This window comes from Streptomyces sp. CA-106110 (genome assembly GCF_050936285.1).
Lineage (GTDB): Bacteria > Actinomycetota > Actinomycetes > Streptomycetales > Streptomycetaceae > Streptomyces.
Genome location: NZ_JBNJNB010000001.1, coordinates 1370603 through 1426875, shown reverse-complemented (window position 1 = coordinate 1426875; position 56273 = coordinate 1370603). Strand labels below are relative to the sequence as shown.

48 protein-coding genes and 4 pseudogenes (2 of these 52 running past the window's edge) are annotated in these 56273 nt (G+C 69.7%); 27 read left to right on the top strand and 25 right to left on the bottom strand.

Features of this window, described 5'->3' with window-relative positions:
* On the top strand, window positions 1-508 hold the final stretch of the coding sequence (locus ACQEXA_RS06710) for a hypothetical protein (RefSeq protein WP_432936197.1). Its footprint begins 647 nt before the window's first position; 508 of the gene's 1155 nt are visible here — the last part of the coding sequence; the start codon falls outside the window, past its left edge; its stop codon occupies window positions 506-508.
* A 44-nt stretch (window positions 509-552) separates the two neighbouring features.
* On the opposite strand, the gene ACQEXA_RS06705 is transcribed toward ACQEXA_RS06710, so the two are convergent.
* A complete protein-coding gene (locus ACQEXA_RS06705) occupies window positions 553-909 on the bottom strand; it encodes a PRC-barrel domain-containing protein (RefSeq protein WP_359397694.1) in 357 nt (118 codons plus the stop codon).
* Window positions 910-1274: 365 nt separating this feature from the next.
* On the opposite strand from ACQEXA_RS06705, the gene ACQEXA_RS06700 reads away from it, so the two are divergent.
* The 3 genes from ACQEXA_RS06700 (at window position 1275) to ACQEXA_RS06690 (ending at window position 6008) form a co-directional block, all read left to right on the top strand.
* Window positions 1275-1988 (top strand): SDR family NAD(P)-dependent oxidoreductase, encoded by a 714-nt coding sequence (locus ACQEXA_RS06700; protein WP_432936199.1) that lies wholly within the window; start codon window positions 1275-1277, stop codon window positions 1986-1988.
* A 691-nt stretch (window positions 1989-2679) separates the two neighbouring features.
* Window positions 2680-3090, top strand: a complete 411-nt coding sequence (locus ACQEXA_RS06695) for a universal stress protein (RefSeq protein WP_359397729.1) — start codon at window positions 2680-2682, stop codon at window positions 3088-3090.
* Between the two features lie 161 nt (window positions 3091-3251).
* Window positions 3252-6008 carry a SpoIIE family protein phosphatase gene (locus tag ACQEXA_RS06690; protein ID WP_433129008.1) on the top strand — a complete coding sequence of 919 codons (2757 nt, stop codon included), beginning with the start codon at window positions 3252-3254 and terminating at the stop codon, window positions 6006-6008.
* A gap of 80 nt (window positions 6009-6088) precedes the next feature.
* Here ACQEXA_RS06690 and ACQEXA_RS06685 read toward each other — a convergent pair whose 3' ends face one another.
* Together ACQEXA_RS06685 and ACQEXA_RS06680 are read right to left on the bottom strand one after the other, a co-directional pair.
* Window positions 6089-6445: a DUF6233 domain-containing protein gene (locus tag ACQEXA_RS06685; RefSeq protein WP_433129006.1), complete on the bottom strand. Its 357-nt coding sequence runs from the start codon at window positions 6443-6445 to the stop codon at window positions 6089-6091.
* 78 nt (window positions 6446-6523) lie between these two features.
* Window positions 6524-6787: a hypothetical protein gene (locus ACQEXA_RS06680; protein ID WP_432936208.1), complete on the bottom strand. Its 264-nt coding sequence runs from the start codon at window positions 6785-6787 to the stop codon at window positions 6524-6526.
* Between the two features lie 167 nt (window positions 6788-6954).
* On the opposite strand from ACQEXA_RS06680, the gene ACQEXA_RS06675 reads away from it, so the two are divergent.
* The 8 genes from ACQEXA_RS06675 to ACQEXA_RS06640 all read left to right on the top strand — a co-directional run bounded on the left by ACQEXA_RS06675 (window position 6955) and on the right by ACQEXA_RS06640 (window position 12801).
* Entirely contained in the window at window positions 6955-8010 is a 1056-nt protein-coding gene (locus ACQEXA_RS06675) for an NAD(+)/NADH kinase (protein WP_359397706.1), read from the top strand.
* A 320-nt stretch (window positions 8011-8330) separates the two neighbouring features.
* The gene (rpmG, locus tag ACQEXA_RS06670; protein ID WP_359397708.1) at window positions 8331-8495 is read left to right on the top strand and encodes a 50S ribosomal protein L33; all 165 of its coding nucleotides are present in this window, start codon (window positions 8331-8333) and stop codon (window positions 8493-8495) included.
* A 46-nt stretch (window positions 8496-8541) separates the two neighbouring features.
* Window positions 8542-8802 carry a type B 50S ribosomal protein L31 gene (locus tag ACQEXA_RS06665; protein WP_359397710.1) on the top strand — a complete coding sequence of 87 codons (261 nt, stop codon included), beginning with the start codon at window positions 8542-8544 and terminating at the stop codon, window positions 8800-8802.
* 56 nt (window positions 8803-8858) lie between these two features.
* Window positions 8859-8981 (top strand): type B 50S ribosomal protein L36, encoded by a 123-nt coding sequence (gene ykgO / locus ACQEXA_RS06660; RefSeq protein ID WP_359397712.1) that lies wholly within the window; start codon window positions 8859-8861, stop codon window positions 8979-8981.
* Window positions 8982-9226: 245 nt separating this feature from the next.
* Window positions 9227-10291: a lipoate--protein ligase family protein gene (locus tag ACQEXA_RS06655; RefSeq protein ID WP_359397715.1), complete on the top strand. Its 1065-nt coding sequence runs from the start codon at window positions 9227-9229 to the stop codon at window positions 10289-10291.
* A 379-nt stretch (window positions 10292-10670) separates the two neighbouring features.
* Window positions 10671-11249, top strand: coding sequence for a DsbA family protein (locus ACQEXA_RS06650; RefSeq protein ID WP_359397717.1), 579 nt, complete (start codon window positions 10671-10673; stop codon window positions 11247-11249).
* A gap of 224 nt (window positions 11250-11473) precedes the next feature.
* Window positions 11474-11680, top strand: coding sequence for a DUF6417 family protein (locus ACQEXA_RS06645; RefSeq protein ID WP_359397719.1), 207 nt, complete (start codon window positions 11474-11476; stop codon window positions 11678-11680).
* A 113-nt stretch (window positions 11681-11793) separates the two neighbouring features.
* Window positions 11794-12801, top strand: coding sequence for a DNA polymerase Y family protein (locus ACQEXA_RS06640; protein ID WP_433129004.1), 1008 nt, complete (start codon window positions 11794-11796; stop codon window positions 12799-12801).
* 75 nt (window positions 12802-12876) lie between these two features.
* Here the strand turns inward: ACQEXA_RS06640 and ACQEXA_RS06635 are convergent.
* From ACQEXA_RS06635 to ACQEXA_RS06625, 3 genes and pseudogenes are all read right to left on the bottom strand, one after another.
* Window positions 12877-13048: pseudogene (locus tag ACQEXA_RS06635) on the bottom strand (CsbD family protein).
* 100 nt (window positions 13049-13148) lie between these two features.
* On the bottom strand, window positions 13149-13973 hold the full coding sequence (locus ACQEXA_RS06630) for an LLM class F420-dependent oxidoreductase (protein ID WP_432936221.1): 825 nt from the start codon (window positions 13971-13973) through the stop codon (window positions 13149-13151).
* 54 nt (window positions 13974-14027) lie between these two features.
* Window positions 14028-14495 carry a hypothetical protein gene (locus tag ACQEXA_RS06625; RefSeq protein WP_432936224.1) on the bottom strand — a complete coding sequence of 156 codons (468 nt, stop codon included), beginning with the start codon at window positions 14493-14495 and terminating at the stop codon, window positions 14028-14030.
* Window positions 14496-15100: 605 nt separating this feature from the next.
* Here ACQEXA_RS06625 and ACQEXA_RS06620 point away from each other — a divergent pair.
* From ACQEXA_RS06620 to ACQEXA_RS06610, 3 genes are all read left to right on the top strand, one after another.
* The gene (locus ACQEXA_RS06620; protein WP_432939857.1) at window positions 15101-15478 is read left to right on the top strand and encodes a phage holin family protein; all 378 of its coding nucleotides are present in this window, start codon (window positions 15101-15103) and stop codon (window positions 15476-15478) included.
* Entirely contained in the window at window positions 15475-15924 is a 450-nt protein-coding gene (locus ACQEXA_RS06615) for a DUF3618 domain-containing protein (protein ID WP_432936227.1), read from the top strand. Before ACQEXA_RS06620 ends, ACQEXA_RS06615 begins: the two co-directional genes overlap by 4 nt.
* Before the next feature lie 234 nt (window positions 15925-16158).
* Complete coding sequence (locus ACQEXA_RS06610) at window positions 16159-16848, top strand: GAF and ANTAR domain-containing protein (protein WP_432936230.1); 690 nt, start codon at window positions 16159-16161, stop codon at window positions 16846-16848.
* A 131-nt stretch (window positions 16849-16979) separates the two neighbouring features.
* On the opposite strand, the gene ACQEXA_RS06605 is transcribed toward ACQEXA_RS06610, so the two are convergent.
* Window positions 16980-17711 carry a hypothetical protein gene (locus tag ACQEXA_RS06605; RefSeq protein WP_432936232.1) on the bottom strand — a complete coding sequence of 244 codons (732 nt, stop codon included), beginning with the start codon at window positions 17709-17711 and terminating at the stop codon, window positions 16980-16982.
* A 529-nt stretch (window positions 17712-18240) separates the two neighbouring features.
* Between ACQEXA_RS06605 and ACQEXA_RS06600 the strand changes: the two genes are divergently transcribed.
* A complete protein-coding gene (locus ACQEXA_RS06600) occupies window positions 18241-19230 on the top strand; it encodes an aldo/keto reductase (protein ID WP_433129002.1) in 990 nt (329 codons plus the stop codon).
* Between the two features lie 78 nt (window positions 19231-19308).
* Here the strand turns inward: ACQEXA_RS06600 and ACQEXA_RS06595 are convergent, their stop codons facing one another.
* Window positions 19309-20277, bottom strand: coding sequence for a quinone oxidoreductase family protein (locus ACQEXA_RS06595; RefSeq protein ID WP_432936237.1), 969 nt, complete (start codon window positions 20275-20277; stop codon window positions 19309-19311).
* 213 nt (window positions 20278-20490) lie between these two features.
* Window positions 20491-21126, bottom strand: a complete 636-nt coding sequence (locus ACQEXA_RS06590) for a TetR/AcrR family transcriptional regulator (RefSeq protein WP_432936240.1) — start codon at window positions 21124-21126, stop codon at window positions 20491-20493.
* A gap of 305 nt (window positions 21127-21431) precedes the next feature.
* Here ACQEXA_RS06590 and ACQEXA_RS06585 point away from each other — a divergent pair, with 305 nt between their 5' ends.
* The 4 genes from ACQEXA_RS06585 (at window position 21432) to ACQEXA_RS06570 (ending at window position 25723) form a co-directional block, all read left to right on the top strand.
* Window positions 21432-21890 (top strand): nuclear transport factor 2 family protein, encoded by a 459-nt coding sequence (locus ACQEXA_RS06585; RefSeq protein WP_433128999.1) that lies wholly within the window; start codon window positions 21432-21434, stop codon window positions 21888-21890.
* A 68-nt stretch (window positions 21891-21958) separates the two neighbouring features.
* A complete protein-coding gene (locus ACQEXA_RS06580; protein WP_432936244.1) occupies window positions 21959-23191 on the top strand; it encodes an epoxide hydrolase family protein in 1233 nt (410 codons plus the stop codon).
* Between the two features lie 225 nt (window positions 23192-23416).
* Window positions 23417-24895 (top strand): MFS transporter, encoded by a 1479-nt coding sequence (locus ACQEXA_RS06575; protein WP_433128997.1) that lies wholly within the window; start codon window positions 23417-23419, stop codon window positions 24893-24895.
* 63 nt (window positions 24896-24958) lie between these two features.
* On the top strand, window positions 24959-25723 hold the full coding sequence (locus tag ACQEXA_RS06570; protein ID WP_432936250.1) for an SDR family NAD(P)-dependent oxidoreductase: 765 nt from the start codon (window positions 24959-24961) through the stop codon (window positions 25721-25723).
* Between the two features lie 10 nt (window positions 25724-25733).
* On the opposite strand, the gene ACQEXA_RS06565 is transcribed toward ACQEXA_RS06570, so the two are convergent.
* From ACQEXA_RS06565 to tgmA, 5 genes are all read right to left on the bottom strand, one after another.
* Window positions 25734-27629 carry a zinc ribbon domain-containing protein gene (locus ACQEXA_RS06565; RefSeq protein ID WP_433128995.1) on the bottom strand — a complete coding sequence of 632 codons (1896 nt, stop codon included), beginning with the start codon at window positions 27627-27629 and terminating at the stop codon, window positions 25734-25736.
* Window positions 27587-28282, bottom strand: coding sequence for an IS607 family transposase (locus ACQEXA_RS06560; RefSeq protein WP_433128993.1), 696 nt, complete (start codon window positions 28280-28282; stop codon window positions 27587-27589). Before ACQEXA_RS06560 ends, ACQEXA_RS06565 begins: the two co-directional genes overlap by 43 nt.
* A gap of 136 nt (window positions 28283-28418) precedes the next feature.
* A complete protein-coding gene (locus ACQEXA_RS06555) occupies window positions 28419-29240 on the bottom strand; it encodes a Cof-type HAD-IIB family hydrolase (RefSeq protein ID WP_432936257.1) in 822 nt (273 codons plus the stop codon).
* Between the two features lie 325 nt (window positions 29241-29565).
* Window positions 29566-30543: an ATP-grasp ribosomal peptide maturase gene (gene tgmB / locus ACQEXA_RS06550; protein ID WP_433128991.1), complete on the bottom strand. Its 978-nt coding sequence runs from the start codon at window positions 30541-30543 to the stop codon at window positions 29566-29568.
* A gap of 16 nt (window positions 30544-30559) precedes the next feature.
* Window positions 30560-30751 carry a putative ATP-grasp-modified RiPP gene (gene tgmA, locus ACQEXA_RS06545; protein WP_432936262.1) on the bottom strand — a complete coding sequence of 64 codons (192 nt, stop codon included), beginning with the start codon at window positions 30749-30751 and terminating at the stop codon, window positions 30560-30562.
* Between the two features lie 457 nt (window positions 30752-31208).
* Between tgmA and ACQEXA_RS06540 the strand changes: the two genes are divergently transcribed.
* The 3 genes from ACQEXA_RS06540 (at window position 31209) to ltrA (ending at window position 35500) form a co-directional block, all read left to right on the top strand.
* A complete protein-coding gene (locus ACQEXA_RS06540; protein ID WP_432936264.1) occupies window positions 31209-32066 on the top strand; it encodes an aldo/keto reductase in 858 nt (285 codons plus the stop codon).
* A 275-nt stretch (window positions 32067-32341) separates the two neighbouring features.
* Window positions 32342-33496, top strand: a complete 1155-nt coding sequence (locus ACQEXA_RS06535) for a low temperature requirement protein A (protein WP_432939859.1) — start codon at window positions 32342-32344, stop codon at window positions 33494-33496.
* A 657-nt stretch (window positions 33497-34153) separates the two neighbouring features.
* Window positions 34154-35500 carry a group II intron reverse transcriptase/maturase gene (gene ltrA / locus ACQEXA_RS06530; RefSeq protein WP_433128989.1) on the top strand — a complete coding sequence of 449 codons (1347 nt, stop codon included), beginning with the start codon at window positions 34154-34156 and terminating at the stop codon, window positions 35498-35500.
* A 149-nt stretch (window positions 35501-35649) separates the two neighbouring features.
* Here the strand turns inward: ltrA and ACQEXA_RS06525 are convergent, their stop codons facing one another.
* From ACQEXA_RS06525 to ACQEXA_RS06500, 6 genes are all read right to left on the bottom strand, one after another.
* Complete coding sequence (locus ACQEXA_RS06525; RefSeq protein WP_433128987.1) at window positions 35650-36375, bottom strand: ribonuclease BN; 726 nt, start codon at window positions 36373-36375, stop codon at window positions 35650-35652.
* A gap of 203 nt (window positions 36376-36578) precedes the next feature.
* Window positions 36579-37181 (bottom strand): sarcosine oxidase subunit gamma, encoded by a 603-nt coding sequence (locus tag ACQEXA_RS06520; protein WP_433128985.1) that lies wholly within the window; start codon window positions 37179-37181, stop codon window positions 36579-36581.
* Window positions 37174-40446, bottom strand: coding sequence for a sarcosine oxidase subunit alpha family protein (locus tag ACQEXA_RS06515; protein WP_433128983.1), 3273 nt, complete (start codon window positions 40444-40446; stop codon window positions 37174-37176). Before ACQEXA_RS06515 ends, ACQEXA_RS06520 begins: the two co-directional genes overlap by 8 nt.
* 11 nt (window positions 40447-40457) lie before the next feature.
* The gene (locus tag ACQEXA_RS06510) at window positions 40458-41690 is read right to left on the bottom strand and encodes a sarcosine oxidase subunit beta family protein (RefSeq protein ID WP_432936273.1); all 1233 of its coding nucleotides are present in this window, start codon (window positions 41688-41690) and stop codon (window positions 40458-40460) included.
* Window positions 41687-42970, bottom strand: coding sequence for a serine hydroxymethyltransferase (glyA, locus tag ACQEXA_RS06505; protein WP_433128981.1), 1284 nt, complete (start codon window positions 42968-42970; stop codon window positions 41687-41689). The genes ACQEXA_RS06510 and glyA overlap by 4 nt, the downstream gene beginning before the upstream one ends.
* A gap of 61 nt (window positions 42971-43031) precedes the next feature.
* Window positions 43032-45470 (bottom strand): GcvT family protein, encoded by a 2439-nt coding sequence (locus ACQEXA_RS06500; RefSeq protein WP_432936278.1) that lies wholly within the window; start codon window positions 45468-45470, stop codon window positions 43032-43034.
* Window positions 45471-45819: 349 nt separating this feature from the next.
* On the opposite strand from ACQEXA_RS06500, the pseudogene ACQEXA_RS06495 reads away from it, so the two are divergent.
* From ACQEXA_RS06495 to ACQEXA_RS06485, 3 genes and pseudogenes are all read left to right on the top strand, one after another.
* Window positions 45820-46527, top strand: a pseudogene (locus tag ACQEXA_RS06495) (IS200/IS605 family accessory protein TnpB-related protein); the annotation flags it as partial.
* Between the two features lie 206 nt (window positions 46528-46733).
* A complete protein-coding gene (locus ACQEXA_RS06490) occupies window positions 46734-47933 on the top strand; it encodes an IS110 family transposase (protein WP_433128979.1) in 1200 nt (399 codons plus the stop codon).
* Window positions 47932-48885: pseudogene (locus ACQEXA_RS06485) on the top strand (IS200/IS605 family accessory protein TnpB-related protein); the annotation flags it as partial. The gene ACQEXA_RS06490 and the pseudogene ACQEXA_RS06485, both read left to right, overlap by 2 nt.
* A 130-nt stretch (window positions 48886-49015) precedes the next feature.
* On the opposite strand, the gene ACQEXA_RS06480 reads toward ACQEXA_RS06485, so the two are convergent.
* Genes ACQEXA_RS06480 through ACQEXA_RS06465 form a run of 4 tightly spaced genes read right to left on the bottom strand, consistent with a single transcriptional unit; the run spans window position 49016 to window position 54546 of the window.
* Complete coding sequence (locus ACQEXA_RS06480; RefSeq protein WP_433128977.1) at window positions 49016-49978, bottom strand: ABC transporter substrate-binding protein; 963 nt, start codon at window positions 49976-49978, stop codon at window positions 49016-49018.
* Between the two features lie 13 nt (window positions 49979-49991).
* Window positions 49992-51968, bottom strand: coding sequence for an ABC transporter permease (locus tag ACQEXA_RS06475; RefSeq protein WP_433134467.1), 1977 nt, complete (start codon window positions 51966-51968; stop codon window positions 49992-49994).
* A complete protein-coding gene (locus tag ACQEXA_RS06470) occupies window positions 51968-53056 on the bottom strand; it encodes a quaternary amine ABC transporter ATP-binding protein (protein WP_433128975.1) in 1089 nt (362 codons plus the stop codon). Before ACQEXA_RS06470 ends, ACQEXA_RS06475 begins: the two co-directional genes overlap by 1 nt.
* A 20-nt stretch (window positions 53057-53076) precedes the next feature.
* On the bottom strand, window positions 53077-54546 hold the full coding sequence (locus ACQEXA_RS06465) for an aldehyde dehydrogenase family protein (RefSeq protein WP_432936290.1): 1470 nt from the start codon (window positions 54544-54546) through the stop codon (window positions 53077-53079).
* 222 nt (window positions 54547-54768) lie between these two features.
* Between ACQEXA_RS06465 and ACQEXA_RS06460 the strand changes: the two are divergent.
* Window positions 54769-55521 (top strand): annotated as a pseudogene (locus ACQEXA_RS06460) (formyltetrahydrofolate deformylase); the annotation flags it as partial.
* On the opposite strand, the gene ACQEXA_RS06455 reads toward ACQEXA_RS06460, so the two are convergent.
* Window positions 55449-56273, bottom strand: partial view of an IS200/IS605 family accessory protein TnpB-related protein gene (locus ACQEXA_RS06455; protein ID WP_433128973.1) — the end only. 885 nt of this gene lie beyond the right edge of the window; the window shows 825 of its 1710 coding nt (coding positions 886-1710); its start codon lies beyond the right edge, outside the window; the stop codon is at window positions 55449-55451. The pseudogene ACQEXA_RS06460 and the gene ACQEXA_RS06455 overlap by 73 nt on opposite strands.

Here is a 56273-nt window from a genome sequence, read left to right as displayed (position 1 = left end):
GCGAGCGCCCGTGGTGTTCACCCTCACCGGTGGCTCGATGGTCTGGGAGTCGATCGCCGTGCCCAACCTGGCGGGCCGAGAGCACCTGATAGCGGTGGGCGCCGCGATCGTCCTCGGTCTGCTGCACGGACACAGGAACGCGGTGCGGTGGTGGTGGGCCGCCCTGGTGATCGGCCTCTCCCGCCGGCCCGGCCGCGCGCGGCCGGGGATTCCCGTGCGGGTTCCGCCCGCGCGCTCCGGACCACCCGCGTCTGCTTCCCTGGTCATACGCGGGCCCTCGTCACCGGACCGGGCGCCGATGCGAGTGCCGGGACCAGCGCCAGCCGAGCAGAATCAGGTCGGCCGCGAGGATCAGGACACCGATGGCCAGAAGGTGGGTCAGGCCCTCGGCCACCACGCCGACGAGGCCGAAGGCGATCGCGACGAGGATCAGGAGCAGGAACAGCGCCATGGGTGGACACATCCTCCGGCATCCCCCGGCCCTCGTCGGGTCAGCGGCCCGCTCTGACCTGCGGACCGGTCGGCGTACGGCCAGGTCGGCGGATGCGCTGGTCAACGGCGCGCGAGTCGGCGACCGTGGTGGGCGCCGGGCTCGTAGCTCCTGTGGTAGTGCTTGAAGATCTCTTCTTCGCGCTCGACCGGCAGGATGTCGTCCGTGCCCATCGACGGCGCCTTCTTCACCTCTCCTCGGGCGTGCGCCACCTTGATGTATCCAGGTCCGAGGGTGGCCTCGTCGAGGGGGACGAAGACGAGTCGCTGCCGGGTCGGCATCCCGGTGCGTACGGTGGCCATGGCCGGCGCGTCGGTCTTCGTGTCGACGTACACCGCTTCCAGGGCCCCTATCTTGTGCCCCTTGGGGTCGATCACATCGCGGTTGCGCCACTCGCGGATGTCGGCTGAATGGATCATGCCCGCCTCCTAGGGGCCTGCAGCCTCCCGCCGGCCCACACCGGCGCAGGAATCACCTGCGCGAGGACCCCCGACTTTTTCACCCTACCCCGGCCTGCCTGTGAACGCGCGTTTGACCTGGCCTTTCTCCGACTCCGCAGGTCCGCTCCGGCGGCCCGGCGGCCTGTCCGGACCCCGCTCGGCGCCGGCTGCGGACTGCGACCCGCTCCCTTTTTGCTGTGAGCCGCAGCCTCTCACTCCAGGTCACAGGTATTCCGCGATGCCGGGCCGTGATCAGCGGCGGCTGGAATTTTGTCGACCGGTCGTCTACCTTCGGAAACGGCCGGCGCGAACGGGTGGCCGGGCATCGATCGAAAGGGACACTCATGAGCACCACCGGCCAGAAGGTCGCGGTCATCACCGGCGCGTCGCAGGGCATCGGCGCAGGACTCGTCGACGCCTACCGCAAGCTCGGCTACGCCGTCGTCGCGACCTCCCGCGGCATCGCCCCCTCGCAGGATCCGGACGTCATCACCGTCCAGGGCGACATCGCCGACGCCGCCACCGCCGAACGCGTCATCGCCGCCGGACTCGAGCGGTTCGGCCGGATCGACACCCTGGTCAACAATGCCGGCATCTTTGTCGCCAAGCCGTTCACCGAGTACACGCAGGAGGACTACGACGCGGTCATCGGGGTCAACCTGAGCGGCTTCTTCCGTATCACCCAGCTCGCGGTCGAGCAGATGGTCCGCCAGGGCGGCGGGCACGTCGTGCAGATCACCACCAGCCTGGTCGACCACGCCCTGTCGGCGGTTCCCTCGGCGCTGGCGTCGCTCACCAAGGGCGGCCTGCAGTCCGCGACCAAGGCCCTCGCCATCGAGTACGCGACGCAGGGTGTCCGCAGCAACGCCGTCGCGCTCGGCGTCATCAAGACGCCCATGCACGCCGAGGAGTACCACAGCACACTCGCCACCCTGCATCCGGTCGGCCGGATGGGCGAGGTGAGCGATATCGCCGACGCGGTCGTCTATCTGGAGAACGCCCCGTTCGTCACCGGCGAGATCCTCCACGTGGACGGCGGCCAGAGCGCCGGTCACTGAACCCCGCACCCGGGCGCCGTTCGCGGCGCCCGGGCGGTCCACTCGCGAAGTCCCAGGCACGCGGCCGGACCGACGGGGCCCCGAGCGTGCACGGGCTCACCGGGCATCGCTTCCGTTGTCCTCCGCGCGCAGCTTCGGCGGCTTTCGGCCTCCAGCCCCAGATGGTGGGCGACCGGCCGGTCCCCGGGCGAGGCCTCCTCGGGCGACTCGACGTCCACCAGGAGGAACTGTGCCGCCACGAGTTGCTCACGGACCTCGGTCACGTCGGCCCGAGTGACGATCCCTTCCGGCCTCGACACCATTGACACGATCGTCGTTCCTCCCGTGGATCACGGGCTGCGGCACCTCAAGTCTGCGTGGACGCCGAAGTCCCTGCACACGGAGCGACGCGTCCGTCCCGCAGGGGGCGGGATTCGAACGGGTGAGGTGCGCCCCGCAGGACGGACGCCGGACCGTCCTCGGCCGGCTTCCGGGAAGGACGGCGGCCGCTCCGGTCGCCGTCGAGAACTGGCGTATGGGGCGGATCCGCCCAGAGGTGCGGCGCGGTTACCCTCGGAGTGTGACGCAGGACGAGCACGGCGGGCCCGGGGTGCCCGACGGCGCACCCGGCCCCGGCGAAGGTGATCGGTCGTTCCGCCGGGCCGAGGGGGAGGAGAACGTCTTCGAGCTCGGCACGGACGGCCCCAAGGTCATAGTGGCCGGGGTCGACGGCTCGGACTCCTCCTGGCGGGCCGCCTCCTACGCCGCGGGTCTCGCGCGTCGCCAAGGAGCGCTGCTTGCGCTCGTGTATGTGCAGCCGATCGTCACCTCACCCTCCCCGGGCGCCATGGTGGCCATGACGGAGGCGACCGCTGAGATCGCCGAGGAGATCGTCGAGCACGCCCGAAGGTATTCCGAGAAGCTGGGTGACGTCTTCCGTGTGCGCTGGGAGTTCCACACCTTGCGCGGGGACGCCTTCGCCGGCCTCGTGCGGACCGCGGACGACCTGCGCGCCGACGCCGTGGTGGTCGGTGCCTCGGAGCAGGCGGGACACCGGTTCATCGGTTCGCTCGCGGTCCGCCTGGTCAAGGCGGCCCGATGGCCGGTCACGGTGGTGCCCTGACCTGCCGAGCGGCCGCGGCTGTGAGGGCGCTGCTGTCCGTGCTTTCCTGGTTACAAGGGAAAGGTTCCGGTATGACCCATGACAAAGAGGGCGGGCGGCCGGAGGCGCCTCGTCATGCCAGGTCATGGCCACCGGGGAATCGCGAGTGTTAGAAATGTTCCATGGCGAACCATCTCGCCCGGTTTAGACGCATAACGTTGCGTTCGCTGGCCGGCAGGAGCCCTCGGAGCGTCGCCGGGCAGGTGTTCGTGCTGCAGGTGGCGCTGGTGGTGCTGCTGGTGGCCTGCGCCGTCTTCGCCCTGGTGCTCCAGTCGGAGCGCGACACCGGTGCCGAGGCCAAGCGCCGCTCCATCGCCGTCGCCCAGACCTTCGCGCATTCCCCCGGCATCCTGCAGGCACTGCAGACCCCCGACCCGTCGAAAGTGCTCCAGCCGATCACCGAGGCGGGGCGCAAGACCGCGGGCGTCGACTTCATCGTCGTGATGGACACCAAGGGCATCCGCTACACCCATCCCATCCCGAGCCGCATCGGAAAGCGCTTCGTCGGCACGATCGGCCCGTCGCTGGCCGGCAAGGTCTACACGGAGAGCGTCCACGGCCCGCTGGGCGAGGAGGTGCAGGCCACCGTCCCGGTCAAGAACACCCACGGCAAGGTGGTGGCCCTCGTCTCCGCCGGGCTCAAGGTCAAGAACGTGGCCGGTCAGGTGTACCGGCAGCTACCGATCATCCTGGGCGCCGGCGCGGGTGCGCTCGTGGTGTCCACCGGCGTGACGGCCCTCGTCGGCAAACGGCTGCGCAGGCAGACCCACAGCCTGGCGCCGGCCGAGATGACCCGTATGTACGACCACCACGACGCGGTGCTGCACTCCGTCCGTGAAGGGGTGCTCATCGTCGGGGAGGACGGGCGGCTGCTGCTCGCCAACGACGAGGCCCGGCGGCTCCTCGAACTGCCCCCGGACGTCGAGGGACGGCACGTGTCGGATCTGTCGATGCTGGATCCCGAGACCGTCGCGTTGCTCATCTCCGGTCGGGTGGCGACCGACGAGGTGCACCTCGCCGGGGAGCGGCTGCTGGCGGTCAACCAGCGGCCCACGGACCGCGGCGGAGGGCCCAAGGGAACAGTGGTGACGCTGCGCGACTCCACCGAACTGCAGGCGGTGTCCGGCAGGGCCGAGGTCGCCCGTGAGCGGCTCAAGCTGCTGTACGACGCGGGACTGGGTGTCGGCACCACCCTCGACGTGACCCGCACGGCCGACGAACTGGCGCAGGTCGCCGTGCCCCGCTTCGCCGACTTCGTCACCGTGGACATCGCCGACGCCGTACTGCACGGCGAGGAGCCTGCCACCACGGCGACGGACATGCGGCGCATCGCTGTGCGCGGCGTCCGGGACGACCACCCGCTGTACGAAAAGGGCCGCCTGATCGACTTCCTGCCCTCCACGCCGCAGGCGCGCGGCTACGGCACCGGCTGTTCCGAGCTCGTGACCGATCTGTCCACCGCCACCGGCTGGCATGCGCAGGACCCCGAGCGCACCAAGGCGGTCATCGAGTACGGCATCCATTCGCTGATCACCGCCCCGATCCAGGCCCGGGGCGCGGTGCTGGGCATGGCCAACTTCTGGCGCTCCAAGCGTCATGAGCCCTTCGACGAGGAGGAGCTGTCGCTGGCGGAGGAGCTGGTGGCCCGTGCGGCGGTCAGTATCGACAACGCCCGCAGGTACACCCGCGAGCACGCCCTGGCGGTCACCCTCCAGCGCAGCCTGCTGCCGCGGGCCCTGCCCGAGCAGAGCGCGCTCGAGGTCGGCTACCGCTATCTGCCGGCGCAGTCGGGCGTCAGCGGGGACTGGTTCGACGTGATCCCCCTGCCGGGGACCCGGGTGGCGCTGTCCGTCGGTGACGTGGTCGGCCACGGCCTCCACGCCGCCGCCACGATGGGGCGGCTGCGGACCGCGGTGCACAACTTCTCCACGCTGGACCTGCCTCCGGACGAGCTGCTGAGCCATCTGGACGACCTGGTCGGCCGTATCGACCAGGACGAGTCGGATGCGGAGGCCGCGGGGGTGGTGGGTGCCTCCTGCCTGTACGCGATATACGACCCCGTGACACGGCGGTGTGCCATGGCACGGGCGGGGCATCCGGCGCCCGCCCTGGTTCACCCCGGCGGGAGCGTCACGTTCCCCGACCTGCCGGCCGGGCCACCGCTCGGCCTCGGCGGCATGCCGTTCCAGACCGCCGAAATGGAGCTCAAGGAGGGCACCCAGCTCGTCCTCTACACCGACGGCCTCATCGAGGACCGCACCCGGGACCTCGACGTGGGCATGGAACTGCTGCGCGATGCGCTGGCGGGCCATCCCGACCGGCCGCCGGAGGAGACCTGCCAGGCCGTACTGGACGAGATGCTGACCGCACGGCCCAAGGACGATGTGGCCCTGCTCGTCGCCCGCACCCAGGTGCTGCCGCCCGACTGCGTCGCCGACTGGGAAGTGCCGCGCGATCCGGCCGCCGTCTCCGGCATGCGCGTGGCGGTGTCCGGGAAACTCGCGGAGTGGGGCCTGTCCGAGCTCGGCTTCGGCATGGAACTCGTCCTGAGCGAACTCATCACCAACGCCATCCGCTACGGCTCCGAGCCGATCAGTGTCCGGCTGATCCGCGACCGCACGCTGATCTGCGAAGTCGCCGACGGGAGCAGCACCTCGCCGCATCTGCGGTACGCGGCCACGACGGACGAAGGCGGCCGGGGCCTGTTCCTGGTGTCGCAGATGGCCGAGCGCTGGGGGACGCGCTACACGCCTCAGGGCAAGGTGATCTGGGCCGAGCTGACGCTGCCGGAGGCCACCGGGGAGTTCGGGCTGACCTGGGCCGATGTCGATATCGCCGCTTCGGACGAAGGCTTCGAGGGGTTCGAGACCCCGGCGTGAGCCGCACATGTGGCGCCGCACGCCGGGCCGGGCCCAGGGCCCGCGACCACGAGGAAGCCGGCACCCGACTTCCGCCGTACTCAGTCGAGATCCATACTGAGCGCCGCGTCCGGACGGCAGAACGGGCAGGCCTCCACCATCGGATCCACCAGTGCGGCACGGGCCTCCTCGGCGCCGACGGGGTGCTTGGTGCCGCCGGTCGTGCAGTCGTCGGTGTGGATGCGCGCGGGCTCGGGCCCCATGGCCCTCTTCCGCCGCTCGACGGTGAAGCCGGGCGCCCCCGTCGTACGGCCTGAGGAGGCCGGGGCGGGCAGCGTGGAACGCCCTCTGCGGGCGTGCGGTCCCGTCGGCTCGAGTCCCTCGGCGCGGGTGAGGGCCTCGCGTACGGCGTCGCGTTGGAGCCGCAGATAGATACCGACCGTCTCGTTCTCGGCCACCCGCTCTTCCAGGAACGCCAGGATGGCTCGAAGACGCGCCGGGTCGGGGGTAGCTCGGCCATGGAGCGCACTGCCCCCTCAGGACGGGCCCCCTCGCCTCCCGCTCGCCGCTCCGCGCCCGAGGTCTCCCTCCCCGAGGTCCTGCTCCTCGCCGAGACTCAGCGACGTCATCCAGGCGGCAGGCCTCCGCCCCTGCCAGTGGACATGGAAGAACACCGCCGTGGACAGCCGGTACAGACGCCGTCGCAACTCTGTCCGGCCCGGCTGTTCGGCGAGTTGCCGGTACGTGGTGCTCCAGTCCTGCTGGGCCTGGAGGAGGTCGTCGGGGAGAGCGTGCCGCATGGCCGGATTCAATCATGTGTTCGATTTTTTGTTCCACCGGAACACCCCGCGACCGCCCGGCCGGTGCCCGTCCGTACCGCGCTCTCCCGGTCCCCGTGGCACGCGGCTTCCGTAGCTGTGACGATGGCTAGCAGCACTGCACACGCGACTGCGGGCTGGGTGATGACATGCCGATCGGCCGGGTGGGACTCGTCGTGCATGGCGGCCGTGCGGAAGCGGTGGCCGGAGCCCGGATCGTGCGCGACTGGTGTGCGCGGCACGGCATCGGCTGCGTCGACATCGACGTCTGGCACGGCCATGGAAGCCGCCACAGCCCCAGTGAGGAGGTGCAGGCGGCGGGCAGCCCCGATCTCATCGTGACCCTCGGCGGCGACGGCACGTTCCTGCGGGGGGCGCGCATCGCGGCTCAGAAGGACATCAGGGTCCTCGGCGTCGACGTGGGCAAGGTCGGTTTCCTGACCGAGACCCCGGTCGGCGACGTGGAACGGGCGCTGGATGCCGTGCACGCGGGGAAGTCCGAGTGCGAGGAACGCATGACGCTCACGATGCGCGCCTCCAGGCTGCTGGAGATGCCGAGCCAGGTCGAGGAGGTCCTGTGCTACGGGAGGGGACCCGCACTGCCGCCCCCGCAGCCGCAGACGGGTCCGGCCGAGGACGACCCGTGGGGGATCGCGCTGGACGTCACGGCACTGAACGACATCGTCGTGGAGAAGCTGGCCCGGGACCACCAGGTGAGCGTGGGTGTCTACTTCGCCGGCCGTCTGCTCGCCTCCTACTCGGCCGACGGGGTCATCCTCGCCACTCCGACCGGCTCGACCGCCTACAGCTTCGCCGCAGGGGGGCCGGTGCTGTCCCCCAGGATGCGGGCGGTCGTCTTCACCCCGGTCGCGCCGCACATGGCGTTCAACCGGACGGTGATCGCCAACGCGGACGAGCCGGTCGCCCTCCGTGTGCTGCCCCATTCGGGCCGCGCCGCGGTCAGCGTCGACGGGCAGCCCCGGGGCATCCTCGAACCCCGCGACTGGATCGGGGTGATCGCGGCACCGCGTCCGCTGCGCCTGGTCAGGCTCACCCCGGCCAACTTCTACGGGCGGCTGCGGGAGCGTATGAGGCTCACCGACGCGCCCGCGACGGCCGCGGACGGTGAGGCGGCCCCGATGTTCCGGCCCGCGAGCCCGGTACCCGACGACCTGCGCCACTACCAGTTGCCGCCGGCGCCGTGACATCGCGGTCAGGGCGGGAATGTTCCCGAAGGCCCTCTGGTTGGAAGGGGCGTGGTGGTGAGGGGACAGAGTCCCCGGGCCTCATCCATTGCCCATGAGGACGATCGTTCGGCTGAAGCCTCATGGAGCCTTTCGCCGCGTAGGCGACCGCCCTTCACGACCACACCGCTCGTGGCGCGACTCCGGCCGGTCTCCGGCCGGGATCGCGCGAGTGGGTCCGCAAGGACGCTTCGGGAATGCGGTGACGGGATCCGTTGTTGCATCACACGACTGACATGCGCGGGTCAAAACCCGCGGGGTGTCGGCGAAAGGAGGACCTCATGGCACGCACCACGGCGCGCCCCGTCGTCAGGCTGAAGTCGACGGCCGGCACCGGCGTCACCTATGTGACGCGCAAGAACCGACTCAACGACCCCGACCGGCTCGTACTGCGCAAGTACGACCCGGTGGTCGGCAAGCACGTCCCCTTCCGCGAGGAACGCTGAACCACGCCTCCGCCACCCGGCGGACGGCCATGAGGAAGGAAACCCCATGAGGCCTGGCATCCACCCCGTCTCCCGCCCGGTCGTCTTCCGCGACCGCGCGGCGGACTTCGCCTTCTTGACCCGTTCGACCGCGCTGTCCACCCGCACGATCGAGTGGGAGGACGGCAACACCTACCCAGTGGTCGACGTCGAGATCTCGTCGGCGAGCCATCCGTTCTACACCGGCACCTCGCGGGTCGTGGACACCGCGGGCCGCGTGGAGCGCTTCGAGCGCCGCTACGGCCGCGCGGCCTCGGCCCGGAGCTGACCAACGCCGGACGGCCGGACGACGGCCGGTCGGCCGTGTGAGAGGAGAAGACAGTCATGAAGGTCCGCAACTCGTTGCGAGCTCTGAAGTCCAAGCCGGGGGCCCAGGTGGTGCGCCGCCGCGGCGTGACGTTCGTCGTGAACAAGAAGAACCCCCGGTTCAAGGCGCGCCAGGGCTGACGCCCTCCGAGCCACCGCGGCGGTCCTGAGCCGCACGGCGTCCTGCGCCGCGACCGGCACCCACCCGGCGCCGATCCCCACCTGCTGCTCCGCCCCGGCCGGTCGACCACCGGCCGGGGCGGACGCGTTCGGCGCCCGTGCGCCGTCGCGGACATGAGCCACGCAACCGGCGCGCACGGCGGAACAGCAGGCAGGGCGTGGGCGTTACCGTGACGACGTCACACGAATGATCAAGGTGGATCGGTATGCACGGCGAATACAAGGTGCCCGGAGGAAAGCTGGTCGTCGTCGATCTCGACGACGACGACGGCGTACTGCGCAATGTCCGCGTCGCCGGAGACTTCTTCCTCGAACCGGACGAGGCACTGCTCGCCGTGAACCGGGCTCTCGAAGGGGCGCCCGTCGCCACGGAGGCCGCCGAGCTGGCCAGACGCGTCGAGGCAGGACTTCCCGAAGGCACCGTCATGTACGGCCTGACCCCGGAAGGCGTCGCCGTCGCGGTCCGCCGCGCCGTCGCCCAGGCGACGGACTGGACCGACTACGACTGGCAGCTCATCCACGAAGGTCCCCAGCCGCCCGCCCTGCACATGGCGCTCGACGAAGTCCTCACCGCGGAGGTCGCCGCCGGCCGCCGTCCGCCCACGCTGCGGGTCTGGGAGTGGGGTGCACCGGCCGTGGTCATCGGCAGCTTCCAGTCGCTGAAGAACGAGGTCGACCCCGAAGCCGTCCGACGCCACGGGATGACCGTGGTGCGGCGCATCTCGGGTGGCGGGGCCATGTTCGTGGAACCCGGGAACACCATCACGTACTCGCTCTCCGTCCCCGCCTCCCTGGTGAACGGGCTCTCCTTCGCCGACTCCTACGCCTACCTCGACGACTGGGTGCTGGGCGCCCTCGACGACATGGGCATCAAGGCCTGGTACCAGCCCCTCAACGACATCGCGACGGAGGCCGGCAAGATCGCGGGAGCCGCGCAGAAGCGGGCGGTCGGCCCTGAAGGCGGTCCGGGCGCGGTCCTCCACCACGTGACGATGTCCTACGACATCGACGCCGACAAGATGCTCGAGGTCCTGCGGATCGGCCGGGAGAAGCTGTCCGACAAGGGAACGGGCAGCGCCAAGAAGCGCGTTGACCCGTTGAGACGGCAGACGGGACTGTCCCGGGAAGCTGTCATCGACCGGATGATCCGTTCCTTCCGGATGCGCTACGGCCTCAGTGACGGCCGGCTCACCGGGGAGGAACTCGAGCGCGCCGAGGAACTCGCCGTCACGAAGTTCTCTTCGCCCGAGTGGACCGCGCGCGTGCCCTGACGACTCCGGGCAGGCGTTCGCCGGGGCGGGTCGTGCACTGCCGGGCGCGACAGACGTGAAGAGGGGGGTACCCGTGCGAGCAGTGTGCCGCGGGGCGGCATCGGCCTGATGCGGCGCCGGCGGCCCACAGGCTCACCAGTTGGATTAGCGAAGCGTAGTGAGCCTGTGGCAGAGTGCTACGCGCACGCCCGGCGCCCAGGCGACGTCGGGCACCCTCCTCGGTCGGGTCTTGTGGCCCGGTCGACCAGCGTCCGGAGGGACGTGCCACGCGGGCTGGCGGCTTCTGCCGTTCAGTACCAGGGCACGAAGGCGATTGGCTCCCAAGGCTGAGCAACGCTCAGGCTCGCTAAGCCAATCAGAGACGCTCGAGGAGGACCGCATGGATGGACCAGAAGGGCTCAAGCCGGCCGAGTTCCCCGCGTTCACCAACGAGCACGGCGACGGTGTGGTCGTCGGCGGCGGGCCGGTCGTGGTCGATGTGTACGTCGACTTCCAGTGCCCGTACTGCCGTATGTTCGCCGAGACGTCGGGCCCGGTGGTGGACGCTCTGGTCTCGGACGGCCGGATCACCGCTGTGTACCACCCGGTGGCGATTCTCGACGCGATGTCGACCGACCGCTATTCCACTCGGGCCTCGGCGGCCTCTGGCTGCGCGGCCGACGGCGGCAGGTTCCTCGAGTACCACTACCGGCTCTTCGCCGCCGAGCCGCCGGAGGGTGGTCCCGGGCTCCCCGAGAGCGACCTGGTCGCGCTGGGCGCGGAGGCGGGGCTGACCGGCTCCTTCGCGGCCTGCGTGCACGCCGGCGGCCATCTCGACTGGCCGCCGTACGTGACCGAGCGGGCTTTCGAACAGGGCATGCGGGGCACGCCGACGGTCCGGGTGGACGGTACCGCCGTCCCGCCGCATCCGGGCCCGATCACGACCGCGGTGGAGAGTGCGCTGAGCCATACGGTGTGACCGCGCGCGGCTTCGTCCTGGGTGGGATGCGCACCGCGGACACGCGGATGGGGCGGCTCAGCCCTGCGGCTTGCCCGGACGGGTGTCCGCCATAAGAGCGGTTCCCAGGGGCCTCTGTGCCGCGGCGACAGGCGGTGAGCCAACGGCTTCCGGTCCGTCCCGGCGATGCCCGGCCGCCGCCGCTTGCGTGTGGCAGGCGGCAGGCCGGGTACGTTGCCCAGGTCATGGACGAGTACGAGCACATCGATGTCGACGGCCTCGAGTTCGCTCCGGTCGAGCACACGACGCAGTCACTGGCTCTGCTGAGCCTGGAGGAGGCGCACGACCTCCTGGGGATCCTGGTGACGGTGGCCGCGGAGGGCGAGCCGATGTCCGCAGGGGCGGACCGGCTGGCACGGGAGATCGCGGCCCGGATCCCCTCGGAGAACTGACCGCCGTCCTCCGCAGGTCACTGGGTCCATCGGGCAGGCCGCCAGGTCCGCGGCCTGACGCCCTCGCCTGTTCGAACTTTCGTTCGATATGGTGGGGGCGGGAGGTGGGTGCGATGACCGCGGAGGGGAAGGCACGCGAGGTGTCCACGGTGATGCATGTGCGATGCCCAGACCGCCTGCCGCAGGAGACCTACCGGCAGGTGCTGGAGCAACTCGCGGAACTCTCCCCGGTCGTTCAGGCCCTGCCGCCGTCCGCCGCGCTCGCGGAGCTGAAGGGGACGCTGCGCTATCACGGCGCCGGTGCCCGCAGGCTGGGGGAGGTGCTGCGGGTTCGCGCGATCTCCCGTCTCGGTGTGGACGTACGCGTCGGGATCGGCCCCTCGATCACCGTGGCAGCCACCGCCTCCGGCCTGATCGGCCCGCCCGGCGGTGTCCTCGCCGTCGGCCCCGCCGATGTCACCGAGTGGCTGGGACCGCTGCCCGTGGAAGCGCTGCACGGCATCGCCCCCCGCGGGGCGAAGGTGCTGCGGGACGCCGGCATCCACTGCGTGGGACTGCTCGCCGCCGTGCCGCCGGCCACGGTGCAACGGCTGCTGGGCGGCAAGGGCGGCCGCCTTGCCGCGGACCGGGCCCGGGGCATCGACCCCCGGCCGGTGGTACCCCGTGAGCTTCCCGCCTCCGCCGTGGTGAGCCGCACCTTCGCCCGGCACACCCTCGACGGCGCCGACGTGCGCGCGGCGCTGCTGGAACTGGTCGTACGGCTCGGGCATCTGCTGCGCCGCCGCGGCCAGGCCGCCCGGGGTCTGACACTCACGCTGCGATTCGCGGGCGGCGCCCGCTGGGACAAGACCCGCCGTCTCCCGGAGGCTTCCGCGCATGACGACGACCTGCGTGCCCTGGTCTACCGGCTGATGGACGCCGCGGGCCTGCAACGCGGTCGGCTGACGGGAATCGTGCTGAGGGGCGAGGATCTGGTGGATGCCGGCCAGGTCGCCCAGCAGATCAGTCTGGACCGGGCCCGGGAGGCCCGGTTGGTCGCCGAGGAGGTCAGCGACCGCATCCGTGCGAAGTTCGGCCCCGACGTGATCGGCCCTGCGGGCATCTTCCGTCACGTCTCCTGAGCGTCCGGGTCGTATCGATGAGCGGCGGGGCCACCGTTCGGCCGAACGGTGGCCCCGCCGCGGGTGTCGCGCTCGTCAGTCCTTGAAGACGTCCTTGGTCTTCTCCTTCGCCTGACGCGGCGCCCTTCGCCTTCTCGGCCCGGCCTTCGGCGGCCATCTTCTCGTTGCCGACGGTACGGCCGACCGTCTGCTTGGTCTTGCCCTTGGCCTGTTCCATCTTGCCCTTGGCCTTCTGGTCTCCAGCCACCGTTGCTCACTCCAGTGGTGTCTGACTTCGGTGTCACCGCACCGAGTGATCCCTGGCGCGGTGGATAAACGTGGGTTTCGGCCAGAAGAGAAACAGGGCCTCAGGAGTAGCGGGCCGCGGTCTCGGCGAGCTGATCGAGCTTCTCCAGCGTCTCGCGCTCGGGCGTCGTCGGCAGATAGAACAGCAGCCGCTCGACCTCCAGCGCGATGTAGCCCTCGATCTGCTCGGGGTCGTCGGGAATCGCGTACACCGTCACCGGCACATCGCGGCCGGCAAGCGAACGCAGCCGCTCGATCTGAGGGCCGAGCTTGTCCGGCGGGACACTGTTGGCCAGCCATGCGTCACCCAGCTGCACCACGCGTGGGAAGGCGCCCTCGCCGCCACCGACGTAGATCGGAGGGTGCGGTTGCTGCACGGGTTTGGGCCAGGAGAAGACGGGGTCGAAGTTCACGAACTCGCCGTGGAACTCCGCCTTGTCCGTGGTCCACAGCTCCCGGATGGCCCGCAGTCGCTCGTCGGTGAGCCGGCCGCGGGTCGTGGGGTCGGCACCGTGGTTCCTCATCTCCTCACGGTTCCAGCCGACGCCCACGCCGAAGACGGCACGGCCGTCCGAGACCAGATCGAGCGAGGCCACCTCTTTGGCCGTCATGATCGGGTCGCGTTGCGGGATCAGTGCGATACCGGTCGCCAGCAGCAGCCGCTCGGTCACCGCGGCGATCGTGCTCAGGGCGACGAAGGGGTCGAGGGTGCGGTAGTAGATCTGCGGCAGCTCACCGCCGCCCGGGTAGGGGGTCTGACGGTCCACCGGGATGTGGGAGTGTTCGGCGATGAACAGTGAGTCGAACAGCCGCTCCTCCAGCGCCCTGCCCAGCGGGGCGGGGCGGATGCCCTGATCGGTGATGAAGGTCGCGATTCCGAATTTCACGGCGCCTCCGTCGGGGGTCGGAATGGGGCGGTCGCCCGGAAGGCCAGTTCCAGGTCAGCTCCACAGGGGATACGTCACTGCTTGTTCGAATCCCTCCGGCCTGTCGTCGGTGTAGACGAGACTCATCCGGGTGAACTGCTGCGTCTGCGGGTGCTTCTTCCAGGGCTCCGGGCGGTCGAGCCGCACGGTCACCGGGTACGAGTGGAACTTGCCCGCCGCGCAGTACGGCTTGCAGTCGTTCACCAGATTGATGCCCGTGGCCACAGCCGCGTCCGGGCCCCACTGCGACCAGCGGAGCGAGGAGAGGCGGCTGTTGCCGTCGCCGCAGGCGATCATGAAGTCGCCGGGGTGTACCTGCGGCTGCCACAGACAGTCGACCAGTACGGGTTGTTCCGGCTGCCGGGCCTCGGTGTGCACGCTCGGTGGTGCCGCCACGGGCGCGGCGGACGCGGGCCCCATGGCCGCCGCGAGCGATGCGACGGCACACAGGGTGACCGTCGTACTGACTGAGTGTCTGCGCATGTCCGCTCCATGCCGCCTGTCTTCGGACCCATATGCCGTCGCCGGGCTGTTTTCTGTCCCGACGCTACGACTGTGTCAGGGGATACACCACTTGTACGGTGCAACACCCTGTTCCCGCCGCAAAACCGCTGACCCGGGTGTCTCTGGGCGGCCGGTGTGGACATCGGCCCCGGAGCACAGGCGGCGCTCCGCCCCGGCCGGCCGTATGTGCGGCGTGGTGCCCGCTGCCGGGACAGTCCGGTTCGGATGGCGGTGTCGACGACCGCCCGGTCGCTCGTGTGGCCGCCGGTGCGGAAGCGGGCGGGCATGTGCGGGATGTCTGCGCGGCCTGCTGAACCGGCCCGGCTCCCACAGCCGCGGTCCAGGGTCCGGATCCGCTGAGACCCAGCTGTCAAGTGCGGTGATCGGCGGATGAGTTCGCAAGGGAACGTGGTCGGCGGCGCCTGATGCTGAACGGGCCCGATCGGGGTACCCGCGCCCTCACCGGACGGCCGGGTGCGAGGCACCTGTGCCAAGACCGAGACGAGAGGTGATCGTTCGTGTCGGACGCGAAGTCGTACTCCGCCCCGCCGGGCCAGGGTGCTCGAGGCTCGGACGCGGAGCCGGTGAGCGAGCTGGTGCAGCAGGCTTCGCAGCAGCTGACGGCTCTTGTGCGCGGCGAACTGAAGCTGGCGCAGGCGGAGATGAAGGAGAAGGGCGGACGTTACGCCAGGGGTGGTGGGCTCTTCGGGGGCGCGGGCGTGGTCGGCATGCTCACGCTGCAGGCCCTCGTCGACACCGCGATCGCGGCGTTGGCGCTGGTGCTGGTGCTGCCCGTGTGGGCCGCCGCTCTGATCATGACGGCGTTGTTGGGCGCGATCACCACGGTCATGGCGCTGACCGGCAGGAAACAGTTCGCCGGGGCCGCACCCCCCGCCCCTGAACAGACCATCGACAGCGTCAAGGCCGACGTGGCCGAGATCAAGGAGAGTGCACACCGATGAGCAAGACGTCCCGCGAGGATCAATCCGCCACGAGTCCGGACGAGTTGGCGAAGCAGGTCGAGCGTACCCGGGAGGAACTCGGCCGGACGGTCGCGGCGCTGGTCGGCAAGACCGACGTGAAGGCACGCGCCCGGGCGAAGGCGGCCGAGGTCAGGGAGCAGGCGGGCCTCAAGGCCGAGGAAGTGAGGACCAAGGCCGTCGAGGCGGCCCACCGGGTGCAGGAGAAGGTGCCCGCGACGGTGAAGGAGAAGGCGTCCGAGGCCGTCGGCCAGGCCCGGGCCAAGGCCGGTCAGGCCGGGCACCTCCTGGAGCAGCGGACGCCCGAACCGGTGCGCCGGAAAGCGGCGGAAGGCGCGGAGGCGGTCCGCGGCAACCGTACCGTGGTGCTGTCGGCCGCCGCGGGTGCCGCGGTCGTGTGGTGGGCGTACCGCCGCAGGAAGAGCTGAGCGGCGGCTCTCCTGTCCCCCCGGCCGGGCGCGGCGCGGCCCTCGTCGGCGAGGCGTTGCAGGCGCAGGGCCCGCTCGGGCCACATTCCGCCCTCGTGGTCGTCCCACCCGGCCGTCCGCCAGTCCCCGAAGCGTCCCCGTCTGCCCGTCGTCCCGTCGTGCGTCACACGGCGGGCCTGCCCGTGTCAGGGTGATAGGGGAGCCCTGCCGGTCCGGGGCCAGACGGAGGAAGGTATGGACTGGCGAGATTTCGCTGAGCAGCTGGCTTCCATGGCGCGCGAGCTGCTGGCGCAGGAAACGGTCGACGCCACGCTGGCGAGGATCACCGGCTCGGCGACCGAGCTGGTGGAGGGCTGTGATGCGGCGGGCATCCTCATCCTGCACGGAGACGTGGTGGAGTCGCTGGCTCCGACCCACCGACTCGTCAGCGAGAGCGACCGGCTGCAGGAGCGCCTGCGGGAAGGCCCTTGTTTCGATGCCGCCCGGACCGCTGCGGGGGAGCGGGTGTTCAGGATCGCCGACTTCACCGATGAGCAGCCACGCTGGTCCCAATACGGGCCACGAGCCCGCGAGTTGGGGCTGGGCAGCATGATGGGCTTCCTGCTGTTCACCGAGGACGAGGACCTGGGTGCGCTGAATCTCTACTCCCGCCGGCCCGGCGCCTTCACCAAGGCCAGCGAGACCGCGGGCTGGTTGCTGGCCTCGCATGCGGCGGTCGCCTTCTCCAGTGCACGCACGCACGCACAGCTCCAGTCCGCCCTCGCCACCCGCCACACCATCGGTGAGGCGATGGGCATCCTCATGGGCAGCCACCACCTCACGGAGGAGGATGCTTTCAACGTCCTCCGACGGTACTCACAGGAGCACAACGTCAAACTCCGCGAGGTCGCCCGCCGGATCTGCGAACGGGGCAGCCTCACCTGAAGCGACCTGGCCGGGAGGGCCGGCAGACGCCGCCGGCCCGTCCGCACCGTAGGTGCCCGGTCGTCCGCCGGTCCCGGAGGACGGCGGGTGCCCGCTCGTGCCGGAGCCGCACGCGTGGACGCGGCCTCCGGTCAGCCGGTGGTCCCCATGCGGTGCTTGACGTCGTCCATCGATCCCGCCCAGGGGGCCGGGGCCACCGCTTGCGGACCGGTGCCGGCCCTGCTGCTCGTCCGGTCCTCCTGCCACAGCTGACCGCTGCGTACTCCGGACAGCTGTGCCCCCTGCGTGTTCATACCGCCTGTCCGGAGCGACAGGCTGTCGTCGGCGGCCGCCATGACCAGGGTCTGGGCCAGCTGCTCGAGACTGTTCTCCAGCGTCTCCAGAATCCGCTCGTCCAGGTGGCGCAGCCCGCCGAGCAGGTCCATGGCCCGCTCGTCGTCGGTGAGGGCGGCGATGCTCTCGCCGACCCGGCAGGCCGCGAGCGCCCGGGCGGCGACCGCGTATTCGCCCTCGACGGTCCTCACCAGCCGGTGCCCGGTGGCCGGACGTCCCGCGTACAGCACCCCGTCGGCGATCACAATGCCGACCTCCAGGGGTACACGCGCCGCGCGGACGGCGCCCGCAATGAGGGTGCGGACCACGGCGGTGGTGTCGAACAGCAGGTGCCGGGGACGGATGGCACGTACGTGGTCGTCGATACGGGCCAAGTACACCTGGGCGTCGGCGAGGTGGTGTTCCATGGCCTGGCGGTGCGGACCGACGGGGGTGACCGGCATGTCCGTCCGGAATCTGTCGATGACCGCGGCGTGGGCGTCGCGGGCGTCTTGCAACGCCGGGATGAGCGCGTACGTCGTCAATTTCATTGCCGTACTTCCTTGTGTGGCGTCTGGGGGCGCGGCGGGAGGGGGGTGATGTCCCGCGGAGCGGCTGCCCGGCTCGGGCGGGCCTCGCGACCAGGGTGTGGGAACGGCCTGAAGATCGCCCGGCGGGTTGTGGCCCCGGGCCGGGCCGACGGACGCTTTGGGCAGCGATATCCATGCGGCGGACGGGTACGCGACCCACGGTCCTGCGATAGCCCGTCCGGGTTGCGGCCTCCGCCCGGCAGGACAGGGGAGGCCCGGACCAGCAGATGGTCGTCGCCCGAAGGGGCCCCTTGGCCAAGTGGCCCTTGACTTCGAGCGCACGCGAAGTCCTAGCGTTCACAGCGTCGGCATCGCTCCGCCGAGATGCCGATTCACAAGACCGGTTGCTCCATGGAGGTGATGGCGCCTCGCGGGCTCCGGTGCGGCGGCCGGGAGGCGACGGGCCCGGCTCGCCGGGGCGGAAGGGGCCGGGCGAGGTCCGAGCCCGTCGAACAGCACAACGACAATCGCGACGAAAGGCTGCGGGAACATGAAGCAGCGCATGCTTGGGGACCTGGAGGTCTCGGCCATCGGCCTCGGCTGCATGGGGATGTCCGCCTTCTACGGCACGACCGACGAGGAAGAGGGCATCAAGACCATCCAGCGTGCCCTCGAACTGGGTGTCAATTTCCTCGACACCGCCCAGCTGTACGGACCGCTCACGAACGAGTCGCTGGTCGGACGCGCGATCAAAGGCCACCGTGATGAGTACGTGATCGCTACGAAGTTCAACTACCGGATGGACAACGCCGTCCCGGGTGACATGAGCACCATCGGGAAGCAGGACGGTTCGGCGGAACACGTACGCAGTTCGATCCACGGCTCGCTCAAACGGCTCGGGACCGACTACGTGGACCTCTACTACCAGCACCGTGTCGACCCCGATGTGCCGATCGAGGAGACCGTCGGGGCACTGGCGGAACTGGTCGCGGAGGGCAAGGTACGCCACATCGGCCTGAGCGAGGCGGGGGCGGAGACGATCCGCCGTGCCCACGCCGTCCATCCCATCACCGCGGTGCAGACCGAGTACTCGCTGTGGAGCCGCGACCCGGAGACCGAGGTGCTGCCCGCATGCCGTGAGCTCGGGATCGGGTTCGTGCCCTACTCGCCGCTGGGACGCGGCTTCCTCGCGGGCCGGTTCTCCTCCCCGGACGAACTGGACGAGGGCGATTTCCGGCGCAGCGGACCCCGTTTCACCGGCGACAACCTCAACGCGAACCTCAGGCTCGCCGAGAAGGTGAAGGAGATCGCCGCCGAGAAGGACGTCACGCCGGCGCAGCTCGCGATCGCCTGGGTGCTGGCGCAGGGCGAGGGCCTCGTCCCGATCCCGGGCACCAAGCGCCGCTCCTACCTCGAGCAGAACGTCGGCGCGGTGGACGTGGAACTGACGAAGGACGATCTCGCGCGTATCGACGCCGAACTCCCGGAGGCTGCCGGACAGCGCTACGACGAGGCCGGCATGTCGTCCGTGAACCGTTAGGCCGGGACACTCATCGGCTCGGCAGAGCCTGAACCCGGGTAACGGGCCGTCCAACACGGCGCGGGCACGGCCTTCGACTCAGCGGCCAGGAGTGAGCAGCAGCTTTCCGACGGTCGTGCGTGATTCGATGTCCCTGTGGGCCCGCGCCGCTTCCTTCAAGGGGTAGCGGCCTCCGATGAGTGGTGTGAGCTTCTTGGCCAGGACCATGTCGAAGATCTCGCCGGTGCGTCGGACCAGGGCCTCGCGTGTGGGCACGTGATCGTGCAGCACCGGGTACGTCAGGAAGATGCTGCGGGGCAGGTCGTTCGGCCTGATGGACGGTACGCCCATCATCGGACCGTAGTAGGCGTGCACTCCGTGCGAGCGCAGTGCGAGCTGCGACGACCGGAACGTCGGAGTGCCGCCCCCGTCGTAGACGACATGGGCGCCCTCGCCCCCGGTCAACTCCCGGATCCGGCCCTCGAAGCCGCCGCCGGACCACACGAGGACGTGGTCGGCGCCGGCGTCCCGCGCTGCCGCCACCTTCTCGTCGCGGGAGACGAGGCCGATCACCGTGGCGCCGCGGGCCTTGGCCATCTGCGTCAGCAGGAGGCCCACGCCACCCGCCGCAGCGTGCACCACAGCCGTGTCGCCGGGCTTGACCCGGTAGGTTTCCGTGATCATGTGGTGTGCAGTGATCCCCTGCAACATCACCGCGGCCGCCGTCTCGTCGGCGATGCCCTCGGGGATCTTCACCAGTGAGTCGGCGGGAATGGCGATGAGCTCGGCGTAGCTGCCGGGGTGGTCGTACCAGGCCACGCGGTCACCGATGGTCAGTCCGTCGACGCCCTCGCCGAGCGCGATGACGCGACCGTCCCCTTCCGCGCCCAGGACCAGCGGCGCGGCCCAGCTGGTGGCGCCCTGCTGCCGTATGCCCGTGTCCATGTAGTTCACGCCCGCGGCGCCGAGCCGCACGAGCGCCTCGCCGGGGCCGGGGACCGGATCCGGCAGCTCGGTCCAGGTCATGACCTCGGGGCCGCCGTGCTTCTCGATTCGGATTGCATGCATGTGGGGGGACAACTCCTTTCAGGCAGAAACCGATGGTCGTCTCTGCCCGGCGAGCGAAACGCGGTGAATGCTTGCGGTGCAGGCGACCGGTGCGGCGTCCGCCTGCCATGCCACAGGTCGAGGCAGGCACCCCGATAGAGGGTGGAAGGCGGCGGTAGTGCGGCTGCCGGCGGCCGGGCCAGAGCGTCAGAGACCCGGCCCGGGCCTGAGGCATCAGAGGGGGGCGGGGGTGGCCGGGGTCTCGGCGTGGGGCGGGGGGCCCGGCAGTGTCGGTGCGTCGGCGGCTTGCAAGCCGTCGAAGACCAGGTGCAGATAGCGCCGCCACAGATGCGGCTGCGTCGCCTGCAGCGGGGATGCCGTCTGGTAGATCCCGCTCATCAGCAGCGAGATGTCCTGACCGGTGATGTCCTGGCGGATGGCTCCGTGCCGGCGGGCGCGGTCGGTCAGCGCGTCGGTGACCGCATTGAGCGTCTCCTGGCTGTTGCGTACTTCGGGGTGATGGGGAGCCACCCCGTGGACGACCTCGCAGAAGGCACGGTCCTCGACCTGCAACTCGATCCCCGCGCTCATGAACTCGTGCAGTGCGTGTGCCGGGTCCTCGGCCTGCGTCAGTCGCTCACCGGTCGCCGCGAGGGCGTACATCTTCTCGGTGACGATCGCCGCCAGAAGATCGTCCTTTGTGGGGAAGTGCCGGAACACGGTCCCCTTGCCGATCCCGGCACGCTCCGCGATCTGTGCGACGGACACCTCCGTGCCCTGTTCGGCAAATGCCTCCGTCGCCGCGTCCACCAGGAGCTTCCTGGTTCGTACGGCGTCGCTGCGCATCGGCTTCCCTGCCGGGTTCGTCATGGCGTCCTCCCTCTTCCGTAATCGACTCTAATGCAACCGGACCGCTCGGTCACATTCGAGGCGACGAATGTGACCGGTCAGTCATGTTGATGGAAGGTCAATGTGACCCACTGGTCATGTTGTGATGTACAACATGACCGCCCGGTCCGCTTTCGTGTTACGGTCAACATGACCGCCCGGTCCGCTTGGGTGAACGGGCTGGTCGTGCGCCATTCAGGCGCCGCCGTCTCGGCTACTGAGGCCGCTCTTTCCCGCCGCCGCGAGCCGGACGCACACCACTGAAACCGAATGGAAGGTGATCGGGCATGGACGCTGTCGAGCGTCTGAGCACCATCGAGGGTCTTCGCCGTCTGATGGCGCGCTACGTCCGCTACGCGGATCACCAGCGCTGGCAGGACCTGGCGGGTCTCTTCACGCCGGACGGCACGTTCACCCCGCTCAAGCCGGACGGCTCTGTGTGGCTGCGTATGCAGGGCCGTGAGGAGATCGCGGCGACGGTCGGAGCCGCCGGTGGCCCGGGCCATGTGCTGGTCCACCACCTGTTCTCGGACGAGATCGACGTCGAGTCGCCGACCTCGGCCCAGGGCGTGTGGGCGATGGAGGACATCATCACCCGCCCTGAGGACGCCGAGGTGTCCGAGGCGTTCCCGTTCAAGGGGATGCACGGCTTCGGCCACTACCACGCGCGGTTCGTCCAGGTCGAAGGCTCCTGGTACATCGCCGAGCTCAAGCTGACCCGGCTGCGTCTGGACCTCACCTCCTGACACCGCGGTGACCCGCACCACCGGGCACCGGTCTTCCCCTCCCCACCTTCGCAAGAAAGCAGAGCTTCATGAGTGACGACAGCAACCCCTCGCCGGAGCGGTTCACGATCGATGTGGCGCAGGACGTCCTGGACGACCTCAAGTCCCGTCTGAAGGCGACCCGTTTCTTCGACGACCCGGACAACGAGGAGGAGTACTACGGCCTGAGCACCGCCTACCTCAAGCCGCTGGTCGAGCACTGGGCCGACGACTTCGACTGGCGCGGGGCGGAGGAGCGCCTGAACGGGTACAGCCAGTTCAAGGTCGAGATCGACGGCACCCCGCTGCACTTCATCCACGAGCGCGGCAAGGGCCCGAACCCGACGCCCCTTCTGGTCCTGCACGGCTGGCCGTGGCCGGGTGAGTTCAGCCACCCGCTGATCGCCCCGCTGACGGACCCGGCCGCCCACGGCGGCGACCCGGCCGACTCCTTCGACATCATCATGCCGACCCTGCCCGGCTTCGGCTGGTCCACCCCGGTCGGCAGGGGTGACCTGAACTACTGGAAGATCGCCGACATCCTCCACACCCTGATGACCGAGGTCCTCGGCTACGAGAAGTACGGCTCGCTGGGCAGCGACTACGGGGCCCTGGTCAACAGCGCCCTCGGCCACAAGTACGGGGACAGCATCATCGCCCTGCACTACGGCCACGACCTTCCGCCGGGCATGTTCCAGCACGACCGCTACTGGGACCTCACCGGCGGTGAGCCGATCCCCGCCGACGCCTCACCGGAGCTGCGTGCGGACATCCTCAAGATGCACTCGACCTACGCCTCCCACGTGGCCGTGCACATGCTGGACGCGTCGACCCTCTCGCACGGCCTGCACGACTCCCCGATCGGCATGCTCGCCTGGCTGCTGCAGCGGTGGAAGAAGTGGAGCGACAAGAACGGCGACTTCGACGCGGTCTTCTCCCCGGACTTCATCCTCACCCAGGCCACGACCTTCTGGGTGACGCAGTCCATCGGCTCCTCCATCCGCATGTACCGCAACACCATCCGCCACCCCTGGACGCCGCTGCACGACCGGCAGCCGATGGTCGAGCCCCCGGCCGGGTTCACCTTCCTGCTCGGCGACGTCTACCCGCCGGGCGTACGCACGGTCGAGGAGCGCATAGCCGCTTTCGAGAACGGGCCCACTCGGAGCCTGTTCAACGTGGTCAACGTCAACGCACACGAAAAGGGCGGCCACTTCGGCCACTTCGAGAACCCCGAGGCCTTTGTGGGTGACGTCCGCGAGACGTTCCGCAAGCTGCGCTGACACCCCCGAGCTGACCCCCCGGAACGGTCCCCACGCGGACCGGCTCGGCCGCCTGTCTCCCGCACGTCCCCGCGTCCTCGTCGCGGCACATGCCCATCGCGCTCAGCCATGCGTCGCGGGCTCACCCACCCGTCGAAGGGCGGCGCCTTCGAACGATGCCGCGTCCCGAAGCTCCGCATCACCCGCCCGTACTGCCTCCTCCTGCACGAGAGATCCGCCTTTCCCATGTCTGCAACAAGTCACCCCAACCCCCGCCGCTGGGCGGCGCTGCTCTTCATCTCCATCGCCCAGTTGATGGTGTTCCTGGACAGCGCGGTCATGAACATCGCGCTGCCGTCAGCCCAGGATGCGCTGCACTTCTCCGACAACGGCCGCCAGTGGGTCATCACCGCCTACGGACTGGCCTTCGGCGGTCTGCTCATCCTGGGCGGCCGACTGGGCGACCTGCTGGGCCGCAAGCGGACCTTCACCATCGGCCTGGTCGGCTTCGCCCTGGCCTCAGCACTGGGCGGAGCCGCGGGCAACCTCGGCACCCTGCTGGTCGCCCGGGCCGGCCAGGGCGTCTTCGGCGCGCTGCTCGCCCCCGCCGCGCTCGCCCTGATCTCGCTGACCTTCACCGACGCCAGGGAGCGGGCCAAGGCCTTCGGCATCTACGGCGCCATCGCCACCGCGGGCGGCGTCCTCGGCCTGCTCCTCGGCGGCGTCCTCACCCAGTACCTGAACTGGCGCTGGTCCATGTTCGTCAACATCCCGATCGCCGTCATCGGCATCATCGGCGCCCTCACCTTGGTGCACGACATCCCCAACGAGGAAAAGCACAGCCGCATCGACGTACCCGGCGCGATCCTCGCCACCCTCGGACTGGTCGCCCTGGTCTTCGGCTTCTCCGAGGCCGAGAGCCGCGGCTGGGGCTCCGGCCTGACCCTCACCATGCTCATCGTGAGCGTGGTGCTCCTGCTGGCCTTCCTGATCGCGCAGAGCAGGATCAAGTCGCCGCTGCTCCCGCTGCACGTGCTGACCGAACGAAACCGGGCAGGCGCCTACCTCTCCGTCGGCTTCGGCGTCATGAGCATGTTCGGCATGTTCCTCTTCCTCAGCTACTACCTGCAGCTCGTCAGGGGCTACTCCCCGGTCGCGACAGGCTTCGCGTTCGTGCCGCTGGGGGTCGCGCAGGGCTTCGGCTCCATGGTCGTCGGCACCCGGCTGTCCGCCCGGATGCGCCCCGGCCTGCTGATGACCGCCGGCTACCTCGTCAGCGGGCTCGGTGTGCTCCTGCTCACCCTGCTGGACAAGGACAGCTCCTACGGCCTGCTCGCCGTCGCCGAGATCATCACCGGCGTCGGTATCGGCACCGCCTTCATGCCCGCCATGAGCCTCGGCACCCACGGAGTCGCCCCTCAGGACGCAGGCATCGCCTCCGCCATGGTCGGCACCTCCCAGCAGGTCGGCGGCTCGGTCGGCACCGCCCTGCTCAACACCGTCGCCGCCAGCTCCACCACCGCCTACCTCGCCTCCCACGCACACGGCAGGGCGGCGACCGACGCCGCACTGGTCCACGGATTCACCACGGCCTACTGGTGGGCCGTCGGCTTCCTGGTCCTGTCCGCGCTGTTCTCGTTCATCGCGGTCAACGCCCCCCGCCCGGACCACAGCGCGTCCGCGGCCGAGACAGAGGCCCTGGAAGTGCCGGCCCCCGTCCACTGAGGCGAAGTCCGCTCACACCTGTGCGCACGGCAGCTCTCGCATGCCGGCAACGAAAGGAGAACCATGTCCCACCGTCTTCAGCCCAAGGTCGTCATCGTCACCGGAGGCACCTCCGGAATGGGCGCGGCCTTCGCCCAGCGAGCCGCGTCCGAGGGCGCGACCGTGCTCATCGGAGCCCGCGACAAGGAGCGCGGCGAGGCGACCGCGGCGGAGATCGCCCGCGAGGGCGGCAAGGCCCTGTTCGTCCCGACCGATGTGACGGTCGAAGAGGAGGTCGCCCACCTGGTCGACGTCGCCGTCAGAGAGTTCGGCGGCCTGCACGGCGCTTTCAACAACGCGGGCGGCGGCAACAGCCAGGGAGCGATCCGGGACATCGACGCGTCCTTCTGGGACCGTGTCGTCGCCCTCAACCTGACCAGCGTCTTCTACAGCCTCAAGTACGAGATTCCGGCGATCGTGGCCAGCGGCGGCGGCTCCATCGTCAACAACGCATCCGTGGTCGGTGTGGTGGGTGACCCGGCGGCCGTGGCCTACTCGGCTGCCAAGCACGGAGTCGTGGGCCTCACCCGTTCCACGGCGCTCGACGCGGCCAGAGAAGGCGTGCGGGTCAATGCCCTGGTGACGGGCCTGGTGAACACTCCGCTGTGGCGCGGCGTCGTCGAGAGCAACCCGGAAGCCGCGGGCGTCCTCCTCGACAAGCAGCCGACGGGCCGAGCCGCCGACGAGACGGAGATCGCCGCGTTCGCCACCTTCCTGATCAGCGACGAGAGCCCGTTCATCAACGGCGCGGCTCTCGCCGTCGACGGCGCGCTGACTGCCGGCTACTGAGCGTCTCTGATTAGCTATGCGATCCTGGGTTGGATTGAGTTTCCGGGATCGTTTCCCACCGTGGTGGGGAGGCGTGGGCGTGGAGGTGGAATCCCGCGCCGAGTGCTGCCCTTTGTGGCCGGTGGCCGGTGGTGGGTGTGCTGGTCGTGTTCACGCCCTGGTGTCGGTGGGCTGCGCGGGGCAGCCGGGTCCGGTCCGTGTGAGCGTGTCCCTCCGGACGCTGGCCAACACGACCGCGAGGCCGTGCTGGGGAGGGTGCCCTGCGTCGCCTGGGCGCGGGGCGTGTGGAACGACGCCGGGTAGGGCCGGTCTTGGTCCGGTCCTTCCGGCTGGTCTTGTCAGTCGGTGTGAGGACGGCGTTCGCTTCCAGGTTGTCGAGGACCGTCCGGATCACCATGTGGCCGCTGGTGCGGTCGCAAGCGGTCGTGGCCTGGTGGGCCAGGCCGCGGGCTGCGATACGGCGCCAGGCACCGTGGTCGCGGTCGCCCTGCCAACGGCAGTCCTGGTGGGGGCAGATGGCCCATTTCCATCCTGCGAGGGTGGGCCGGTCGGGGGCTTTGCGGTGCCGCAGCGGGGTCAGGCAGTGCGGGCACAGTTTGGAGGTGTTGCGGGCCGGAACCGTGACGACGGCGATGCCCTGTTCGGTGGCGAGGTGCCGCGTGCGGTCGGCGATCTGTCCGCGGACCTGCTGGGACAGGCGGGTGTTCAGGGTGCGGCCCATGCCCCCGGCTTCCATCGACCGCAGATCCTCGACATAGATCACCGTGGCCCCGGCCGCGATGGCCTGGTCGACGGTCCATCTGGCGGCAGCCCAGGCGAGGGCGTCGTTGAGGTTCGACCGGCGCTGCGAGACATGCTGGATCTCGCTGCGCAGCACGTCCAGCTTGGGGGCAAGCTGGTGGTCGTGGCCTGCGATGAGCCGCATGTACTGGTCGGCCTTGGTGTGCAGTCGCTCCGAGAGGCGGCACAGGCGGTGCTGCTTGGCGAGCACACCGGCGGCCCGGAATTGGGCGCCGGCACCGAGCGCAGTGGTCCGCCGCTCGCCGCTCAATTGCACGGCGCCCGTGCTGAGGAGCGTGTTCAGGCCCCAGTCCACGCCGAGCGCCACCGCATGACCAGTGCGGTGGGCCTTGGGGACGGCGTGGGTGTAGGCCAGGTCAGCGCGCACGGTGTCACCCGCGCAGCGGAGGGTGGGAAGGTGGAGCACCGCCGATGCGGGGACTGTCGGCGGCAGCGTGATGGGGCAGGCCACCCACGTCCAGTCCCGGTATGCCTGCGGGTCGGGGCGGGTGGGCAGCTGAAGCCGTAGCAGCGCCTGCCCGGTGTCGGTTTCGGAGCGTTCGATCGTGGCCTGCTGTCCATCGCATGCGGCGAGGAGCAGCAGGCGCGCCGCCTTCGGGGTGCCTTCGAGTTCGAAAACGTCCACGGGCAGACGGCCGTTGGCCTTGAGATACGTGGCGGCCTGCCGGGTACGGGCCTTGATGATGCTGGACGGCAGATACTTTCCACCAGGGACCGCTGCGCGTACGGCGTCCCACTCGCTGGGAGTGCGCTTGCTCGGATCGATGGGCCACGTCGCCAGGACTCCGGCAGTCAGGTCGGCGCGCCACTTCGCCGAGCGCAGCGCCCGCCCGGCCTGCTCTTGGGCCATGCGCACGATCCGGTCGTTGACCTTCACGCCCTCGGGCGGGGCGGTACTCCAGCCCAGACGGCGCAGCGCCATCCACGCGTTCGACGGTAGTTTCCGGCCGCCCGCGTCGACGCCGGCGGCCAGCACTTCAACATCGCCGGTATTGCAGTGTTCGGCCAGCAGGGCGGCGGCCAGGTTGGACACGAGGTCCGCGCACCAGCCGACGCGTAACGTCACAGCGGACAGCGACAGGCGTTCGCCGGTCTTCTCGTCCACTGCCCTGCGGAGCAGGGTGCGGGCGCACGCGGTGCGGGAGGTCTCACCGCGGGCGAGCTGCGGTTTCCGGCTCGCTGGCGACTACCGGCCTGGCATTGCCCGGACTCGGCCAGCAGGCGACGCCGGTTCTCAGCCGACCGCATCCCGTACAGGCGGCCGGCGAACGTGGTGACCAGCGACGCGAAGTCCTCAAGCAGTTCGTCCCGGCCGCCGAGCTTCTTCGGGTGCAGCACCTCAAGACGCGCGCCGTACACGGACAGCAGGTGCTTGAGCCAGCCGACACCGAACCGAGCGAGCCGGTCCTCGTGCGTGACCCGTACGACGGTCACCGAGCCGTCAGCAACGGCCCGCAGGAGCCGGCCCAGACCGGGCCGGTCCTCCCGCAGGCCAGAGGCCCGGTCACGGAAGACCTTGACGATCTCGCCGGTAGAGGTGGCCCGCAGCTCCATCTCCTGCGCCTGAAGCGAGGATTCCAGCCCGTGGGAGCCGGACACGCGCACGTACAGGCCCTCCAGCCGGACACGCTCACCACCAGTGGAGACCTTCATCGCCTCCACATCGATCGAGGAGAACCGGCGCTCACGCCCGACCCAAGCCACCGGAATCTTCCCCGAGTCAGCCCAAAGACGAAACGTCGTCGGGTGAACACCCAACGTCTGGCGGCCTTTGAGAGAAGTTCCACACGATCACCGCACGAACACTGAAGAACATTAAGCAAATTGATGAGCCTTCGCAGGCCGATCGCGGTGCTGCTCGGCACGGTGATCGGCACACCGGTCGGCCGGCACCTCACGCTCCTGGAGCGTTGAAGAGGCCCTCCAGCACCAGTGCCACCCCGTCCTCCTCGTTCGAGACGGTGTGCCGTGGCACCGCTGCGCGGACCGACGGATGGGCGTTCGCCATGGCGTAGCCGGAACCCGCCCACTTCAGGATGGCCAGGTCGTTCGGCATGTCACCGAAGGCGACCACGTCGTCGGCGCCGATGCCGCGGGTCGCGCACAGGGCGGAGAGTGTGTCCGCCTTCGTGACGCCAGGGGCGCTGATCTCGAGCAGCCCCCGGCCGCCGGAGTGGGTGAAGTGGGCGTGGCCGGCGGCATGGCGCTCGGCGACGGTCAGGAGGAAGTCGGCCTCGTGTTCGGCGGAGTGGGCGAGGAGCTTCACGATGGGGGACTGCACCGCCCACAGATGGGCAACGGAAGGCACAGCGAACTCGGCCTCGCGGTTGCCCGAGTGCCGCATCGTGTAGGCCGGTTCGTAGTGGACCCTTAGACCCGCCTCCACGGCGAAGCCGATGCCCGGGACGGCCCGGCCCAGCACGGTGGCGACCGTGCGGGCGGCGGAGACCGCGAGCGGACGGGAGTGGATCACGGTACGGGAGGCCAGGTCGTAGACGAGGGCGCCGTTGCTGCAGATCGCCGTGCCGCCCAGCCCCGTCGCCGCGGCCAGGGCGTCCACGTACCGGGGCGGGCGGGCCGTCACCACGACGATGTCGGCACCCGCCTCGACGACGGTGCGCAGGGCGCGCAGGGTGCGTGCGGAGACGGTGCCGTCACGGCGCAGCAGGGTGCCGTCCAGGTCGGTCGCGATCAGTTTGGGCAGGCGGGCAACCACTGCCGCATCGTAGCGGCGTCGGTGCCCGGTCTGCCCGACCGCGTGAATCAGCGCTTCCCGGGCGTGAGTTCGGCGAGCAGCCTCTCAGGTGTGCGGGTCGACCGCGTCGACGAGTTGCGTGCGCCTGGTGGCGAGTGACCGGGCTTACGGCATCTCGCGGGGAAAGACGATCACCTCGCCGAGCGACTGGGTGTACGCGGGCGTCGGCCGTAAAGGCCAGTGACCGTACGGAGGGCGCACTTCCGCGATGTGGTACCGCGTCCGCAGCGGTGATCGGCACAAGGACTTTGTGGTATCGGATTGCGCGCACGCGCCCCGCGCCCGCTCAAGGGGCCGCAGGGACAGAACTGTTGAAGCTCGCCTCCGGTTCCGGCTCATGACGCGCCAGCCATTCGGCCAGCGTGCGGGCGATCGGCTGGCCCGTGTCCAACTCGACGAAGCCGAACTGGCCCGACTGGTTGCACTCGAGGAACCACCAGATGCCGTCGGCGTCCTCCACGAAGTCGAAGGCGCCGTAGGCCAGATCGGCCTGGCGCAGATAGTCGTGTACGGCTGTGGCGATGCGCGGCGGGACGTCCACTGGTTGCCAGGGGTCGTCGGACGGGGCGAAGCGGACATCGATGTCGTCGGCGTCCGGATCGGCCGTCTTACGGGCGGCCAGGAGGCGGTCGCCGACGGCGGTGAGGCGGATGTCGGCGTACTTGGCGACCCGGCGTTGCAGCAGGGTCGGGCCGAAGGCGACGGCGGTGAAGTCGGCGTCCGGAGCGATACGGCTGGTGGGGACGGCCCGCGGCGGGTCCTCCGGGTGCGTGCCGGAGACGGGCTTGACCACCAGATCGGGGAAGCGTTCGGCGAAGTCCCGGGCGGCCTGCGGAAAGGTCGTGATCAGCGTGGTCGGTACCGGGAGTCCCGTGCGCTGGGCGAGATGGAGCTGCCAGGGCTTCTGGCGGGCCCGGCGGGCCGCGTCGGGGCGGTTCATCCAGCGCGCACCGGTGGCGTGCAGCATCCCGTACAGAGCCTGTGCGGACTCCTCGGTCAGCCAGGTGGACGGCTCGGGGGCGTGTGCGGCCGGAACTCCGGGCCTGCGCACCCATATGGAGCGCAGTCCGCTCGTGCTCACCACACGATCGCCGACGGACAGATGTCCGTGGAAGGAGCCGTGTGCGTACTCACCGGACAGCGCCACACCACCGGGGAGGTCCGCGGGGTCGAGCCGGACCACCAGAACACCGGCTCCGTTCAACTCGGCCACCACCATGTCCGCCGTCACATCCTGTTCACAGGTAAGGATCAGCACGGTCATCGTCGACGGCCCGTGATCAGTCGTCGAAGTGCGTTTTCGAGCCCGCGGTGGAAGTCGTCGCCCCCCACTCTCGCAACATTGCGTATTCGTGGGCGGCGATACGTCCGTCGGGGAGCACGTTCAACTGCAGTCTGGAGTCATACCTGTACGGAGCGCTGACCTCCGCATCCTCGGCGTGGCGGGCGTAGTTGAGTGCGAACGGCCGCATCGTCTCTCCTTGGTCGGTGCTTCCCCGGGCAAGCGGATGGTCACGCTCCGGCGTTGCTTCCGCCTGCCGGCTCGCTGTACTTCCACGGAGTTATACGAATCGAACGAGTGAATGGTTGCCTCACGGTGCGTAACCGAGGGCCGCCTTTCTTACCTTGCCGCCATGACATCGCCGGTGTGACCTCCGTTCATCTGCCCGCCGTTGCGTGGGACGTGCGTCGGCGCGTTGTGGATCCGGTCACCGCTCAGGACGTCCGTCGGCCTGGGCTGCGGGGCCGCCGAGCCCGCTCGACCGGGGAGTATTCAGCTGAGGTACTGCTGAATGCGTTCGTATTCCTCTATTGGACCTCTGAGCGCAGGGCGGTCAGGCTGGTGTACGTGCCGGCACCCGCGGGGTCTCCCCCGACGGAGGCCGGCCGAGCACGGTTCCGAGCGAGAGTTGAGAGAGGCACGAGCTCATGCACACCCGCCGCATCGGTGACGTCGAGGTCAGTGCGATCGGTCTGGGCGGTATGCCCATGTCGATCGAGGGGAGGCCGGACGAGGCGCGTTCCCTCGCCACCATCCACGCGGCGCTCGACGCGGGCGTCACGTTCATCGACACCGCGGACGCGTATCACGTCGACGCCGACGAGGTCGGTCACAACGAGACCCTGATCGCCAAGGCCCTCGCCTCCCACGACCGTGGCGCGGACGTCCTCGTCGCCACCAAGGGAGGCCATCTGCGTCCCGGCGACGGCAGCTGGACCCTGGACGGGTCGCCCCGGCACATCAAGGAGGCCTGCGAAGCCTCGCTGCGCCGGCTGGGCGTGGAGGCCATCGGGCTCTACCAGTTCCACCGTCCCGACCCCAAGGTCCCCTACGCGGAGTCCGTCGGTGCCGTGCGGGACCTCCTCGACGAGGGCAAGATCCGCATGGCGGGCATCTCCAACGCCGACCCGGACCAGATCCGCCAGGCCGGTGAGATCCTCGGCGGCCGTCTGGTCTCCGTCCAGAACCAGTTCTCGCCCGCGTTCCGCTCCAGCGAAGCGGAGCTCCGGCTGTGCGACGAACTCGGTATCGCCTTCCTGCCGTGGAGCCCGCTGGGCGGCATCTCCCGGGCGAGTGAACTGGGATCGGCCTACGCGCCGTTCGCCCGCGTCGCCGAGGCCCACGGGGTGAGCCCCCAGCAGGTGTGCCTGGCCTGGATGCTGGCCAAGTCGCCGGTGGTCGTCCCCATCCCCGGATCCAGCCGCCCGGAGACCATCCGCGACTCGGTGGCGGCCGCGGGACTGGAGCTCACGGCCGAGGAGTTCGCCGAGCTGGACGCCGTCTGATCCCCTTGGGCGGTGGTCCGGATCCTGTGTCCGGGCCACCGCCCGCACCCACCCTGGCTGCTGTCCCGGCGGCCGATACCGGCAGTGTGCCGCCGAACCGGTCCCGGAGCCGCTGTCCCCGGCCTGACGAACGGCCTGCTCGTCATGGATGATGTGATCGACTCAAGGCACATCACTCGACCAGCGGCGGGTGCCGGGAAGGAGTGGAGACCGTGAGCGGACGCGCCGAAGGCCCGGCGGGCGGCACGGTCCCGGCGGGGCCATTGCTGCGGACCATGGTCAGGCGCGATCCAGGGGAAGCGCACCGCGTCGCCACACCGCTCGAGCTGCTGTTCGACTTGTGTTTCGTGGTGGCCGTCGCGCAGGCCGGCAGCAGGCTGGCGCATGCCGTGGAGGCCGGGCACACCGGTCAGGGCGTCGCGGGCTACGCCATGATCTTCTTCGCCATCTGGTGGGCCTGGATGAACTTCACCTGGTTCGCCTCCGCGTACGACACGGACGACGTCCCGTACCGGCTCACCACGCTGGTGCAGATCGCGGGTGTCCTCATCCTGGCGGCGGGGGTGCCTCGCGCCTTCGACCACACGGACTACTCCATCGTCATGGTCGGTTACGTGGTGATGCGGCTGGGCCTGACCACCCAATGGCTCAGGGCGGCGCGCAGCGAGCAGGACGCGGCGCAGGCCACGGCCCTGCGGTACGCCGTCGGTGTCGTCCTCGTACAGATCGGCTGGGTGGCGTTCGGCTTCCTCCCGTACAGCGCGACGAAGCCATTGGTGTTCGTCCTGCTCGCGGCCGCGGAACTCGCCGTGCCCGTGCTGGCCGAGCGCCCCTACCCCACCCCCTGGCATCCCCACCACATCGCCGAACGCTACGGACTGTTCACCCTGATCGTCCTCGGCGAGACGGTCGCCGCCGCGACCGTCGCCGTGCAGAGCGCTCTGGACAGAGGCGGGTCGACGGAACTGGTGCCGATCGCGGCAGGGGGCCTGCTGCTCGTGTTCGCCGCCTACTGGATCTACTTCGCCGTCCCCATCCACGAGCATCTGCAGGCCGGCCGAAGCGCTTTCCTGTGGGGGTACGGGCACTATCTCGTCTTCTCCATGGCGGCCGGGATCGGTGCGGGACTCGAGGTGGCGATCGGGCAGGCGGTCGGAGACGCGCATATCGGCATATCGAGCGCCGCCGCGGTCACCGTCCCCGCTGCCGGATTCGTCTTCTTCACCTGGCTCCTGCACGCGCGCCACTACAAACGGTCACTCGCGCAGCAGTGCGTCCTGCCGGTGACCGCGGCCGCGATCCTCGCCTGCACGGTCGCGAGGTCGTGGGCGGTGCTGTGCGCCGGGATCGTCGCGGCGCTCAGTGTGGCGGTGTCCCTGTCCCTGCGCCACCGCGGGGCCCCCTCAGGTGCCGTCCGGCGTACGCTATGATGAGTACACCGCAGAGCGCCGCAACTTCCGGCGTTCGGCTGTGCGTTGGTGGTCCAAGGAAAGACGTCCCGCTTCCTGCGGGGAGATGCAGGTGCAAGGCCTGCCCGGCGCTCTCATGTGAGCCCCGCCCTTTTTCAGGGGCGGGGCTCACTCGTGTGTGCCCAGCATGGGCGATTGCTTGGGGGTGGAAGTCCCTTGGGGGAAGAGGTGGTGCTAACCCCGAGCCGGAGGCAAGGGCGTCATCGTGAGATGGGGTCTGGAGGAAGCCCGAGGCGAGACCTGGGTACCGAGGAACACGAACCGCGTATGAGGCGTGCTGGTCGGGTGAGCCTGCACGAGAAGGTGAAGCCCGTCACTGCCAAGAAGGCCAGTGCGTAAACGCGGCGGGGATCCAGGGACAGTGATCGTTCTTACCTGGGGAGATCTGTCCGGGTGTCGGTTGTGCTGAAGACGTCGCCGCGCCGACGGGCAGCGCCGGAAGGTGCTGTCTGACCGGGCAGAAGTCAGCAGAGGTCGTAGTACCAGCCGGGATGAGTCGCGGGGCGGCGGGCTGGGAAGGGCCGAACATCGAGTGGAACGGGTGATGTGGTGGTTGCTCGTGCCGGTCACGTGGACCGCAGTAAACCTGCTTCCGCAGGGCCGCAGGGGGAGGAGCCGGTGCATCCGGCAGAGCCCACGGCGGCGCGCAGTGGCCGGTCGGCGCACTCCATGGAAGACGTTCACCGCGAACAGGAGCTGTTCTTGTGGGAGTTGATGCTCTCGAAGGAGAACCTGCTCGCGGCGCTTGGACGTGTCGAGGCGAACCGGGGTGCTCCGGGGGTGGACGGCATGACCACGGCGGAGTTGCGTCCGTGGCTGCTGGTGCACTGGTCAGAGGTCCGGTCCGCTCTTGATGCGGGCATCTACCGGCCCGCGCCGGTCCGTCAGGTGGTCATCCCGAAGCCTGGCGGTGGCGAGCGGATGCTGGGGGTGCTGCGGGTGCTGGACCGCTTGATCCAGCAGGCCATCGCGCAAGTGCTCGTGCCCATTTTCGACCCGGAGTTTTCGGGGTCGTCCTTCGGGTTCCGTCCCGGCCGGTCCGCCCACCAGGCGGTCAGGGTCGCGCGGCGGGCGATTGAGGACGGCCACCGGTGGGTCGTGGACCTTGATCTGGACCGGTTCTTCGACCGCGTCCAGCATGACGTCCTGATGGCGCGGGTGGCGCGCAAGGTCGGTGACCGCAGGGTCTTGAGACTGATCCGCAGGTATCTGGAAGCCGGGATCATGGTGGACGGCGTGAAGATGCCGAGCGCGGAGGGAACCCCGCAAGGATCCCCGCTCTCGCCCGTCTTGTCGAACATCATGCTCGACGACCTGGACCGGGAACTGTTCAGGCGCGGTCACCGGTTCGTGCGTTACGCCGATGACGTGCGTGTCTTCGTGCGGAGCGAACGGGCCGCTCACAGGGTGCTCGACTCGGTCACGGCCGTGGTCGAGCAGCGGCTGAAACTGAAGGTCAACTGGGAGAAGTCGAAGGTAGTCCCAGCCTCCGTCGCGACGTTGCTGGGGTTCGGCTTCTACTTCACCCGGAGCGGGGTGAAGATCCGGATCGATCCGAGGGCGCTGGCGCGCTGGAAGACGAAGATCCGGGAGCTGACCTCGCGGCGGTGGAGCATCGCGATGGACGAACGTATCGCGATGCTCAACCGCTTCATGACCGGATGGATGGGCTACTTCCAGCTCTCGGACGCCTCCAGGCCGTTCCGGGATCTGGACGAGTGGCTCCGCCGCAGGATGCGGCAGATCCGCTGGAAGGAGTGGAAGATCCCCCGGACCCGCCGGGCGAACCTGCGCAGGCTCGGAATCAGCGAGTCGTTCTCCCACCAGTGGGGGAACAGCAGCAAGGCTTACTGGCGGATCGCGGGCTCTCCCGTCCTCCAGCGGGCACTGCCCAACGCCTACTGGGACGACCTCGGTCTGCTCACACTCAAGCCGACCTGGCAACGACTGAGATCAGCTCGATGAACCGCCGGATGCGTGACCCGCATGTCCGGTGGTGTGGGAGGAGGGCCGGGCGACCCGGCCCTCCTACCCGATTGTACGTATATCGGTCCTCCGTACCGCCACGTTCAGGCGGCCGCGCACCCCCGGCGAACCGCGGTGCGCCGCCTGGCTCACCCCGCCCGCCACCCGACGTAGGCGTCGTGGAAGTGGCGGCCCAGCAGGGCACCTCCGAACACGACGAAGCCGACCCCGATGAGCCAGGACTGGACGACGAGGGTGGTGCCCAGGGCGCCGTAGGTGACCGCGTTGTTGACGATGAGCGGGGAGAACACCTGGTAGGAGAACCACCGCAGGCCGACCAGGCCGAGCATGGTCGACACCGCTCCGGGCAGCAGGGCCTGCCACGACACACGGCTGCCCAGCAGGAAGTGCTGGCCCCACCAGAAGAAGAGCACGCCGAAGAGGACGGTGAGCGTGATGCGCATGGTGGACTGGAACAACCCGCTCGGGAGCACCGCGCCGCTCTGCGCCTCGGCATACAGATACGCCGTCAGAGCCGCGAGCCACACGGCGCGGCGCCACACCGTGTGCCACCGGCCCGCGGGCAGGTCCCAGACCCTCTCGTAGCCCGTCTGCACGCTGGAGGCGAAGGTGAGCCCGAAGAGCGCGAGGGCGAGGACGCTGAAGGCGCTGGTGGCACTGAGCACATTGCGGGGAGCGGAGAACAGGCGCTCCACGGCGTCCGCGGGGCGCCCCGAAAGGCTCATACCGTCGATCACCCAGAAGGCGAAGCCGCGGTGCTGGAAGGGCGACGCCGCTGCCACGACGATCAGCAGCGGCGCCAGCGTGACCAGCGCCAGCGCGGCGAACCCCATGGACCGGTGCATCAGTTCCATTTCGCTGCCGTGCCGCCAGAGCCGACCGGCGGCCGAGCCGTGCCAGCGCGAACGCAGTCCACGGTGCGGGGGTCGTTCGTCCCGCGGCGGGCCTGAGGAACCCGTCATGGGTCCCCCGGTTCCCGGGGCGCCGACGGGCGAAACCTGCCTGTCCCTGCGCTCACCCCGTCCACGGCGCGATCGGCCCAGCGGCAGACCGTGTGTCAGATGTACTCCGCCGCCGCGTCCAGCAGCCAGTCGGCCAGATAGCCGGCGAAGGAGGAACGGACCAGCACCCAGAAACCGGCCCTCACCCCGTCCCGGGCCACCAGGATCACCTGGGTACGGGCCAGCGTCGTCTGGGCGCAGCGGCCGGGGCCGAACGCACGCGGGTGCAGGTCCAGGGAGCAGCCGTGGGACAGCAGATCGCGGGCGCGGGGGCCCGCGACGAGGACGGTGGTGCGCTGGGCGGACACGTCCGTGACACAGACGGGTTCCTCTCCGGCCGCGGAACGGATGCGGCCCTCCAGGTCCCGCTGGGTGCCCGGCCGGCCCACCACCAGCCACTCGTCGGGACCGAGCCACAGCGCGGTCTGCCCCTCGGTGCGGACGGCGGTGCCGGGCTCCAGGGGCAGTTGCGATCCGAGGGCCACTCCGACGGCGTCCGCCGCCGCTCCCTTGGCGTCGAGGCGGACATCGACCTGCGCCAGGAAGGGCACCTCGGCGAGCCGGACCGCGCCCCCCGAGGAGCGCGTCGCGGCCGCCAGCCGGCCGGCCGCGTGTGCCAGGGGGCTGCGGGGCTGTGCGGTCAGGACGGTCTCAGCCATCGCGACGGGCTCCCTCGGGGTCGTAGAGGACGGGACGTGCGACGGTCACCGGGAGCAGCCGGTCGCCGACGGGTGCGTAGAGACGTTCGCCGATGCGGTCCCGGCCGCCCTTGACCAGGGCGAGGGCGAAGGTCCGGCCCAGCGCCGCGCTGCGGCAGCTGGAGGTGACGTGGCCCAGCATCGGCACCGGCGGCTCGGGCAGCACGCTGTCGGCGACCAGATGGGTGCCTTCGGGGAGGAAGACGGCCGGGTCTTCGGGGAGCAGGCCGACCAGGTGCTTGCGGTCGGGGCGGGCCGTGTCGGCGCGGGAGTGGGAGCGTTTGCCGATGAAGTCGGGCTTCTTCTTCGACACCGCCCAGCTCATGCCCAGGTCGTGCGGGGTGACCGTGCCGTCGGTGTCCTGGCCGATGATCGGATAGCCTTTCTCGGCCCGCAGGACGTGCATGGTCTCGGTGCCGTACGGCGTGATGCCGAACGGAGCGCCGGCCTCGTGCACCGCCTCCCACAGCGCGAGGGCGTGCCACGGCGACACGTTGATCTCGTAGGCGAGTTCGCCCGAGAAACTGATCCGGCACACCCGGGCGTCGATGCCCGCGACGGCGGTCTCCCGCCAAGCCATGAACGGAAAGCTGTCGTTGTCCACCGCCAGGCCGGGCGCCAGCGAGCCGAGCACGTCACGGGAGCGCGGGCCCACCAGGGCCACGGTGGCCCACTGCTCGGTGACGGAGGTGCAGCGGACCCGTAGCTCGGGCCATTCCGTCTGGAGCCACTCCTCCATCCAGTCGAGGACGGCCGCCGCGTTGCCCGTGGTGGTGGTGACCAGGAAGCGGTCCTGGGCCAGGCGGATGACGGTGCCGTCGTCGAAGACCATGCCGTCCAGGTGGCACATCACACCGTAACGGATCATGCCGACCCTGAGGGTGCTGATCATGTTGGTGTAGAGCCGGTCCAGGAACACGGCGGCGTCCGGGCCCTGGACATCGATCTTGCCGAGGGTGGAGGCGTCCATGAAGGCCACCCCCTCACGGGCGGCGCGGCACTCGCGCAGCACGGCGACCGCCATGTCCTCGCCGTCGCGCGGGTAGTACCAGGGCCGCTTCCACTGGCCGACGTTCTCGAAGACGGCACCGTGTGCGGTGTGCCATGCGTGCAGGGCGGTCACCCGGACCGGGTCGTGCAGCGCGCCCCGGTCGCGGCCGGCCAGTGCGGCGAAGGAGACGGGTGTGTACGGCGGCCGGAACGTGGTCGTACCGAGCGCCGAGACGTCCACCCCGAGCAGTTCCGCGACGATCCCGCTCGCCAGGACCCCGGAGGTCTTGCCCTGGTCGTTGGCCGTGCCGGCCGTCGTGTAGCGCTTGGTGTGCTCGACCGAGCGCAGACCGGCCCCCGTCGCGCGGGCCAGGTCGTCCACGGTGACGTCGCGTTGCAGGTCCACGAAGCGGAGTGCGCCGGCGGGGCCGGGAAGGGCGAAGACCTGCATCGGGGGCGACTGCGGCGGTGCGGTCACCACGGGCAGGGCGGGCGCCGCGGGGGAGTAGCCCTCGGCCGCGAGCGCGCGGGCACCGGCGGCCGCTCCCTGCGCGAGCACAGTGCCGAGCCCGAAGGCCCCGTTCGCGCTGCCCGCGACGTCCACCGCCTGACGTGAGCCGCCGGGGACGAAGGTGCCGAGCGACTCGTCGTAGCGGAGTGTGCCGCCCGCCTGGCTGAACAGGTGCGCGGCCGGATTCCAGCCGCCGGAGACCAGAAGGAGGTCCGCGGCGAACTCCCTTGGCCCCACCGACTCGCCGTACGGCGCCACCCGCACACCGGTGAGGCGCGGGCCGCCTTCTGTGCCGGTCACGGCGTGGCCGGTCAGCACCTCGATCCCGGCCGCGCGGGCACGGCGCGCCCACTGACCGGCCTCCGGCCTGGTGTCGACGACCGCGGCTACCTCGACGCCCGCCGCGGCGAGGTCGAGCGCGGCGGCGTACGCGCTGTCGTTCGTGGTGAGCACGACGGCACGGCGGCCCGGCAGGACCCCGTACCGATTGACATAGGCCCGGGCCGAGGCGGCGAGCATCACTCCGGGGCGGTCGTTGTCCGCGAAGGCCACCGAGCGTTCGTGCGCGCCGGTGGCCAGCACCACACGGCGGGCACGGATGCGCCAGACGCGCTCCCGGGAGACGTGCTCGGGGGCCTCAGCGCCCAGATGGGCGGTGCGGCGTTCCACGCCGAGGAGGTGGTTGTCGTCGTAGTGGCCGAAGACGGTGGTACGGCGCAGGACGCGCACCTCGGGCGCGGACTCGAGCAGTTCGCTGGTCCGGGCCACCCAGTCGAGATGTTCGCCCGTTCCGAGGAGGCTGCCGCCGGGTTCCGGCTGGTCGTCCGCGAGGATGACGCGTGCCCCGCTCTGCGCGGCGGCGGCCGCGGCGGCGAGCCCGGCCGGGCCGGCCCCGACGACGAGCAGATCGCAGTGGGCGTGCACGGCGTCGTAGCGGGCCGGGTCCGGCTCGGCGGCGAGGCGTCCCCGGCCGGGCAGGCTGCCCGCCACCAGTCCGTCGTACAGCTCGACCGTCGTCGCCGGAAGCATCGGTTCGGGGAAAGGGGCCTCGATCTGGACCACCGCGTTGGGTTCCTCGACACCCGCCGAGAAGACGCCCCGCGGGCGGCCGAACCTGATGCTGGTGGCGGCCTGGATGACACCGTTGGCGAGGAGGGCCGAGGCCAGGGTGTCGCCGCGGAAGCCCGCGTACTCGGTGCCGTCGAAGACGAAGGTCAGGCGGCGGTCGCGTTCGATCCGGCCACCGCTGAGGAGACGGAAGGGCTGGTCGGCGTCCCCCGCACCAGTGCGTCCCGCGGCCAAGGGGCTTACCGCGTCGGCCCTGTTCGTGGGCTCCGCCGTCGAACTTCCCTCGGCACGGGCGGACTTGTCCTCAAGCTCCCATGGACTTCCGGCATCGTTCGGGCCGGGGAGAACCCCATGACGGGCTGGTGCGGCCGGCCTCGGCTCAGCAGTGGACGGGCGCGGTTCTCCCACCCGGTAGACGGCGAGGATCTCGTTTGTCGACGTGTCCCGCACCGCGTTGAACCACCTGCGACAACCCGCGGCGTGGCTCCATCTCTCGGCGAAGGGGCCCTTGGGATTGTCGCGGAAGAAGAGATAGCGCGCCCACTCCTCGTCGGTGAGGGAGGCCGGATCCTCGGGACAGGGCACGTGCGCCTGACCGCCGTAGTGGAACTCGACCTCGTCACGGGGCCCGCACCACGGGCAGGGGATCAGCAGCATGGTTCGGCTCCCTAGTGGGCCACAGCGGCGGCGCCGTGCTCGTCGACGAGCGCGCCGGTGGTGAAACGGTCGAGCGAGAAGGGGGCGTTGAGGGGGTGTGGGCTGTCGTGCGCGATGGTGTGGGCCATGACCCAGCCGACGCCCGGTGTCGCCTTGAAACCGCCCGTCCCCCAACCGCAGTTGAGGTAGAGGCCGTCGACGGGGGTGAGGCCGACGATGGGCGAGGCGTCGGGGCTGACATCGACGATGCCGCCCCAGGTGCGCAGCACATGGGCACGGGCGAACACGGGGAACAGTTCCAGGGCGGCGGACATCTGCTGCTCGATGATGTGGAACGCACCGCGCTGGGTGTACGCGTTGTACGCGTCGATGCCCGCACCCATCACCAGTTCGCCCTTGTGGGCCTGACTGACGTACACATGGACGGCGTTGGACATCACGACCGTCGGGTGCACGGGTTCGAGGAGTTCGGAGACGAGGGCCTGCAACGGGTGGCTCTGCAGCGGGAGTTCGATGCCCGCCATGGCGGCCAGCACCGAGGTGTGGCCAGCCGAGCACAGTGCCACCTTGCCCGCCGCGATCGGGCCGAGCGTCGTCCGTACGCCGGTGATCCGGCCGCCGGCGATGTCGAGCCCGGTGACCTCGCAGTTCTGGATGATGTCGATCCCGGCGGCGTCGGCGGAGCGGGCCAGGCCCCACGCCACGTAGTCGTGTTTGGCGATGCCGGCCCGCGGCTGATAGGTGCCGCCGAGCACCGGGTAGCGCACGTCGGGGGAGGTGTTGACGATCGGGCAGAGCTCTTGGACCTGCTCGGTGTCGAGCCATTGCGCGTCGACCCCGTTGAGCCGGTTGGCCTCGACGCGGCGCACGCTGTCGCGGACGTCCTGCAGACTGTGGGCGAGGTTGAGTACGCCGCGCTGGGAGAAGAGGATCGGGTAGTCGAGTTCCTCCTCCAGTCCCTCCCACAGCTTGAGGGCGTGCTCGTAGATGCCGGCGCTCTCGTCCCACAGATAGTTGGAGCGGATGATGGTGGTGTTGCGGGCCATGTTGCCGCCCGCGAGCCAGCCCTTCTCGAGTACGGCGACGCTGGTGACGCCGTGGTTCTTCGCCAGGTAGTGGGCGGTGGCGAGGCCGTGTCCGCCGCCGCCCACGATCACCACGTCGTACGACCGCCGGGGCTCGGGCGTGCGCCAGAGGAAGTCGGGGTGCTCGGGCAGTTCGGCGCCGGGGATGCTGGAGCTCAACGGACGTCTCCGCCTTCCGAAAGGTGCGGGTAGAGCGGGTGCCTGGCCGCCAGCGCCTGGGTACGCGCGCGCAGCGCGGCCACGTCCGGCTCGGCCTGGAGGGCGAGCGCGATCACATCGGAGACCTCGGCGAAGTCCTCCACGGTGAAGCCCCGGGTGGCCAGGGCGGGGGTGCCGATGCGCAGACCCGAGGTGACCATGGGCGGGCGCGGGTCGAAGGGGACGGCGTTGCGGTTGACGGTGATGCCGATCCGGTGGAGGAGGTCCTCGGCCTGCCTGCCGTCGAGCGCGGAGTCCCGCAGGTCCACCAGGACCAGGTGGACGTCCGTGCCGCCGGTGAGAACCCTCACCCCTGCGTCCGCCGCGTCCGGGCGGGTGAGGCGCTCGGCGAGGACACGGGCGCTGGCGAGGGTGCGGGCCTGCCGCTCGGCGAACTCGGCTGACGCCGCCACCTTGAAGGAGACCGCCTTCGCGGCGATGACGTGTTCCAGCGGGCCGCCCTGCATACCGGGGAACACCGCCGAGTTGATCTTCTTGGCGAGGCCGGGGTCGTTGGTGAGGACGACTCCGCCCCGGGGTCCGCCGAGCGTCTTGTGCGTCGTGGTCGTGACGACGTGCGCGTGCGGAACGGGGCTGGGGTGCAGCCCGGCCGCGACCAGACCTGCGAAATGGGCCATGTCGACCATGAGGTAGGCGTCGACCTCGTCGGCGATGCGGCGGAAGGCCGCGAAGTCCAGCTGCCGCGGGTACGCCGACCAGCCCGCGATGATCATCTTGGGGCGGTGTTCCTTGGCGAGGCGCTCCACCTCGTCCATGTCGACGAGGTTGTCGGCCTCGGTCACGTGGTACGGCACGACGTTGAACATTCTGCCGCTGTAGTTGATGCGCATGCCGTGGGTGAGGTGCCCGCCGTGCGCGAGATCGAGGCCGAGGATCGTGTCGCCGGGGCGCAACAGCGCGAAGAAGACGGCGGTGTTGGCCTGGGCGCCGGAGTGCGGCTGCACATTGGCGTGGTCGGCGCCGAAGAGGGACTTGATCCGCTCGATGGCCAACCGTTCGGTGACGTCGACGTGTTCGCAGCCGCCGTAGTAGCGCCGGCCGGGGTAGCCCTCGGCGTACTTGTTGGTCAGGACGGAGCCCTGGGCCTCAAGCACAGCGGTGGGCGCGAAGTTCTCGGAGGCGATCATTTCGAGAGTGGACTGCTGACGGTGCAGCTCTGCCCGGAGGGCGGAGTGGACTTCGGGATCGAGTTCGGCCAGCGGTGTGTTCAGCGGGTTCATACGGGGTTCGCGTTCCTCTCGACGGTTACCATCGGTGCTCCCTCGGAACCGGAGCGGAGTACTAGCCACGGAGGCGGGACATGGCCGGGTCGAACAGCGGCTCTTCGGCCACGACCGCCTCGATGCGCCGGCCGAAGTAGCCGATCTGCACAGCGGTGCCCGTGGTGGCGAGCCGCGCCGGAAGCCAGGCGTAGGCGATGCCCTTGCCGATCGTGTAGCCGTAGGCGGCGCTGGTGACGTATCCGACGGCGTGGTCGCCGTCGTACACCGGCTCCTTGCCCATGACGACGGCCTGGGGGTCGTCGATGGTGAGACAGGTGAGCCTGCGCCGCACGTCGGCCTTGCGCCGCTCGAGCGCGGCCTTGCCGACGAAGTCGCCCTTGTCGGCCTTCACGGCGAAGCCCAGACCGGCCTCGTAGGGGTCGTGCTCGTAGGTCATGTCGGTGCCGAAGGAGCGGTAACCCTTCTCCAGGCGCAGGCTGTTGAAGGCGCCGCGGCCCGCGATGACGCCGCCCAGCGGCCGGGCCGCCCGCCACAGCGTGTCCCACAGCTTCAGGCCCTGGTCGGCGGTGGTGTACAACTCCCAGCCCAGCTCGCCGACGTAGGACAGGCGCATCGCGGTGACGGGGACGCTGCCGATGTAGGCGCGCTTGGCGCGGAAGTACTTCAGGCCGTCGTTGGAGAAGTCGGAGTCCGTCAGGGGCTGCAGCACCTTCCGGGCGAGCGGTCCCCACAGGCCGATGCAACAGGTGCCCGGGGTGATGTCGCGTACGGCGACGGATCCGTCGGCCGGGAGGTGGCGGCGGAACCAGTCGAGATCGGTGTTGCCGTTGGCGCCGACCTGGAAGAGGTCGCGGGCCAGCCGGGCGACGGTGATGTCGCTGCGGATGCCGCCGTCGTGGTCCAGCAGCAGGGTGTAGGTCACGGAGCCGACCGACTTGTCGACCTTGCCGGTGGACAGCCGCTCCAGGAACGCGGCCGCGCCGGGGCCGCCGACCTCCAGACGCTTGAGCGCCGTCATGTCGTACAGGGCGACGGTCTCGCGGGTGGCCTGGGCCTCGGCGCCGACGATGGGCGACCAGTAGCGCGTGGCCCAGTCGTTCGGGACCGGGATGCTACGCCCCTCGGTCAGCGGGGAGTTGGCCTCGTACCACTGGGGGCGCTCCCAGCCGTTCGCCTCCAGGAAGAAGGCGCCCAGTTCCTGCTGACGGGCGTAGAAGGGGCTCGTACGGATCGGGCGCGGGTCCCCGGTGGGCTGGAGGGGATGGATGATGTCGTAGACCTCGACGAAGTTCCGGCAGTCGCGGGCCAGTACGTACTCCGGCGAGAGCTGGTGCGGCTCGAAGCGGTTGACGTCGCACTCGTGCAGGTCGAAGGACGAGCAGTGGCCGTCCACCAGCCACTCGGCGACGGCCCGGCCGACTCCGGCCGAGTGGGTGACCCAGACCGCCTCGGCCACCCAGAAGCCCTTGACGTCCGGGGACTCACCGAGGAGCGGGAACCCGTCGGGGGTGAAGGAGAACAGGCCGTTGATGCCCTCCTCGACCTTGGCCTCCCTCGTCGCCGGCAGCAGGGACTGCGTCTCGGTCCATGCGTCCTCGAAGTCCTCCTCGGTGAACTTCAGTACTGACGGCATGACGTCGGCCTCCTCGACGGAGACGATGTCGTCGGCGGAGACCGGCATGGGGCGGTGGCCGTAGTAACCGATCCCGAGACCGTCGAAGCGGTCGCGGTAGTAGAGGTCGGCGTCCTGGTGCCGGAGTATCGGCCGCACCGCCTCCTCGGTCTGGCCCGCCAGCGCCGGTACCGGGCCGGTCCAGGCCAGTTGGTGGGCGAGCGGGGTGAGCGGGAGGTCCATGCCGACCATGCGGGCGATCCTCGGGCCCCAGATGCCGGCGCAGCACACCACGATGTCGGCGGGGATCTCGCCCTGGTCGGTCTGGACGCCGGTGACCCGGCCGTCGTTCTGCCGTACGTCGAGGACTTCGTGGTGGGCGAGGAAGCGCACGCCGCGCGCCGTGGCCCGGCGGATCTGCGCCTCGACGGCGAGGACCGCCTTGGCCAGGCCGTCCGTCGGGACCAAGAGGCCGCCGAGGACCCGGTCGCGGTTCACGAGCGGGTGCTGCTCGACGCACTCCTCGGGGCTCAGCAGCCGGGCTTCGACGCCCCAGGCGGTGATCCAGCCGTGGCGGCGCCGGAGTTCGGCGAGCCGCTCGGGAGAAGTGGCCACTTCGAGGCCGCCGACCTGCAGGAAGCAGGGCTTGCCGTCGACGTCGAGGGAGCACAACTTCTCGACGGTGTAGCGGGCCAGCTCCGTCATGGTCTTGGAGGGGTTCGTCTGGAAGACCAGGCCGGGTGCGTGGGAGCTGGAGCCGCCGGTGGCGGGGAGGGGCCCCTGGTCGACCACGGTCACATCGGTCCAGCCTCGCGCCGAGATCTCGTCCGCGAGCGCCGCTCCCACGACGCCCGCTCCGATGATGACCACTCGGGGTCCCGCCATCGCCGCACCTCCGGACTCGAAACCGGTTCAGTTGCTTTGTACGCAACGTGGTTCAGGTTGCGCAACTCAATGTGCCCGCCGCCCAGGAGGGGTGTCAAGGGGGCGCATGACGCCGGTGAACGGGTGAAACGCCAAGGGGCCCGGCAGGCCGCACTGGCAGCCTGCCGGGCCCCGTGAGGGGTGGGGAACTGGTCGTTTTCGGATGTGCAGGAGGGTGTGCGAGTGGGCAGGAGCATGTTCTGGTTCGTGGTGTTGCAGCGCGCACACGTCATATGGCGGGCACTGATGTCAGTGCCTGCCCGTACTGTTCTTCCTGTTGCCGATCAAGCGTGATGGAGGGAGTACATCGATGCGTGGTGAGTCGTTGCGCACGATCGCGGCTCCCTTCGTGGCCGTCGGCCCATCGGGCGTGGCGATCCGGACCCGTCTGGGCCACTTGAGCGCCGCCGACAAGGAGGTGTTGCGCCTGGTGGGCGCGCATCTTGGCTCGCTGGCCGCAAGGGACCTCAAACGCCGGTGCGCAGACGGTCTGGATCACTCCACTCATACGTGGGCGGAGCGCAAGCGGGCCCTGACAAAGGAGTCTTCGTCGCGTTGGGCCGGGAGTATAACCAAGGCCACGCACGATCAGTGGGCGCTTGCGCGGCGTGCCCAACTCGCGCATATCCAAAGCCTTGAGGCGGGCGTGCGGACGATCGCCACCGCCTGTCCCTGCCGATCGGGGAGAAGGGAAAGGGGCGGGCGCCAGGCGGCTACCTCAGCGCCAAGGAGTGGTTCGCCAAGAGCCGACGCCTGCAGGTCATTGAAGACCGGCTGAGTGCCGAGCAGGCCGACCACGCCGTGGGCCGCGTCCGCATCGTGCGCGGCGGGAAGCGGCTCGCACGCAACCGGCACCACCTCAAGGCCGCCCAGCTCACGCAGGCCCAGTGGCGGCAACGCTGGGAAGCATCGCGCTGGTTTGTGCAGGCTGACGGGGAATCGGGCAAGCGGTTCGGCAATGAGACGACCCGCGTCACGCCCGAGGGCGAAGTCTCCCTCAAGCTGCCCTACCTTCTTTCGCACGGCCCGATCGTTCGCGACGATGGGCTCGCGCGAGCGGGGCAGGGATGGTTTTCAAGCTGCTGCCGGCCATGGCTCAGCAGGCTGTTCCCCCTGTCCCGCCACCTCTTCTGGACTGCTGATTAGGCTCTGCGGACCATCGCTTGGTAGGGCGAGGACAGACGGAAGGGGTCGCGCCGCACGTTGCACGGCGAGGGGAGCGTCATGTCCGCCACCGCAGGATTCGACATCGCCAAGGAGTTCCACTGGCTGGCTGCCATCAACGACCGTGGCCAGCCGCTGCTCAATCACCGGGTCGATAACGACCCCGAGTCGATCGAACAGGCCATCACCGAACTGCGCACCATCCAGACGGACCACGACGGTCTCACCATCGGCCTGGACCTGATGGGCGGCATCGCAGGACTACTGACAGCCATGCTGCTGGCCGCCGGTCTGCGCTGCGTCCACCTGCCCGGCCTCGCCGTCAATCGCGCCCGACGGGGTACCCGCGGAGGAGAGAACAAGTCCGATCCCCGCGACGCGAAGGTCATCGCCGAACAGGTCATGCTCCGCGACGACTTGAGGATCATCGACCTGCCCGAGGAGGCCACCGTCGAGCTGCGGCTCCTGGTCAGCCACCGCACCGTGGTGGCCAGGGAGACCACCGCGCGCATCAACCGCCTGCGCGACCTGCTCACCAGCATCCACCCTGGCCTGGAACGCGTCGTGGACCCGACCCAGAAATCGAGCCTGGTGCTGCTCTCGCGCTACGTCACCCCCGCCGAAGTCCGCCGCGCAGGCATCACACGGATCGCCGACCACCTGCGCAGGCACGGCGCCCACCGGCCCACCGCCGACAAACTGGCCGAAGCAGCTGTCACCGCCGCGCGAGCCCAGCACACCGCCGTCGTCGGGGAACGCCGTACCGCCCAGCTCATCCGCGAACTCGCCGCCGATCTCCTGGCTACAAAGGGCCGGATCAAGGCACTGGAAAACGAGATCGAGGAGCTGGTCGACTCACATCCTGACGGGGCCCTCATCCGCAGCCTGCCGGGGATGGGGGTCATCCTCACCGCGGAGTTCATCGCCCTGACCGGCCACATCGGCCGCTTCGGCAGCGGGGACGCCCTGGCCGCCGCGGCCGGGCTTGCCCCCGTGCTCGCCCAGTCGGGGAAGATCCGCTACTCGCGCAGTGCCACCGGCGGCGACAAAGCTCTCAAACGCGTCTTCTACCAGTCGGCGTTCTGCGCGATCCAGCGCGATCCCGTCTCCCGGGCCTACCACGACCGCAAGCGAAGCGAGGGTAAACGGCATCATCAGGCGCTGATCGCCTTGGCACGCCGCCGAGTCAACGTCGTCTACGCAATCCTCCGCGACCGAAGGCCCTACGAAGGACGGCCACAACTGCGTCTTATCGCTTGACTTCAGCATTAGGCAGCCTGCTCCACTCGCCCACCTGGCCAACGCCCCGCATGGCCGGTACACGCTCACCGGCGCTGCGGTCTTCCACCACCGCAGCGACGAGTGGGCCGACCGCATCACCACGAACCGGTCCGTGGCCTACCGCATCCACTACGACACAGACCGCGCCCGCTGGTACCTCACCGCCTCCTGGACCATCCCACCAGTCAAAACCGTTCCCCTCGACGTAGCCCGCGCCCGCGGACTGATCGGCGTGGACACCAACGCCGACCACCTCGCCGCCTGGCGGCTGGACGAGCACGGCAATCCCTGCGGCCAACCGCGCCGGTTCGTCTACGACCTGTCCGGCACCGCGATGCATCGTGATGCCCAGGTACGGCATGCACTGATCCGGCTCCTGCACTGGGCCCAACGCCACGGCCTGTCGATCGCGATCGAAGACCTCGACTTCACCGCGGAGAAAACCCGGGAGAAACACGGGCGCAGGAAGCGCTTCAGGCAGGTGATCTCCGGCATGCCCGTATCCAAGCTGCGGGCCCGGCTCGTCAGCATGGCGGCCGCACTCGGCATCACCATCATCGCCGTCGACCCGGCCTACACCAGCAGATGGGGCGCCCAGCACTGGCAAAAACCCCCCACCGGCAAGAACCGCAAGACCACCCGTCACGATGCCGCGAGCATCGCGATCGGACGACGCGCCCTCGGGCACCGCATCCGGCGACGGACGGCACCGCCTCCTGCCCACCAGAGCGATGGACAGCAGCATCGGACCGCCCAGGCCGGACACGGCACCCGCGGGCGTGAGGGAACCCGCCCCCGCATCCCCGGACCACGGACACGATCCGTGTCGCCGGACGCGGCGCGAACGCGGGCGACCAGTGCATCCACCACCGTTCGGGATGCGCCAGTTGACCAGGATTGGGTACACGACTCACTCCTGCACACTGACTAGGAACGGTTCTTCGCGGGTCCGGTCACTCCGGTGCCCGTCACGTCACTCGCGTCTCAGCTCCCCTGTGAAGCAACGCGCTTCCTGGGTGCGTCAGGACCGTCTCCGGACGGTTCCGGGTGGAGGCGGGCGGTTACTTCAGCCAGGCGTCGACCTTGTCGCGGTTCGCCTCGACCCACTTCTTCGCCGCTGCATCGTCGGACATCTTGTCCTGCGCAATGTACTTGGCCACGGTGTTCTGGTCGTCGTTCGTCCAGTTGAAGTTCTTCACCAGGTTGTAGGCGGGGCTGCCGGACTTGGCGAACCGGGTGCTGACGATCTTGTCCAGGTCGTACACGGGATAGTCGCAGGCGATCTTGTCGGCGACGGCGTCGCATCCCGTCGTGTACTTCGGCAGGGCGACCTTCACCAGTGGCACCTCGGACAGGAACCACTGCGGCTCGTAGAAGTAGCCGATCACCCACTGCTTGTTCTTCTCGGCGGTCCGGAAGGCCTGGATGAGCGCGGTCTCGCTCCCCGCGTACACCACCTTGAAGTTCAGCTTCAGGTTCTTCACCAGCGCCGCGTCGTTCGTGACATAGGACGGGTCGCCGTCGAGCAACTGGCCCTTGCCGCCCGACTCGGAGGTCTTGAAGTTGCTAGCGTACTTGTTGAGGTTCTCGAACTTGGTGATGTCGGGGTGCGCCTTGGCCAGCCATGGCGGCACGTACCAGCCGATGATGCCCTTGTTGCCGGTCTGCCCGGCCTCGGCGGCGGTCTTCTGCTGGGTGATGTACTTCTTCTTCAGGTCGTCGTGGCCCCAGTTCTCCAGGATGGCGTCGACCTCGCCAGTCCCGAAGCCCTGCCAGGCGATCTCCTCCTTGAGGTCCTTCTTGTCGACCGTGCAGCCGAGGTCGTGCTGCGCGACGTATGCGACGACCGCCGCGTCCGCCTCGTAGCCCACCCACGGGTTGACGGCGAGGTTGAACGTGCCGCACTTGCCCGAACTCTTCGAGTCGGCGGAGGAACTGTCGCCGACCTTCGCGCCCGAACAGGCCGTCAGGGTGAGGCCGAGAGCGGCCAGGGCGGCCGCGCTGGCTCGCCAGTGTCTTGCCATGGTGTCGTGCTCCTTACGCACTGGTGCGGCGCGCCGCAGCCTGGGTGATCCGGTCGAACATGACTCCGAGCAGTACGATGGCGAGTCCCGCCGCCAACCCCTTTCCGTACAGCTCTCCCTGCGAGAATCCGGCCACGACGTCGTAGCCGAGGGCGCCGGCGCCGACCAGGCCGCCGACGACAACCATCGAGAGCACGTAGATGAGGCCCTGGTTGGTGGCAAGGGTCAGGGCGCTGCGTGCCATCGGCAGTTGGACCTTGGTGATGATCTGCCAGGTGTTGCAGCCGGTGGAGGCGGCCGCCTCCACGGTCGTCTCGGGAACGTTGCGCACCCCGTCCGCGATGATCTTGATGGCGACAGGGGCCGCGTAGACGACGGCCGCGACGATCGCGGTGAAACGTGTGGCGCCGAAGAGCGCGAGGAACGGTACGAGATAGACGAACGGGGGCATGACCTGCGCCGCGTCCAGCGTGGGCCGCACGATCCGGTCCACCAGCGCGCTGCGTCCCATCCACACGCCGAAGATGGCGCCGAGCAGCATCACCAGGACTGTGGCGACGACGGTCGAGGCCAGCGTCGTCATGCTGTCCGACCACAGGCCCGTGCCGACGAGCAGCCCCACGCACACGACGGCGGTCACCGCGGCCCGCCAGCCGCCGAGCACCGCGGCGAGCCCGCACAGAGCGGCGCCCACCAGCCACCACGGGGAGTCCGTGAGCAGCGTCTGGAAGGGGTTGAGCAGGCCGTTGGTGAGCGCGTCGCGGAAGGCGTTGGTGACGCCCGACACATGGTCCTGCATCCAGGTGGTCGCCGTGTCCGCCGCGCTCGCGATGGCGCTGCCGGTGCCGCCGTCGCCCGGGAAGGAGGCCGCCCATACGTAGGTGTGGGACAGATACACCAGCACCGCCGTGACGACCGCACCGGCGATCAGCAGCGGCCTGCGCCAGTGCAGGAAGCGGCTGCCCGAGCGGCGCGCCGCCTCCGCACGCCCGGCGGCCGCCGTGGTGACCCGGTCCAGGACGATGGCCATGACGACGATGGCGAGGCCCGCGTTGAAGGCGGTGCCCACGTCGAGCGACTGCAGGGCCTGTACGACGGTCTTGCCGAGGCCGGGCGCGTCGATCAGCGCTGCGATGGTCACCATGGCCAGGGCCGCCATGATGGTCTGGTTGACACCCATGACCACGGTGCGCTTCGACATCGGAAGCAACACCTTCAGCAGCTGCTGCCGTCGTGTCGAGCCCATCGACTCCGCCGCCTCGACCGTGGTCGGCGGCACGGAGCGGATGGCGTGTGCGGTGATGCGGATGGCGGGCGGAGCCGCGTAGATCACGGTGGTGATCGTGGCGGAGGCCCCTCCGATGAGGAAGAACAGGGTCAGCGGGGCGAGGTAGACGAAGGTCGGCATCGTCTGCATGAAGTCCAGGACGGGCGTCATGATCCGGTTGAACCGGTTGGAGAGACCGGACCACACACCGAGCGGGATGCCGATAAGCAGGGCCACGAACACTGCCGACAGCGTCAGCGCCAGTGTGTCCATGCTCTCCTGCCACAGGCCCTGGAGTCCGAAGAACGTGAAGCCGGCGACGGCCAGGAGGGCGACCCGCCAGTTCCCCACGGCCCAGGAGACATAGCCGGCGAGTCCCACGACACCGAGCCAGCCGATCTGCGGGACCGGGCGGGTGCCTGTGGGCTGTGAGATCAGGGACTGGACGAACGTCACCAGGTTGTCGATGACCAGGCGGATCTCATTGAAGAAGTAGAGGAAGAGCGGATTGGAGTTGCGGTTGGCGCCGATGGTGTCGTTGACGTCGTTCAGCCAGCGGTGCAGACCGGTGAGGTCGGCCGCGGCGAGGGACAGCGTCTGCCGGCCGCGCAGCACGGCGAACAGCACCAGCCAGGCGATCAGGATCGCTGCCACCACGACGGGGCGGCCGACCTTCTTGCGCAGGGGCGCGACCTGCGCGGTCGCGTCGGCGGCGACGGCCATCACGCACCGCCCTCCTGCCCGGCGACCACGGCGAGGATCTCCTCGTCGCCGACGATGCCGAGCAGCTTGCCGTTCTCGACGACCTTGACCGGCTTCTCGGCGGCCAGCACCGCCCGGGTGGCCTCGCGCACGACGACGTCCGGGCCGAGTTCGGGACCGTCGAGGGCGTCGTCGGGTTCCGCGGGGCGCATGATCCAGCGCAGGGTCAGCACATCCCCGCGCGGCACGTCGCGGACGAAGTCCCGTACGTAGTCGTCCGCCGGGGCGCCCACGAGCTCGTCGCCCGTGCCGCACTGGACCATCCTGCCGTCGCGCATGATGAGGATGCGGTCGCCGAGCTTGAGTGCCTCGGAGAGGTCATGGGTGATGAACACCATGGTTTTGCCGACCTCGTGGTGCAGCCGGATGACCTCGTTCTGCATGTCACGGCGGATCAGCGGGTCGAGGGCGGAGAACGGCTCGTCGAAGAAGAGGACGTCGGGGTCGCCGGCGAGGGCACGGGCGAGGCCCACGCGCTGTTGCATTCCGCCGGAGAGCTGGTCGGGATAGGAGTTCTCGTATCCGGCGAGGCCCACCAGTTCGACGACCTCCAGGGCCCGCTTGGTGCGTTCGGCCTTGCCCATGCCGCGGATCTCCAGGCCGAACGCCACGTTCTCGACGACCCGTCGGTGCGGCAGCAGACCGAAGTGCTGGAAGACCATGGAGAACTTGCTGCGCCGCAGCTCGCGCAGCCGCTTGGCGTCGGCGCCGCGGATGTCCTCGCCCTCGAACACGATCTCGCCGGCGGTGGGTTCGATCAGCCGGGTCAGACAGCGCACCAGCGTGGACTTCCCGGAGCCGGACAGACCCATGACGACGAAGACCTCGCCGGGCGACACCTCGAAGTCGACGTCGCGCACGGCGGCGGTGCATCCGGTGCGGTCCATGAGTTCACGGCGGGTCAGCCCGCACAACTCCTCGGAGCCCGGCACCTGGTCGGCCTTCGGCCCGAACACCTTCCACAGCCGGCGCACGGAGATGACCGGGGTGCGGTCCGAATCCTGGGGCGTGCCGCGCCGCCGCGACACCTCGGTCTCTGTGGGGGTCACGGTCGACCTCTTTTCGGCGTTCAGCCGCGGAACCAGTGCTGCGGCCGGGGTTGGATGTTCTGCCAGACGTGCTTGGGCTCGCGGTACTCGTTGAGGCCGGTCGGTCCCAGCTCCCGGCCCACGCCCGAGTGCCCGAAGCCACCCCATTCCGCTTGCGGCACATAGGGGTGGTAGTCGTTGATCCACACCGTGCCGTGGCGCAGCCGCCGGGCGACCCGCTGGGCCTTGCCCGCATCCTGCGTCCAGACGGCTCCGGCCAGTCCGAACTCCGTGTCGTTGGCGATGCGGACGGCGTCGTCCTCGTCGCGGAAGCGCTCGACGGTGAGCACGGGGCCGAAGGACTCCTCGTGCACCACACGCATGTCCTGCCGGCACTCGTCGAGGACGGTGGGCGGGTAGTAGAAGCCGTTCGCCAGCCCGGGATCGTCCGGGCGCCTGCCGCCGCAGCGCAGTACGGCGCCCTCGGCGAGGCCGGCCGCGACGTACTCCTCGACCTTCTCCCGGTGCTGCGCGGAGATCAGCGGTCCGCTCTCCGCCTCGGGGTCGAAGGGGCCGCCGAGGCGGATGAGCCGGGCCCGGCGTACGACCTCGTCGACGAAGGCGTCGTGGAGGGAGTCCTCGACGATCAGCCGGGCCCCGGCCGAGCAGACCTGGCCCGAGTGCAGGAAGACGGCCGTGAGCGCGAAGTCGACGGCGGTCTCGAAGTCGGCGTCGGCGAAGACCACGTTCGGGTTCTTGCCGCCGAGTTCCAGCGCGACCTTCTTCACCGTCGCTGCGGCAGCGGCCATGATGCGCCGTCCGGTCTCGTAGCCTCCGGTGAACGACACCATGTCCACGGCCGGGTGCTCGGCGAGCGGCGCGCCCACCTGGGCTCCCGCGCCCAGCACGAGGTTGGCGGTACCGGCCGGGAGCCCTGCCTCGTGCAGGGCGCGCATCAGCAGGATCGAGGTGGAGGGCGTGAGTTCGCTGGGCTTGAGGACGAAGGTGTTGCCGGCCAGGAGGGCCGGGGCGACCTTCCAAGAGGCCTGCAGCAGCGGGTAGTTCCAGGGGGTGATCAGCCCGCAGACGCCGACGGGCTCATAGGTGACGCGGCTGAGGGCGTCGTCGCGGCCGGTGTCCACCACGCGGCCGGCGTCGGTGCCGGCGATGCCGCCGTAGTAGCGGAAGCAGGAGACGACGTCGGCGATGTCGTACTCGCTCTCGACCAGTCGCTTGCCGGTGTCCAGCGACTCCGCGCGGGCGAACTCCTTGGCGTCGCGTTCGAGGATGTCGGCGGTGCGCAGCAGGAGTTCGCCCCGTTCGCGCTCGGGGGTCTGCGGCCAGGACCCGGTGTCGAAGGCGTGCCGGGCCGCGGCGATCGCCGCCTCGGTGTCGGATCGCGTGCCCTCGGAGACCGTCGCCACGAGCGTCCCGTCGGCCGGACAGCGGATCTCCCGGTGGCCGTCGGCCGCCGGATCACGCCACTCTCCATCCACATACAGATCTGCCACGCGCCGAGCCCTTCGACCAGAATGCGTTGCGCATCGTGCATTGAATTGCTGGTGGTGGAACACCTTGGCCGAATGAACGGACATACGTCAAGGGGTTGGTGGATTGCGATTTCGCCATCCGGGCCGTTGCCCCGACGTACTTGACCGAGTGCCTCGCAGGGCCCAACCATGTTGCGCATCGCTCACCAGGTTGTGCAATACGCACCAAGGGAGGCACCTCGAATGACCCCTGGACCGCAGCCCGGCCGTGAGTACGTCCTCACCCTCTCGTGCCCCGACACCGCCGGACTGGTGCATGCCGTGAGCGGCTTCCTCGTCAGGAACTCCGGCAACATCCTGGAGAGCCGGCAGTTCGACGACCGTTTGCAGGGCTGGTTCTTCATGAGGGTCCACTTCGACGTTTCCGACCCGGACGTCGACCTGGAAAATCTGCGTTACCGATTCGGCCCCGTCGCCGAGGCCTACGGGATCTCCTGGGCCCTGCGCCACGCCGCCACCCCGACCCGGACGCTCATCATGGTCTCCAGGTTCGGGCACTGCCTGAACGATCTGCTCTTCCGGCGGCGCACCGGCGCGCTCAACATCGAGATCCCGGCCGTCGTCTCCAACCACCGGGACTTCGAGGGCCTCGCGCACACCTACGGCATCCCCTTCCACCACATCCCCGTGACAGCGGACGCCAAGGCCGACGCCGAAGCGCGTCTGCTCGGTCTGGTAAGGGAGTTGAACATCGACCTCGTGGTCCTCGCCCGTTACATGCAGATCCTCTCCGACGATCTGTGCAAGGAACTGGAAGGCTGGGCCATCAACATCCACCACTCCTTCCTGCCCGGCTTCAAGGGCGCGCGCCCCTACCGGCAGGCGTACGAGCGCGGGGTGAAGCTGGTCGGCGCCACGGCGCACTATGTGACGCCGGACCTGGACGAGGGCCAGATCATCGAGCAGGACGTGGTGCGGGTGGACCACTCCCTCGACCGTTCCTGATCAGTGAGCAGGGGTGAGTCTTGTACCCAATCCTGGTCAACTGGCGCATCCCGAACGGTGGTGGATGCACTGGTCTCCCGCGTTCGCGCCGCGTCCGGCGACACGGATCGTGTCCGTGGTCCGGGGATGCGGGGGCGGGTTTCCTCACGCCCTGGGGTGCCGTGTCCGGCCTGGGCGGTCCGATGCCCCACACGAACGCTCTGGTCGTGTGGGGGCGGTGCCGTCCGTCGCCGGATGCGGTGCCCGAGGGCGCGCCTGCCGATCGCGATGCTCGCGGCATCGTGACGGCTGGTTTTCCTGGTCGTGTGGGAGAGGGGTTTCTGCCAGTGCTGGGCGCCCCACCTGCTGGTGTAGGCGGGGTCGACGGCGATGATGGTGATGCCGAGTGCGGCCGCCATGCTGACGAGCCGGGCCCGCAGCTTGGACACGGGCATGCCGGAGATCACCTGCCTGAACCGCTTCTGGCGGCCGTGTTTCTCCCGGGTCTTGTCCGTGCTGAAGTCGAGGTCTTCGATCGCGATCGACAGCCCGTGGCGTTGGGCCCAGTGCAGGAGCCGGATCAGTGCATGCCGCACCTGGGCATCACTATGGTTCGCGGTGCCGGACAGGTCGTAGACGAACCGCCGCGGCCGGCCGCACGGGTTGCCGTGCTCGTCGAGGCGCCAGGCGGCCAGATGGTCGGCGTTCGTATCGACACTGATCAGGCCGCCTGTGCGGGCGTGGGACAGGGGAACGGTCTTGAT

What these genes read in the sequence shown, in the direction of transcription:
- ACQEXA_RS06525 (WP_433128987.1), bottom strand. Translation starts at nt 36,375, where the DNA reads ATGGAACTGATGCACCGGTCCATGGGGTTCGCCGCGCTGGCGCTGGTC.
- ACQEXA_RS06520 (WP_433128985.1), bottom strand. Translation starts at nt 37,181, where the DNA reads ATGGCTGAGACCGTCCTGACCGCACAGCCCCGCAGCCCCCTGGCACAC.
- ACQEXA_RS06655 (WP_359397715.1), top strand. Translation starts at nt 9,227, where the DNA reads ATGCACGGCGAATACAAGGTGCCCGGAGGAAAGCTGGTCGTCGTCGAT.
- ACQEXA_RS06500 (WP_432936278.1), bottom strand. Translation starts at nt 45,470, where the DNA reads ATGGCGGGACCCCGAGTGGTCATCATCGGAGCGGGCGTCGTGGGAGCG.
- ACQEXA_RS06705 (WP_359397694.1), bottom strand. Translation starts at nt 909, where the DNA reads ATGATCCATTCAGCCGACATCCGCGAGTGGCGCAACCGCGATGTGATC.
- ACQEXA_RS06640 (WP_433129004.1), top strand. Translation starts at nt 11,794, where the DNA reads ATGACCGCGGAGGGGAAGGCACGCGAGGTGTCCACGGTGATGCATGTG.
- ACQEXA_RS06610 (WP_432936230.1), top strand. Translation starts at nt 16,159, where the DNA reads ATGGACTGGCGAGATTTCGCTGAGCAGCTGGCTTCCATGGCGCGCGAG.
- ACQEXA_RS06690 (WP_433129008.1), top strand. Translation starts at nt 3,252, where the DNA reads ATGGCGAACCATCTCGCCCGGTTTAGACGCATAACGTTGCGTTCGCTG.
- ACQEXA_RS06515 (WP_433128983.1), bottom strand. Translation starts at nt 40,446, where the DNA reads ATGCTGCTGATCCCCTGCCCGTGGTGCGGGCCCCGTGACGAGGTCGAG.
- ACQEXA_RS06615 (WP_432936227.1), top strand. Translation starts at nt 15,475, where the DNA reads ATGAGCAAGACGTCCCGCGAGGATCAATCCGCCACGAGTCCGGACGAG.
- ACQEXA_RS06675 (WP_359397706.1), top strand. Translation starts at nt 6,955, where the DNA reads ATGCCGATCGGCCGGGTGGGACTCGTCGTGCATGGCGGCCGTGCGGAA.
- ACQEXA_RS06580 (WP_432936244.1), top strand. Translation starts at nt 21,959, where the DNA reads ATGAGTGACGACAGCAACCCCTCGCCGGAGCGGTTCACGATCGATGTG.
- tgmB (WP_433128991.1), bottom strand. Translation starts at nt 30,543, where the DNA reads ATGACCGTGCTGATCCTTACCTGTGAACAGGATGTGACGGCGGACATG.
- ACQEXA_RS06585 (WP_433128999.1), top strand. Translation starts at nt 21,432, where the DNA reads ATGGACGCTGTCGAGCGTCTGAGCACCATCGAGGGTCTTCGCCGTCTG.
- ACQEXA_RS06595 (WP_432936237.1), bottom strand. Translation starts at nt 20,277, where the DNA reads ATGCATGCAATCCGAATCGAGAAGCACGGCGGCCCCGAGGTCATGACC.
- ACQEXA_RS06625 (WP_432936224.1), bottom strand. Translation starts at nt 14,495, where the DNA reads ATGCGCAGACACTCAGTCAGTACGACGGTCACCCTGTGTGCCGTCGCA.
- ACQEXA_RS06605 (WP_432936232.1), bottom strand. Translation starts at nt 17,711, where the DNA reads ATGAAATTGACGACGTACGCGCTCATCCCGGCGTTGCAAGACGCCCGC.
- ACQEXA_RS06680 (WP_432936208.1), bottom strand. Translation starts at nt 6,787, where the DNA reads ATGCGGCACGCTCTCCCCGACGACCTCCTCCAGGCCCAGCAGGACTGG.
- ACQEXA_RS06650 (WP_359397717.1), top strand. Translation starts at nt 10,671, where the DNA reads ATGGATGGACCAGAAGGGCTCAAGCCGGCCGAGTTCCCCGCGTTCACC.
- ACQEXA_RS06540 (WP_432936264.1), top strand. Translation starts at nt 31,209, where the DNA reads ATGCACACCCGCCGCATCGGTGACGTCGAGGTCAGTGCGATCGGTCTG.
- ACQEXA_RS06575 (WP_433128997.1), top strand. Translation starts at nt 23,417, where the DNA reads ATGTCTGCAACAAGTCACCCCAACCCCCGCCGCTGGGCGGCGCTGCTC.
- ACQEXA_RS06600 (WP_433129002.1), top strand. Translation starts at nt 18,241, where the DNA reads ATGAAGCAGCGCATGCTTGGGGACCTGGAGGTCTCGGCCATCGGCCTC.
- ACQEXA_RS06475 (WP_433134467.1), bottom strand. Translation starts at nt 51,968, where the DNA reads ATGGCCGTCGCCGCCGACGCGACCGCGCAGGTCGCGCCCCTGCGCAAG.
- ACQEXA_RS06570 (WP_432936250.1), top strand. Translation starts at nt 24,959, where the DNA reads ATGTCCCACCGTCTTCAGCCCAAGGTCGTCATCGTCACCGGAGGCACC.
- rpmG (WP_359397708.1), top strand. Translation starts at nt 8,331, where the DNA reads ATGGCACGCACCACGGCGCGCCCCGTCGTCAGGCTGAAGTCGACGGCC.
- glyA (WP_433128981.1), bottom strand. Translation starts at nt 42,970, where the DNA reads ATGAACCCGCTGAACACACCGCTGGCCGAACTCGATCCCGAAGTCCAC.
- ACQEXA_RS06700 (WP_432936199.1), top strand. Translation starts at nt 1,275, where the DNA reads ATGAGCACCACCGGCCAGAAGGTCGCGGTCATCACCGGCGCGTCGCAG.
- ACQEXA_RS06665 (WP_359397710.1), top strand. Translation starts at nt 8,542, where the DNA reads ATGAGGCCTGGCATCCACCCCGTCTCCCGCCCGGTCGTCTTCCGCGAC.
- ACQEXA_RS06645 (WP_359397719.1), top strand. Translation starts at nt 11,474, where the DNA reads ATGGACGAGTACGAGCACATCGATGTCGACGGCCTCGAGTTCGCTCCG.
- ACQEXA_RS06535 (WP_432939859.1), top strand. Translation starts at nt 32,342, where the DNA reads ATGGTCAGGCGCGATCCAGGGGAAGCGCACCGCGTCGCCACACCGCTC.
- ykgO (WP_359397712.1), top strand. Translation starts at nt 8,859, where the DNA reads ATGAAGGTCCGCAACTCGTTGCGAGCTCTGAAGTCCAAGCCGGGGGCC.
- ACQEXA_RS06490 (WP_433128979.1), top strand. Translation starts at nt 46,734, where the DNA reads ATGTCCGCCACCGCAGGATTCGACATCGCCAAGGAGTTCCACTGGCTG.
- ACQEXA_RS06590 (WP_432936240.1), bottom strand. Translation starts at nt 21,126, where the DNA reads ATGACGAACCCGGCAGGGAAGCCGATGCGCAGCGACGCCGTACGAACC.
- ACQEXA_RS06480 (WP_433128977.1), bottom strand. Translation starts at nt 49,978, where the DNA reads ATGGCAAGACACTGGCGAGCCAGCGCGGCCGCCCTGGCCGCTCTCGGC.
- tgmA (WP_432936262.1), bottom strand. Translation starts at nt 30,751, where the DNA reads ATGCGGCCGTTCGCACTCAACTACGCCCGCCACGCCGAGGATGCGGAG.